Here is a 55,139-nt window from a genome sequence, read left to right on the forward strand (position 1 = left end):
GCCGACTGCCGTGCGCCAGCTGGAGGTTGGCGGTGGATCGGCTGCCCCCGTCCATCCAGCGCCGGCACGCGACGGTGACCGGTGGCCAGACCAGGGGGACGGCGCAACTGGCCGCGACCGCTTCGAGCAGCTTCACCCCGGAGCGCGCGCCGAACGCCGCCACCTGCCCGGTCCGCGCGTCCACGGCCGTGATGCGCAGCTCGCGCTCCGGCCAGTCGCGTGCCTCGCCGAGGAGCCGGCCGACCGTGTCGAACACGTCGGACTCGGGTCCGGTGCGGGCGCGCAGCGCCGTCCGGCCCAGCCGGGCGATGGAGCGCTCGGGGTCGCGGGAGCCGAGGGCCGCCCAGAGGAACCGTGCCGTCTGGCGTGCGGTCACCGGCAGGCGGACGGCGTCGACGCCGGACAGCTGGCGCTCGTACAGTTCCGCGGCCGGGGTGCCGCAGCGGAGGCGTGCGCCGAAGACGGCGCCGGCGGAGGTGCCGATCAGGACGTCGGCGGCGTCGAGGTCGACACCCGCCTCGGTGAGACCGGCGAGCATCCCCGTCAGCCACGCTCCGCCCACCGGCCCGCCACCGCCCAGCACGAGCGCCTTGTCCGGCATGGCCGCTCCTCTCCCCTGCCCAGCGATTCAAACGGGGAGCACTCCCCGATTCCTGTCGGCAACCCTACCAGCGAACCGGGGAGCACTCCCCACTAGCGTGCCGGGGAGGGCGCTCACTCACAGAACGCCGTGTCCACGGCGTCCATCACCGCCAGCGCCAGCGCCGTGTGGCGCAGGCGCGCCTTGTCGATGACGCGTTCGGTGATCTCCTCCTGCACGGGGCGTCCCGTCACGCGCTCGACGATCAGTCCGGCGAGGAGGTAATTGGTGTTGCTGTACTCCCACTTGGCACCGGGGGCGAACTGCGCCGGGTGGGCCAGGGCCGCCGCGAAGCCGGCGGGCGGCCCCGTCAGGGTCCAGCCGGCCAGCAGGTCCAGCGTCCGCTGGGACGGGGAGCCCGGCTCGCAGGTGTAGACGAAGAGAGCCGGGCCGGGGTCCCCCGGCACGGTGAGGGTCTCGTACTCGACCGTCAGGTCGCCGACGACCGGGTGGCGCAGGCGCTTGGAGCCGTGGGTGCGTCGGGCGGGACGAGTTTCAGGCGATGGCGGACGCGGCGCTGCGCACCTGGCCGCTCACCTGAAGGACTCGCGTTGCCCGGTCAGTTGGGAGGGGGCTCCCCCAGACCCGTCTCCAGGCGGTAGTGGACGGTGACGTCGCCGTAGTCCACGTCGGGCTCGACCGTGTCCGGGAGGTTCGTGCGGTCGCTCCGGCTGACCGACGTGCGTTCGCCCGTGCCCGGGAAGCGGACGGCGGTGCGGGGCGACTCCCGGAAGCGGAGGCGGTCGGCGTGGACCGTGGAGCGGAAGGTGATGTCCTCACCGGACTTCGGCGTCGTGGGCGTTCAGGGCGGCTCTTCGGGTTCCTCCGAGGGCGCGCGCCGACGGGCCGGCCGCGGGGGCAGCTTGCCGTCCTCGCCTCGCACCCGGCGTTTGCGGGTGGCTCCCTCGGCCGCCGTGCGCTTCTTCGCGGCCGAGCGGGTCGCCTTGCGGGCGGGCGCCGCCGCCCGTCCCGCGGTGTCCGCGGCCTGTCCGGCCGCCCCGGTGGCGGTCTCCGCCGTCCCCTCGACGACCTGACCGGCCTCCGCGCCGACCCCCTCGACGGTACGTCCCACTCCCCCGCCGGCCTCTTCCACGGCTGCCCCGGCACCGCGTCCGACGCCCTCCGCGACACCGCCGACCTCTTGAACGGCCTCCCCGGCGCCCGCGCCGACGCCCTGAACGGCCTCCCCAGTGCCCGCGCCGACATCGCGTACGGCTCCACCGGCCCCTGCGCCCACATCCTGCACAGCGCCTCCGGCCCCTGCGCCGACGTCCCGCACGGCACCCCCGGGCTCCGCCGCCGACATCCCGCACGGCGGCGCTCACGCCCCGGGCCAATTCGGTGAGGATCTCCGGGTTGCGGTCCACGGTGGTGAGCACCCGGTTGACGATCACGGCCACGTTGTCGAGGCGCACCCTGAGCTGGGCCTGGGCCTCCACCCCGGATATGCCCAGGTGCACGCGGCCGAGGGAGACGTCCGCGCCGACGCTCAGTCTCAGCAGGTCGAGCACCTCGGCCTGGAGCGAGACATGGGCGCGGAGATCCTCGACGTCCAGGTCGATCTCGTCGACCTTGAGCAGCGGGACGTCGAGGAACACGTCCGTGTCCGTAGGGGTGGCCGGGGGCCGGGGGACGGTCTCCTCGTCACCCTCCCCGTAGGCCTCCTCGACCTCGGCGACGCCGTCCTCGGAATCACCGTTCTCGAAGTCGCCGTTCTCGAAGTCGTACTCGGATTCGCCGTTCTCGGTGTCGTACTCGGTGTCGTCGGCGTTGCCGCCCATCACCGCACCTCCCGGGTCGCCGGCCCCCTGGTTCCCATCCTGCGGCGCGCGGCGCTCCGCCGCACGGTCAGCCGGGCACGGAGACCGAGGCCGGCCGCGGCGCGCGCTCCAGACGCACGACGACGCTCTTGGAGGCGGGCTGGTTGCTGACGTCGGCGACGCTGTCCAGGGGCACCAGGACGTTGGTCTCCGGGTAGTACGCGGCAGCCGTCCCGGTCTTCGTCGGGTACGCCACGATCGTGAAGCCGTCCGCGCGCCGCTCCGCGCCGTCCTTCCACACCCCGACCAGGTCGACGCGGTCCCCGTCGGCGAGGCCCAGCGCGGTGAGGTCGTCGGGGTTGACGAGGACGACGCGCCTGCTGCCGTGGATGCCCCGGTAGCGGTCGTTGTCCGTGTAGGGCACGGTGTTCCACTGGTCATGGGAGCGCAGCGTCTGCAGCAGCAGGTGGCCGTCGGGGACGCTGGGCGCCTCGTGCTCGTTGCGGGTGAAGCGCGCCTTGCCGACCTCGGTGTGGAACACGCCCTCGTTGACGGCGTTGGGCAGCCGGATGCCGCCGGGGCGCGTGACGCGCCGGTTGAAGTCGTGGAAACCCGGGACGACGTTGGCGATGCGGTCGCGGATCTCGCCGTAGTCCGACTCGAAAACACCCCAGGGGATGTCGGGGCCGCGCCCGGCGAGGGTGCGGTGGGCGAGGCGGCAGAGGATGGCGACCTCGCTGAGCAGCAGCGGGGAGGCCGGCTGGAGGCGTCCGCGCGAGGTGTGCACCTCGCTCATCGAGTTCTCCACGGTGACGAACTGCTCGCCGCTGGACTGCACGTCCCGTTCGGTGCGGCCGAGGGTCGGCAGGATCAGCGCCGTGCGGCCGCAGACGGTGTGCGTGCGGTTGAGCTTGGTGGAGATGTGGGCGGTGAGCCGGCAGGCTCGCATGGCCTCCTCGGTGACCATGCTGTCGGGCGCGGCGCGGACGAAGTTGCCCGCGAGGGAGAGGAAGAACTTGACGCGGCCCTCGAGCATCGCGCGGATGGCGTTCACGGAGTCGAGTCCGTGGTGGCGGGGCGGGTCGAAGCCGAACTCCTTCTGCAGGGAGTCGAGGAAGGAGTCGGGCATCTGCTCCCAGATGCCCATGGTGCGGTCGCCCTGCACATTGCTGTGTCCGCGCACGGGGCAGGCTCCGGCGCCCGCCCGGCCCAGATTGCCGCGCAGCATGAGGAAGTTGACGAACTCGCGGATGGTGGGCACCGCGTGCTTGTGCTGGGTGATGCCCATCGCCCAGCAGACGATGACGCGTTCGGAGCGCAGCACCTCGTCGCGAACCTGCTCGATCTCCTGGCGGGTGAGGCCGGTCGCGGCGAGGATGTCGTCCCAGTCGACGGAGCGGATGTGCCGGGCGAACGCCTCGAAGCCCTCGGTGTTGTCGCGGATGTAGTCGTGGTCGAGGACGGTGCCGGGGCGGGCGTCCTCGGCCTCCAGGAGCAGCCGGTTGAGGCCCTGGAACAGGGCGAGGTCGCCACCGACGCGGATCTGCAGGAAGCGGTCGGCGATGGTGGTGCCGCGGCCGATGATGCCGCGCGGCTTCTGCGGGTTCTTGAAGCGCAGCAGCCCGGCCTCGGGCAGCGGGTTCACGGCGATGATGCGGGCGCCGTTGCGCTTGGCCTCCTCCAGGGCGGAGAGCTGGCGGGGGTGGTTGGAGCCGGGGTTCTGCCCCACGACGAAGATGAGATCGGCGTGGTGCATGTCCTCCAGGCTGACCGTGCCCTTGCCGGTGCCGAGGGTCTCGTGGAGGGCGTAACCGCTGGACTCGTGGCACAGGTTGCTGCAGTCCGGCAGGTTGTTGGTGCCGAAGGCGCGGGCGAACAGCTGGAGCACGAAGGCGGCTTCGTTGCTGGCGCGGCCCGAGGTGTAGAAAGCGGCCTCGTCGGGCGAGTCCAAGGAGGTGAGTTCCTCGGCGAGCAGTCCGAACGCGTCGTGCCAGCTGATCGGTTCGTAGTGGTCGGAGTCGGGCCGCTTGACCATGGGTTCGGTGAGCCGGCCCTGGTCGTTGAGCCATTTGTCGGAGCGACGGGCGAGCTCGGACACCGGGTGCTCGCGGAAGAAGTCGCGACGGATCCGGCGGGTGGTCGCCTCGTCGTTGATGTGCTTGGCGCCGTTCTCGCAGTACTCGTTGCGGTGCCGCTCTCCCGGGGCCGGGTCGGCCCAGGCGCAGCCGGGGCAGTCGATGCCGCCGACCTGGTTCATGGTCAGCAGTGTCTGCCCGGTGCGTACCGGGGTGGTCTGCTCGAGGGAGTACTCCAGCGCGTGCATCACCGCGGGCGCTCCCGTGGCCCATTTCTTGGGCGGTGTCACGGTGAGCCGCTCCTGGGAACCGTCGTCGGGCCGCTCGGGCATGGACTCTCCTTCACCGGACACGCGGACGCCCTCCAGTCTCACGCTCCCGGTGGGGGGCGGCCACATGATCTTCCGCCGATGGGGTGACCCCGGCCGCCGTGCGGCCAGGAGGAAGCGCGGGGCTCGGGTTCCCCCTCCGCGGCTGGGGGAACATCACGATCTCCGCGCGCGTTGTCGGGCGTATGACGACGACCGGTTCGCGGCCCGAGGTGCTGCGCTACACCGCCTTCTCCGGCGACCCCGCGGGCGGCAACCCCGCCGGGGTGGTGCTGGACGCCAGTGCACTGGACGACGGGGAGATGCTCGCCGTCGCCGCACAGCTCGGATATTCGGAGTCCGCCTTCCTGACCGCCCCGCCGGAGGGGCTGGACGGCCCGGAGGGACGGACGTACCGCATCCGCTACTTCAGTCCGAAGGCCGAGGTGCCGTTCTGCGGGCACGCGACCGTGGCTACGGCGGTCGCGCTCGCCGAGCGGCAGGGTCCGGGGCCGCTGCTGTTCGCGACGCAGGCGGGGCCAGTGCCGGTGGACGTGACGTCCGCGGAGGACGGCGCGCTGCGCGCCACGCTCACCAGCGTCGAACCGCACGTCGAGAAGGCCGCCGACGCCGATCTGGCGGAGGCGCTGGCCGCGCTGGACTGGCCGGCCGCCGATCTCGACCCGGCCTTCCCGCCGCGCATCGCCTACGCGGGCGCCCGCCATCTGGTGCTCGCGGCGGCCACCCGCGCCCGTCTGGCCGACCTGGACTACGACTTCGCGCGGCTGGAGGCGCTGATGCACCGCCTGGACCTGACGACGGTGCAGCTGGTGTGGCGGGAGTCGCCGACGTTGTTCCACGTACGGGACCCGTTCCCGGTGGGCGGTGTCGTGGAGGACCCGGCGACGGGGGCGGCGGCCGCCGCGTTCGGCGGGTACGCCCGTGAGCTGGGGCTGGTGCCCGAGGACGCCGTCCTCACGCTGCGTCAGGGTGAGGACCTGGGGCGCCCCGGCGAACTCACGGTGACGCTGCGCGCGGGCGACCCACGGGTGCGGGTCGGCGGGGCGGGCGTGCGCATCGGCTGACGGCGTGCGCGAGGGGCGGCCGCGTAGAGACGCGTGGTAGCGGTGCGGCATGCGGGGCACACTGAGGAAGAAACCCGAACCGACAGGTGGGGCCATGCCTGGAGCATCCGCGCAGTCCGTCGAAGAGGCGATCGAGGTCGCCGTTCCCGTGCACACCGCCTACAACCAGTGGACCCAGTTCAAGACCTTCCCGCGCTTCATGCGCTGGGTGAGGGGCGTCGAACAGCTCCGCCCGAACCTCACCCGGTGGGAGATCGGCACCGGCTGGGCGACCCGGGCGTACCTGGCGGAGGTCGTCGAGCAGCATCCCGACGAGCTGATCGCCTGGCAGGGCCTCGGCCGCTGGGCAGGGCACCGGGGCGAGGTGGAGTTCCACGCCCTCGCCCCGAACCGCACACGGATCGTGGTGCGCCTGCGGTCCGTGGCCCGCCCGACCCGCCGGCACCTGCTGCACCGGTCGCCGGTGACGCCGCGGCTGATCCGGGCCGAGCTGGCCCGTTTCAAGCAGTTCATCGAAGGCGTGGGCCAGGAGTCCGGCGCGTGGCGCGGCGTCATCCGCAAGGGTCAGGTGCGGCCCCAGGAGGAGAAGCCGGCGAGGAGCCTGGTGGCGGGCTGGCCGGTCGGCTGAGCCACAGGCCCCAGGGGAATCGGGAGCCTGCGGAATTGGCCCGGACGGGTCTGCTCGGCCCGCCCGTTCCAGGGAACCCGGCGCTCGCAACCGACCCGAGGAGCCACCATGAACAGCCTGCACGAGAAGTGCCGGGGCGAGGAGCCGTCCGGAGGCCGGCCGTGACCGCGCCCGCCGTGTCGATCTCCGAGCAGGACGCCGACGCGCTCGGCGGTGACGACAGCATCCTGATGCGCCAGCGCCGGGACCACGCACGGCTCGACGCGATGATGAACCGCTGCCTCTCCGAAGACCTCCCGCCCGGCGAACTCGAAGCGCTGTGGCTCGACGTCGTCCAGCTGGTGTTCCGTCACGCCTTCGCCGAGGAGACCGTGCTGTGGCCGCTGCTGCGGCGCGTCTCTCCCGACGGTGAGGAGCTGACCCGGCAGGTCGAGGAGGAGCACCAGGCGATCAACGACCTCGTCGCCCGGCTCGAACGCTCCCCCGACGACCCGCGGCGCGCGGAGTGGATCCAGGAGGCGTTCGCGCTGATCCGGCAGGACATCCGCGACGAGGAGGACGAGTTGCTGCCGCGGCTGCGGACCGCCTTCGACGACCGCAAGCTGCGGCGCATCGGCGCCGCGTGGGAGGCCGTGCGGGCGACCGCCCCGACCCGGCCGCACCCCGGCGTGCCGCGGCGTCCGCCCGGCAACGCGCTGCGGGGCGTCCCGCTCAGCGCGTACGACCGGCTGCGGGACCCTGGCCGGACAGCGCCCGACCGCCGGCGCGCTCCCTGGCGGTGACGGGCGCACTGGTGGCGCGGCGGTGGTGCGGGCCGCCCGTCGGCGCGGCTGACACACCCAGGACGCGTCATGCGGCGCCGCGTCCCCGGCGGGAGCCGGCGTACGCGGCGTCGCGCAGGCGGTTGAGGCGCCCGGCGGGGCGCAGGCCGGGCAGACTGTGGGCGACGGGGTCGTAGGACACCGTGGTCTGCGCCGGGGCGGGATGCACCGCTTCGAGGGTGAGGGACGCGAACGGCCGCCAGGGCTCGTCCCCGGCGGCGGCGCACAGCCTGAACAGGACGGGACGGCAGGCGAGTTCCTGCCACAGCGTGGGGCGCGGCGTGTGCGGCGGATCGAGCAGCGGGAAGGCGGCGAGCACCCGCCGGCACTCCCCCGTCCGGTACGTCAGCAGCGTGGAGTACGCGCCGGTGAGCGCGTCGGGGCGGAGCACCGGCACATGGCGGCCGAGGCGGCCCGTACCGCTGGAGGTGAACAGCAGGTCGAGCGGCCGGTCCGGTCCGCCGGCGTCCTCGACGCGGACGGCCAGGCCGAGCGCGTCCGGCAGTCGCCCGGGCGTGCCGAGGGCGTGGGACCAGCGCACGATCGCCGCGTACGAGGCGTGCCGGTCGAGCCAGTCCACGCCCCACGGGCGTTCTCCGCGCCCGGCGACGTGCAGGGTGCCGGAGCACAGCACGCCGGTGGGGTGCACGGCAGGGGCGTCCCGCCACCGGGCCACCCGCTCGGCGGCCCGGTGGGCGGTTTCCCGCACGCCCGGCAGGGACGCCAGCCCTCGTGGGCTCACCGCCCGGGCCGGTGCCCGTCGGCGGACGTGGCCGCGAACGCGTCGCCGGCGTACGGCGTCTCCGGGACTGTCTCCATCGGGAGGCGGACCTCCACGTGGCCGTCGACGACCCGGGTGTCGAAGGCGGGCTGGGGTGCGGTGGCGGGGCCCGCGACGTTCCAGCCGTCGGAGAGGCGGAAGACGCTGCCGTGCCAGGGGCACCGGACGCAGCCGTCGGCGACCGTGCCCTCGGACAGCGGTCCCGCCAGGTGGCTGCACCGTTCGGCGAGAGCGTGGACCTCCCCGCCGGTCTCCCGCACGACCAGCACCGGTACGTCGTCCACGACGCACCGTACGGCCTCGCCGGCGGGGAACTCGTCGACGCCGCCGACGCGGTGCCAGCCGTCGCTGACGACGTGCGGGACCTCCTCGGCGTGGTTGACGCCGGCCGCCTGCCGGTACGCCAGATGGCCGCCGAGCAGTCCGCCGGCGCCGACCGCGGTCAGTCCGAGGTACCCGAGGGCGCGTCCCTTGGCGCCCTTGCCGCTGAGGCGCATCACGAGGGAGGCGCCGTAGAGGCCCACGGCGGCCGTGTTGGCCCAGGCGTGGACCAGGCCCACGCGCTGCTGCTCACGGCGGAGTTCCGCCCAGTCGACGAGGCCCGACAGGGCGGCGGGGACAGCCCCGGTGAGCCCTAGGGCCACCAGAAGGTCCGCCTGCCGGGACCGGCCGGGTTTGAGGTCGAGGACGGCGGCGGACATCCAGCTGCCGAGAGGCAGATGGATCGCCATCGGGTGCACGGGGTGGCCGAGCCACGTGCCGTGCAGCACGTCCCGGACGCGGCCGAGCGGCAGCGCGCGGACGCGCCGGGTGAGTGCTTCGATCAGCTGGTCACGGCCGGGATCGCGCTCCAGCGCGTCCAGCAGCCACAGCATCCGGTTCTGTCCGAGGAGGCGACGCCCAGGCTTCTTGCTCATGGACGCTGAGTTTCCCGGCGCGCGGCGGGCAAACAGCGGGGACGGTCAGCGGACGCGCAGCCGGACGCGGGACCAGGCGTTGTTGACGTACCCCTTCGGGTTCCACGCCTGGGCCGGGGACTCGGGCATGCCCGCGCCGGAGGAGTCCCAGGCGCGGGCCAGGACGTGCACGTCGCCGTGCGGCAGATCCAGGGTGGTGCGCCACCGCTGCCACGCCCCCGGTCCGGCGGGCGCCTCGATCGCGGCGCGGGACCAGGCGCGGCCGCCGTCCGTGGACACCTCGACGCGGGCGACCGTACGGCCCACGCCGGCGAGGGCGTATCCGGCGACGTGGACGGGGCCGCGTGGCAGGACGGCGCCGTCGGACGGGGTGAGGACGGCGCAGTTGAGCGGGAGCGGGCCGAGGGTGACGCCCCCGGGGTCGTCGGCGGTCGGCGGGAGGCGGTAGGCGGTGGCCTGGAAGTAGGCATCGGAGGGGGTGGTGCGCGCGGTGACGCGGGTGAGCCATTTGACGCTGCGGGCGCCGATCCAGCCCGGCACGACCACGCGCAGGGGCGCGCCGTGCACGGGTGGCAGCCGGGCGCCGTTCATCGCCCAGGCCAGCAGCACGTCCGGGGCCAGCGCCCGGTCGCGCGGGATCGACACCTCGTACGGCTGGGGCGGGTCGGCGGACGGGGAGACGTCGGGGGCCTGGAAGGCGACGTGGGCCGCGTCCGGAGCGATACCGGCGTGGGCGAGGACGTCGGCGAGGCGTGCCCCGCGGAACCGGGCGGTCGACAGGGCGCCCGGTCCCCACGGCGTCTCCCCGGGGACGGGGCGGACGGCGGTCAGGCCGGCCCGCCGGTTGCCCGCGCACTGGAGGGTGACGGTCGCCTCCGCCGCCTCGAAGCGGGACCGCAGGTCGTCCGGTGTCAGCAGCAGGGGGCGCGTCACCAGGCCGTCCACCGTGAGCCGCCAGTCCGCCGGTTCGAGGCGGGGCACGGGGCCGTGGTTGCGGCTGAAGAAGGCGTCGACGGGCGTGACCGCGGCGCGGGCGAGCACGGCCCCGGGCGGTTCCGCGTTGAACGGCTCCCGGACGCGGACCACCATGTCGTCCCGCTTGCCCCACATGCCCATGGTGGTGATTGTCCGCCTGTGCGTCGGGGCGCGCCCGGTCAGGCGGAACCCGGCCCGGAGTTCAGGCGTCGCCCATGACCAGCCCCTCGATCGTGTGCTTCTGCGTGATCGGCCGCAGCACGTCCACGATCTCGCAGTCCAGGTGGCGCCGTATCCGCTCCGGGAGGCTCTCCCAGTAGGCGCGGGTGACGGCGGCGTCGTGCCGTTCGCCGTTGGTCGCCTCGGGTCCGTCGACGCCCAGCACGAGCACGGGGCGGGACTTCGCGGAGTGGTTGCGGGTGCCGCGGTGGATGGTCAGGGCGGAGCGTGCCGAGATGTCGCCGCGCCGCGGGTACTTGCGGACCGCCCGCTCCTCGTAGCGCGGGTAGTGCGAGCGGGGCGGGAACATGCCGTGCCCGAACTCCGGGCTGTCGTCCCACTGGGTGCCGGGGGCGATCTCGAAGGGGCCCATGTCCTCCTCGGTGTCGACCGCGGTGACGTTGAAGGCGAGGGAGGTCAGGCGCCGTTCGGCGCGGGTCTCCTCGGGCATCGGGAAGTCGCGGTGCCACGGCTGGTTGACGGCGCCCTCGAGGGGCACGTCGAAGCCGACCTCGACGATGCGGTAGTCGGGGCCGAGGACCGCCGTGCAGAGGGAGCGCACCCAGGGGTGGTCGACGAGGTCGACGAAGCCGCGCAGCTGCTCGGGGTGGATCTCCACGTAGTAGCGGTGGGGGCCGCGTCCGACGGCGCCGCCCGGACGGCTGCGCGCCTCCTCGAAGGCCGTCTCGATGTCCTCGCGGAGCCGGTCGGCCCACTCGGGCGTGAACGCGCCCTTGCGGGCGGTGATGCCGTCCTCGTAGAGGGCCTCGACGTCGGCCGTGACGTCGACGTCGAGCGCGTCCGGGGTGACGGTGGGGTGAGTGTGCGGGCTCATGGATGCCTCCTCGCGACGGAACCGCCGGCGGACAAGTGCCGGGTGCTTGCCGGGCGCCATCGTTGCATCGTTGATTTCAACGTGGCAATACCCGGGAGCGGGAGGGTTTCGGGTGCCTGGTCCGCAGAGGGGCGGCGCATGCCACGATGTGCGGGTGAGCAGCAGCCTGAAGGACGTGGCGGCGCGCGCGGGGGTGTCGGCGCGCACGGTGTCGAACGTGGTGAACGGGTCGGCCCGGGTGGCGCCGGAGACCCGCCGCCGGGTGCAGGAGGCGATCGAGGAGCTGGGCTACCGCCCCAACCTGGCGGCGCGCAGCCTCAGGGCGGGCCGTACCGGCATGATCGGCCTGGCGATCCCGGAGCTGCACTCCCCCTACTTCGCCGAGCTCGCCGGGCTGCTGGTGGACGAGGCGCGCCGGCGGTCGTGGACGGTGGTCATCGACCAGACGCGGGGCGACGCCGAGGCGGAACGGCGGCTGCTGACGGGTGACGGCGGGCGGGTGATGGACGGTCTGATCATCAGCCCCTGGGCGCTGCCCGCCGAGGACATCACGGCGGCGGCCCGCCCGCTGCCCGTGGTGCTGCTCGGGGAGCGCAGTCCGCAGGGGCTGGCGGACCGGGTCGCCGTGGACAACGTGGCCGCGGCCGAGGAGGCCACCGCGCATCTGCTGTCGCTGGGCCGCCGCCGCGTCGCCGCGATCGGCCTCCAGCCCCATCTGCGCAACGGCACGGCGGAGCTGCGAGCCGAGGGCTACCGCGCGGCGCTCCGGCGTGCCGGCGTCTCCCCGCGTCCCGAGTGGGAGCGCCCGGTGGCGGCGCTGCACCGCGCGGACGGCGCCCGGGCGATGGCGGAGCTGCTCGACGCCGGGGCGGAGCCGGACGCGGTGTTCGCGTTCAGCGACGAACTGGCGCTTGGCGCCCTGCACACGGCGCACGCGCGGGGGCTGCGGGTGCCGGAGGACGTGGCCGTGGTCGGGTTCGACGACATCGAGGACGGCCGGTTCGGGAGCCCGACGCTCACCACCGTGTCCCCCGACAAGGAGCAGATCGCGGCGCGTGCCCTGCAGTGCCTCGCCGACCGCATCTACAGCCCGCGCAACGACGTGCCGGCCGCCGACCTCACGGTCCCGCACCGGCTGGTGGTGCGCGCAAGCACCGGAGGCTGACCGCGGGCCCGGAGCGGCCGGCACACCGGTGGCCTTTTCACGGAATGTCGGGTGTGCGCAGGGCACGGACGGGGAACATGTTCGCCCTGTTCGGGCCGTGCTCCTTGAGGGCCGTGCGCCTTGAGGGCGGTGCGCCTTGAGGGCCGTGCGCCTTGAGGGCCGTGCGCCTTGAGGGCGGTGTGCCCTGTCGGGTCGTGTGCTCTGTCGGGCCGTGCGAGAGGACTGCGTGTGACTGCGTCGGCGTCAGGGACGGGTGACCGGCGGACCGGTGCCCAGGAGGACGTGTACGAGCCGGATCCGCGCCGGTGGCGGGCGCTCTGGGTGACGCTGGTCGCCGGTTTCATGAGCCTGCTGGACGTCACGATCGTGGCGGTCGCGCTGCCCACCGTGCAGAACGACCTGGGCGCCTCCCCCGCCGAGGTGCAGTGGGTGGTGTCCGGGTACGCGCTCACCTTCGCCCTCGCCCTCGTCACGGCGGGCCGGCTCGGGGACGCGCTGGACCGGCGGAAGATCTTCCTGATCGCCCTGTGCGTCTTCGTGCTGTGCAGCGCGGCCTGCGGCGCCGCGCCCGACATCACACTGCTGGTCGTGGCGCGTCTCGCGCAGGGGCTCGCGGCCGGTTTCATGGCGCCCCAGAACTCGGCGCTGATCCAGCAGATGTTCCGCGGCGCCGAACGCGGCCGGGCGTTCGGCTACTTCGGCGCGACCGTCGGCATCTCCTCCGCCTCCGGGCCGATCGTCGGCGGCGCGATCCTCGCCCTGGCCGACGGCATGCAGGGCTGGCGCTGGATCTTCTACGTCAACGTGCCCATCGGCGTCCTCGCCGTGCTGCTGGGCCGCCGGCTGCTCCCTCGGACCCGGAAGTCGGGGCGGGGCCATGTGGACGTGCCGGGTGTGCTGCTGCTCGGGCTGGGCGTGCTGGCGTTCATGTATCCGCTGGTGCAGGCGGAGTCGGGCGGACTGAGCCGGCTGTGGTGGCTGTTCCTGGTCGGCGCGGCGGTGCTCGCCGTGTTCGTACGGCGGCAACGGCGGCTGCTGGCCCGGGGGACGACGCCGCTGCTCGACCCGCGCCTGTTCTCCACCGTGCGCGGCTACGCCATCGGCGCGGGCGTCGGCACCCTGTACTTCATCGGCTTCAGCGGCGTCTGGCTCGTGTTCGCGCTGTTCTACCAGCACGGCCTGCACTACTCCCCGCTGGAGTCGGGGCTCGCCGTGACACCGTTCGCCATCGGCTCGGCGGGGGCCGCGGTGGTGTCGGGGCGTCTGGTCGACCGGTTCGGGCGACTGCTCACCGTGTGGGGTCTCACCGGCGTCATCGTGGGCCTCGGCACCGCCGCCGTGCTGCTGCGGTTCGCACCGCTGGACCACGCGCCCTGGCTCACCACGCCGGCGCTGTTCGTCGGCGGCATCGGCGGTGGATTCGTCGTCTCGCCCAACATCACCATGACGCTGCGGGACGTGCCGGTGCGGATGGCGGGCGCGGCGGGCGGCGCCCTGCAGACGGGACAGCGGCTCGGCGCGGCGGTCGGCACGGCGGCCCTGCCGGGCCTCTTCTACCTGGTGCTCAGCCACAGCGACGACTTCCAAGTGGCCCTGTTCACCGCGCTGTGCGCGGCGCTGGCGGCGATGTCGACGTCGCTGGCCCTGGCGGCGTACGACTGGCTGCGCGACCGGCGCAGGCGCGCGGAACACGGGAAGTGCCCGGAGGAGGTCGCGAACAGCCCGGTGCACTCACGGTCGCTCTGACACTCCGGGCGGTCAGGTCGCCGCCGATGCCCCGGGGCGCAGGACGATCTTGCCGACATGCTTCCTGAGGGCGAGCTCCTCCTGGGCCCGCGCCGCCTGCTCCAGCGGGTACGCGGCGGCGACGACCGGCTCGACTGCGGCCCGCCGGGCCATGTCCATGAGCAGGTCGAAGTGCGCCGGCGTGTGCATCGCGGAGCCGATGACCTGGGCGTTGTGCAGGTAGAGACGGCGTACGTCCAGGGTCACCGCGTAGCCGCCGAGCGCCCCGGCGATCACCCAGCGTCCGCCCTCGCGCAGCAACGGCACCCCCTCGCCCACCAGGTCTCCGGCGACGACGTCCAGCGCCACGTCGACGCCTTCGGGCGCGGCGGCGCGGATCCCCTCGACGACGTCCCCCGCCCGGTCGACGACGGTGTGCGCGCCCGCCTCGCGTACGGCATCGGTCTTCGGACCGCTGCTGACAGCGACCACGCGGGCGCCCCGGGCGCGGGCGATCTGCACCGCCGCGAGCCCGACGCCGCCGGACGCGCCCGTCACCAGGACGGTCTCGCCGTCGCGCAGCCGGCCGCGTTCGATCATGCCGAGCGCCGTGCCGTAGGCGGTGGGCAGGGAGGCGAGCTGGTCGTCGGTGAGCGGCGATCCGGTGACGTCGTGCAGCCGCTCCAGCGGGGCGACGACGAACTCGGCGTAGCCGCCGTCGCGTTCGCTTCCCATCAGGCCCACCGGGTGGGCGTCGGGGCCGTCGCCGTCGTAGAGCGCCGGGTCGACCACCACGCGGCGGCCGACGAGCCCCGTGTCGCCGCCGGGCCCCACGGCCTCGACCCGGCCGGCCACGTCGGCGCCCTGGATGCGGGGAAAGGCGACGGGTCCACGCCAGCCCGAGCGGGCCTCCGGGTCGCCGGGGCGGCCGTAGGCGCCCTCGCGGGTCCACAGGTCGGTGTTGTTCAGGGCCACCGCCGCGACCCGCACCAGTGCCTCGCCGGCTTCCGGGAGGGGCACCGGCACCTCGGTCACCTCCAGCACCTCCGGTCCTCCGTGCCTGGTGACGCGTACCGCGCGCATGTTCTCGGACAAGGCCCTCACCTCCTCGCAGGTATACTGATCTGTATACCTCTTGCACCCCACCGTACACCGATCAGTGAAGGTCCGTGCGCATGGACAGCAGCAGTGACGTTCCTCTCCTGACTCCGGCCGCGCGCCGCATCGTCGACGCGGCCGCGGAGCTGTTCTACGAGCACGGCATCACAGCGGTCGGCGTGGACCTGATCGCCGAGCACTCCGGAGTGACCAAGCGGACGCTGTACAACCGCTTCGGGTCGAAGGAGAACGTCGTGGCGGCGTACCTCGCCGAGCGTGACCGGCGCTGGCGGTCGGCGGTCCGCGCCGCCGTCGACGCGAGCGGCAGCGCCGAGGAGGCGGTCACCGCGCCGTTCGAGGCGCTGCGGAGCTGGACGTCGGCGTACACCCGGGGCTGCGCCTTCCTCAACGCCCTCGCCGAACTGCCCGACCCTCGGCACCCCGGGCACCGTGTCGCCGCGGGACAGAAGCGGTGGCTGCGAGGCCTGTTCGAGGAGCTGGCCACGGCGGCCGGCTGCCCGGAACCCGCCGCGCTCGCCACCCGGTTGTTCGTGCTGCACGAGGGCGCGGTCGCCACCGAACCCCTGTCCCCCGGGACGGTCACGGCGGCCGCGGATCTGGCGCGGGAACTGGTGCGTGCGGCCGTGCGAGGGTGAGCCGGACCGCTCAGTCCCCCTCGCCGACACTCGTGACGGTGTCCTCGCGGACCACGACGACCGGGCAGGCCGCGTGCTGCACGCAGTGCTGGGCGACCGAGCCGAGGAGCAGACCGGCGAAGCCGCCCAGGCCCCGGCTGCCGACCACGAGCAGGGACGCGTCACGGGCCGCGCGCAGCAGCACGCTCGCCGGCGTGCCGTACTGCACCTCCGTACGGACGTCCGCCGACGGACGCGCGCCCAGCGTTTCCTCGACGCACCGGACGAGGTCCTCACGTGCCCTGGCCTCCAGGGCCTCCTCGTCGCCGCTCGACGGGGGGAGCCAGCCGAGGGCGCCGTGGTACTGCGGGTAGTCCCAGGAGGTCAGCGCCAGCACCGTCCCTCCGGTGAGCGCGGCCTGGCGGGCCGCCCAGCGCAGCGCCTCCCGCGACGACGGCGAGCCGTCCACCCCGGCCACGATGCGGTCCTGCCCGTCCACGGTCTCTCCTCACGCTCGGCGGCAAGGGCGGGGCGGCCGACGCGCGCCGCCCCGCCCGGTACCCAGCCTCCGGCGGGGAGCGCCGGTTGCCGAGCCCAGCGGGTCCGGACGGGGCAGCGGGGGCTCACGGCGAGACCCCCGAGGGATACCTCAGAGCTCCTGCACGAAGTACGGCTCCAGGGTCATCCAGCCGTTGCCGCGCGCCCCGTACCGGGTGCCGTTGTCGGTGCGGGCGAGGGTGTACCAGGAGTCGACGTAGTCGGGGTCGTCCGTCCACCAGTCGTCCGGGATCGCGTCCAGCACCGCGTTCACCAGCGGGATGTAGGCGCCCTGGTCGGTGACCGTGAGCAGGACGGCGGCGATGGCCTTGGCGAGGTCGCGGTAGTTGGTGGAGCCGTCCTCCTCCATCATCACGGCGTCGGCCAGGTTGTACTTGTACGACGACCAGTTGACCAGGATCTGCTGGGGCCGGTAGACGGTGCCCTCGTTGTCGAGGTACGGCATGTCCACCGGATCGACCCGCACCTTGCCGTCGTGGCCGAAGCCGGTGACGAGGGTGTAGATCTCGGCGTCGCCCTTGATCCAGGGTTCCTGGTCGTCGGAGAGGGAGACCGCGGTGATGCGGGTGGTCCAGAAGCCCGCGGCGGCGGCCGAGGCGCGCGTCTGCGCCGGTTCGGGCGCCGCCGGGTCGGCGGACCGCACGCCCTGGCGGGCGAGTTCCTCGTGCAGGACGTCCAGGCCGGCGGCCAGGGCGCGGGAGCCGTCGATGTCGACGACGTACACGGGGCGCGCGGGGGCCTTCCGGGCGTCGAGCGGGTGGGTCCGGCGGCGCTGTCGTACGCGGTGACGGGGCCGTCGTCCGAGGTGGCGGCGGCCACCCAGGGTGCCGTCCCGGCGGTGAGCGCGCCGCGCATCGAAGGGTCGCCGAGCCGCAGCCGGAGCAGGGGGCCGACGTCCGGGGCGAGGCCTTGCGGCGGCGATCCGGCGGTCGGCCGCGGCGAGGGTGGTCCGGAGGGCGCCGTCGGCGAGGGCCGTGACGGCGACCTCGTCGGAGGTCAGGGCGGCCCGGCGGACGCGGGCGCGCCAGGAGGGGTCGGTGAGGGCGCCGGCGATCGCCCGTGCGGCGGCGTCCTGAGCCGTGTGGACTCGGACGCGGTCGAGGTGCGGGCTCCCGCGCGGCCGCGGGCGGGGCCGCCGCGGCCTGCGGTGCGGCGAGGGTCTGGCCGGCGCACAGGACGGCCAGGGTCGTCGCCGCGGCGGCGAGGGCGCCGCGGCGGCGGAGGTGACGGGGTCTCACGTGGATCGAGCTCCCTGGGACTGTGGGGTCGACAGGGCACTGCGTGTGGAGCTCGTGAGCGTGACCGTGCGGGGGATCCGTGCGGGAACCGTGCGGATCTATGCGGGTAGATACCCGCGAGTAGCGATGATGACGGTGCCATGACAGACGCGCAAGAGGGCCTGCGCGGGTGCCGGACGGTCCGCCGCGGTCCACCGGTCGGGCGGTCCGCCGCGCACGCCGGTGCCGTCCGCGAGCGGCGGCGTGCGGCCCCGGCAGGATGGTGCGTCATGTGGCCCAGGGACGCCCGAGGGGCGCGCGCGTTCCTGGCGACTTGCTGCCGGCGCCGTCGTCCGGGCCGAGTCCGTGGGCGCGGCCGGCGCGCGGTCCGCGTCACGGTCGCCGCCGTCGCCGGGTTCTACCCCCGCGTCGACCTGCTGGACGGCCGGTGTTCGCCCTGTACGCGCTGTTCATCCCCGTGGCGTTCGGGGTGATGTCACCGCTCCCGGCTCGGGGCGCCGCCGCTCCGGCACCGTGCTGCGGGCGTGCCGGCCGCGCCGCGCTGATCACGCTCGGCACGTATCTCGCGGCGGCGACCTGGTCGGCCACGCTGGGGATGCTGGTCGTGGGGTTCACGCTGGTGCTCGCCGCCTCGATCGGTCCCCGGGTGACGGGTGTCGTCCCCGCGCTCCAGCTCTGCTACATCCTGGCCTGCTTCCCGCCGTACGCGCCCGGGACGCTGCCGGACCGGCTGGCCGGCTCGCGTCGGCGCGACGCTGACGATCCTCTGCGAGTGGCTGCTGCTGCCCGAGCCCGAACAGCCGTCGTACCGCGCCGGGTCGCCGACGCGCTGGATGGCGCGGCGCACGCGGCGCACGGCCTGCTGCAGGGTGGCGCCGACGGCCGGGAGACGGCCGAGCGGCTGCGCGCGGCGGGCGGAACTGCGCTTCTCCCGACGGCGGCCGCGTCCGGCCCACCGGGGCCGGGCGAGGGAGCGGCGCTGGCCCAGGCCGGCTACGCGACCCGCGTTTCCTCGACCTGCTCGCCGCCCTCGCCCCGCTGCTGCGCGCGCCGGCCGTCGGCCATGCTGCTGAGCGGTCTCGCCGCCGCCTGCGCCGACGAGGCCGCCGCGCTGCGCGGCACCCGCCCGGCGCCCGGCCCCGAGCGGGTCGAGGAGATGATCACGCAGTACGCGGCCGTACGAGGCGTCCCCCCGGATCTGCGTGAGGATCCGCATCCGCTGCTGCGGCGGCAGTCGACGCTGCTGGCCGCGGCGGTGTCCGCCGTGACGGTGAGCGCGGCCGTGTCCCTGGCGACGGGACGGCGCCGGTCGATGCCCGGGCTGCCGCTGGAGCAGTTCTGGTACGCGGGCGCGTCCACGCCCCGGCTGTGGTGGGTGCGGATCGCCGGCCACCTCACCCCGCGCTCGGTCGTCTTCCAGAACGCGGTCCGTACGGCCACAGGTCTGGCGCTGGCCCGGCTGGTGGCGGGGTCGCTGGACCTGTCGCACGGGTTCTGGGTGCTGCTGGGCATGCTGACGCTGGGCCGCACCACGGCGGGCGCCACCTGGTCGGCGGTCCGGTCGGCGACGGCGGGGACGCTGGTCGGGTCGCTGGCGGCCGGTGCGCTGCTGGTGTCGGCGGGCGACATGACCGAGGTCTACGCGGCGCTGCTGGTGCCGACGATGCTGGTGGCCTTCTGGGTGGGACCGGTCGGCGGGCCCGCCTGGGGCCAGGGGCTGTTCACCCTGGTGGTGTCCACGGCATTCGCGCAGATCGCCCCGGTGACCTGGCAGCTGGCGGAGGCACGGATCGTCGACGTGCTGACGGGCAGTGTGATCGGACTGGTGTGCGGGGTGCTGGCGTGGCCCGCCGGCGCGCGGGGCGAGATGCGGCGCAGCGCCGCCGCCCTGTTCCACGCCACCGCGCCCCTGATCCGGGTCACCGTCGACCGGGCGGCGACCGGGCACTCCGCGCCCACGACCCGCGCCGACGCGGCCGCGGCGCTGCGGCGGACGCGGCGGTACTGGCGCATCGCCCACGCCTCGTACGCGCAGCTGCGCACCGAGCCCCCGCCCCGGCACGCCCCGGAAGGCGGTCCCGACTGGCTGGCCGCGCTGAACTTCAGCTCCCGCGTGCTGGTCGGCGCCTACTGGCTGCCCTGGTCGCAGGGGACGGCGTGGCCGTCGGACGCGGCGTCCTGGGCGTGGGAGGCGACGGACGAGGTGGTCGCGTCGACGCTGCGGGCGGCGCAGTTCCCGGCGGACGGCGTGACCGTACGGCTGGCGCCGCTGCCGCCGGGGGTGCTGACGCGGATTCCGGCGCCGTCCGTGTCACATCTGGTCGACGTGGAGGTGTGGCTGCACGCCCTCGCCTCCGACCTGACGACGGCCGTCGGGGCGGGCAGCAGGGTCGAGGGCGGCTTCTGGTGACGGCGGCCCGCCCGGTCACCCGTACGGCCCTCGCCACCAGGTCTCCCGCCTGCCGACTTGGACCCTCGCGGCGCCGGACAGCGCGCGGAGACGGGCGAATGCGGTGAGGATCGACGCAGGTGTCGCGTCGAGGCGTGCGGAGGGATGACCGTGGACGGGCAGGGTCAGGGAAGCGGGACGGGACTGCACTGCCTGGTCACCGGGGCGTCGGGCTATGTCGGCGGACGGCTGGTGCCCGACCTGCTGGAGGCCGGCCACCGGGTCCGCTGTCTGGCCCGCTCCCCCGACAAGCTGCGCGACCATCCCTGGGCGCCGGACGTCGAGACGGTCCGCGGTGACGTCACCGACGCCGCGTCCGTCGCCGCGGCGATGCGGGACGTCGACGTGGCGTACTACCTGGTCCACGCGCTCGCCGGCGGCGGCGACTTCGAGGACACCGACCGCCGCGCGGCCCGCACCTTCGCCGGACAGGCGCACGCGGCAGGGGTGCGCAGGATCGTCTACCTCGGCGGGCTCACCCCGTACGGGGTGCCGGAGGAGACGCTCTCGCCGCATCTGCGGTCCCGGGCCGAGGTGGGGCGGATCTTCCTGGACTCGCCGGTGCCCGCGACCGTGCTGCGGGCCGCCGTCGTGATCGGCTCGGGGTCGGCGTCGTTCGAGATGCTGCGCTATCTGACCGAGCGGCTGCCCGTGATGGTCACCCCCAGCTGGGTGCACACCCGTACCCAGCCGATCGCGGTGCGCGACGTGCTGCGCTATCTGGTCGCCTCGGCGACCATGCCGGCGGACGTCGACCGGGCCTTCGACATCGGCGGTCCGGACGTGCTGACGTACCGGGACATGATGCGCCGCTACGCCGAGGTCGCGGGGCTGCGCCGGCGGGTGATCGTGCCGGTGCCGGTGCTGACGCCCGGGCTGTCGAGCCACTGGGTCGGGCTGGTCACCCCGGTGCCCGCCTCCATCGCCCGGCCGCTCACCGAGTCGCTGCGCCACGAGGTGGTGTGCCGCGAGCACGACATCGCGCGGTACGTGCCCGACGAGCCCGGCCGGCCGCTGCCCTTCGACGAGGCGCTGCGGCTGGCGCTGGCGCGGGTGCGGGAGGCGCAGGTCGCCACCCGCTGGTCGTCCGCCTCCGTGCCGGGCGCGCCCAGCGATCCGCTGCCCACCGACCCCCGGTGGGCGGGCGGCAGCCTCTACCGCGACGAACGGGACCAGGTGGTGCCGGCGTCGCCGCAGGCGCTGTGGAAGGTGATCGAGGGCATCGGCGGCGAGCACGGCTGGTACTCCTTCCCGCTGGCGTGGGCGGTGCGCGGGCGGCTGGACCGGATCGTCGGCGGGGTGGGGCTGCGCCGCGGACGGCGTGACCCGCACCGGCTGCGGGCGGGCGACTCGCTGGACTTCTGGCGGGTGGAGGAGATCGAGCCGGGGCGGCTGCTGCGGCTGCGCGCCGAGATGCGGCTGCCGGGTCTGGCGTGGCTGGAGCTGCGCGTGGACACGGACGACGCGGGCCGCACCCGGTACCGGCAGCGCGCCCTGTTCCATCCGCGGGGTCTGCTCGGTCACGCGTACTGGTGGGCGGTGTCGCCCTTCCACGCCCTCGTGTTCGGCGGGATGGCCCGCAACATCGCGCTGGCGGCGGCCGAGGGCGTGGAAGGGCCGGGGAGCAGGCGGCCCCGCCGGCTGCGCGAGGGCGTCCGCCGCTGATGTCCGGACCCGAGGTGCTCCGTGGACGCATCGGCGCGCCGGTGCGGGCCGTCGCGCGAACCGGGAAAGGTCGTCCGGCCCTTTCGCGGGTACCCGGTGGCGGGCGCCAGGGTGCGGGCGACGGACGACGTGAAGGGGCTGGGCATGCGTGAACTGCGGTCGGCGGCGGAGGAACCGGCGGAACGGGCCGGTGGACCCCTCACCGCCGACGCCGCCACCAGGGCCGTGGGGCGGGTCTTGGGCGAGGTGCTGGACGCCCGGATGTCTAAGGCGTACGACCTCGACGCCGTGTTCGCCCGTGACGTGGCGGGCCGCGTCTGCGCGTTCGCGCGGCGCGGCGGCAAGCGGCTGCGCACGGCGTTCGCCTGGTGCGGCTGGCGGGCAGGGGGCGGCGCGGGCGACCCGGGCCCGCTGCTGCGGACGGGCGTGGCGCTCGAACTGGTGCAGACGTGTGCGCTGGTGCACGACGACGTGATGGACGGCTCCCATCTGCGGCGCGGGGCGCCCTCGATGCACGTGGACCTGGCGCGGATGCACCGCGCGGAGGGCATGACGGGCGGCGCCGAGGCGTTCGGGCACTCGGCGGCCGTGCTCGCCGGTGACCTGGCCCTCGCCTGGGCGGACGACCTGATGACGGAGATCGCGCTCGCCACGCCCGACGGGCCCCGTGTATACCGGGAGTGGCGGGCGATGCGCGAGGAGATGGTGGCCGGGCAGTACCGCGACCTCCAGGCGCAGGCGGCCGGCGCGTCCGGTGTCGAGGAGGCGCTGACGATCGCGACGCTGAAGAGCGCCCTGTACACGGTGGAGCGTCCGCTGGCCCTGGGCGCGTCGCTGGCGGGGGCAGACGAGGAGGCGACGGCGGCGCTGCGGGCGGCCGGCCGGTGCGCGGGGCTCGCCTTCCAGCTGCGGGACGACCTGCTGGGCGCGTTCGGCGATCCGGCGCTGACCGGGAAGCCGGTGGGCGACGACCTGCGGGCCCGTAAGCTCACGTATCTGCTGGCCGTGGCCCTGGAGATGGGCCGGGCGGCCGGCGACGAGGAGGCCATGGCGCTCCTCTCCCCCGGCGTGACCGCGCTGCCGGAGCGTGCCGTGGAGGGCGTGCAGGCGGCGCTGGAACGGACGGGCGCCCGGGACGTGGTGGAGGCGAAGATCGCCGAACTGGCGGACTCCGCGCTGCGGCACTTCGCCGCGACGGGCGCGGACGACACGGTGCGGCGGGAGTTCGCCACGCTGGTCGCCCGCGCGTCGGGCATCTCGGAACCGCAGGTGCGGGAAGCGGTGTGAGGCGCGCAGCCCGCCATGGTCCGGACGGGACCGTGGCGGGCCGCGCGCCCTCGGGTGCGGGTCAGGGCTGACGGCGGGCCTGTTCGGCGGCCTGGCCCGCGGCGCCGGTCTCGGTGGTGGCGCCGCGGGTGCTCAGCTTTCCGCCGCTGGACTCCAGATGGGCGCGGACGAACCACTGGAACAGTTCCAGGCCGCGCAGTTGCTCGATGAGCATGTCCTGGGTGACCGGGTCGGACTCCTCGGTCTCCCGCATCGCCTCCCGGTGGTCCTCGATCAGGTTCGTGTACACGACGTCGAGGGCCCCCAGGTGCTCGATCGCCTCGGCCCTCCCGATGGAGTAGTCGTCCCAGGAGCGGGCGGCGACCAGGGCGCCGGGGGTGCCGTTCGGCTCGCCGCCGAGGGTGGAGATCCGCTCGGCGAGGTCGTCGGTCATGTCCCGCACCTTGTCGACCTGAGGGTCGATCATCTCGTGCACGGCGATGAAGTGCGGCCCGACGACGTTCCAGTGGACGTGCTTCAACGTCAGATGGAGGTCGTTGAGGGCGTGGAGCCGCCGCTGCAGCAGCTCGATGATCCGGCCGCTGTCCTGGGTGCTCAGGCCCGGCACGGTGTACGAGGGGTCGGCAGGCTGTGACGGCACGAGGGGCTCCTTGCGATCGTCCGATGCTCGAACATCCAGATAAGCGGTTCATCGGCTCATTGCGGGGTTCACCCTCGCGTACCCCCGCGCGTCTCACCGGTCTGGAGCAGCGGACCGCGGTGACCACGGCCCGCGGGCATATTCCTTTGCCGGGCGGGACGGCGCGTGGTTGGCTCCCGGCCATGAGCTGGCTTCCGCGTGACTTCGTCCACCCCCTGCACGTCGGCATCCCCGGCGGCGCGGGCCATCGGCTGCGTCCGATCGCCGGCGCCGACGCGCCGCTGGACTACCCGGCGGTGATGGGGTCGCGCGAGCGGCTGTGGTCCGTCTTCGGCCCGGCCTGGGGCTGGCCCTCGGCCACCATGACGTACGAGGCGAACCTCGCCGATCTGGAGCGGCACGCGGTCGAGATCGAGGCGCACGAGTCGTTCAACTACACGATCGAGAACCCGGAGCGCACCGCCCTGCGCGGCTGCGTCTACATCGACCCGCCGGAGAAGGAGGGCGCGGACGCCGAAATCTCCTGGTGGGTGGTGGACGACGAGGTGGGCGGTCCGCTGGAGCGGGCGCTGGACGCGTTCGTCCCGCGGTGGATCGCCGAGGACTGGCCGTTCGAGCGGCCCCGCTTCATCGGCCGGGACCTCACCTGGGAGGAGTGGCTGAAGCTGCCGGACCTCGCCTGAGGTCAGGGCGCCAGGGCGGCGGGGGCCTGTCCGCTCTCGCGCAGGCGTGCCGCGTCACGGCTCGGGGGTGCGCCGAACAGGCGCCGGTACTCGCGGCTGAACTGGGAGGGGTTGTCGTAGCCGACGCGCCGGCCGACGGCGGTGACGTCGCCCGGGCGCGTGGCCAGCAGCAGCCGGGCCTCCTGGAGCCGGATCTGCTTCTGGAACTGGATGGGGCTCATCGCCGTCACCGCCTGGAAGTTGCGGTAGAACGCGGAGACGCTCATGCCGCTCATCCGCGCCACGTCCTCCACCCGGAACGACTCCGCGTAGTTCTCACGGATCCAGCGCACCGCCCGGGAGACATGGCTGAGTCCGCTGTCGGCGAGCCCCAACTGCCGTACGGCGGCGCCCTGTTCGCCGGCCATCAGGCGCCACAGGATCTCCCGCTCTGCCATCGGCGCGAGCACCTCGCGGTCGCGGGGCTGGTCCAGCAGGCGCAGCAGCCGGACGACCGCGTCCAGCAGCGGCTCCGGCGCGTCGCTCACGGCCAGCGCGGACGGCGTCCCGCCGGTCCGGGGCAGGTTTCCGGGGCCGGCCGACAGCAGGAGTTCGGCGACGGCGGAGGGGTCCAGCACCAGTCCGAAGCCGAGGGCCGGGCGGCCGGGGCCGATGTCGAGCCAGTGGCCGGTGACGGGCAGGTCCACGGACGCGACCAGATACTGGCCCGGGCCGTACTCGTAGACCCGGTCGCCGAGGGCGAGACGTTTGGTGCCCTGGGCGACGACGGCGAGGACCGTGCCGGACATGGACGGTCCCGGGGGGTCCTGCCGGTCGATGCGTGTGGCGAGGACGCCGTCGACGGGCGTGGTCCCGTCGGGGCGGGCGCAGCGCTCCAGCAGGGTGCGCAGCTCTTCGATGAGGGCCATGTCCTCCAGTTCAGCACAGGACCGGGTGCCGCACTCCCGGTACTGGGAGGATCGTGCAAGCACCGGAGACGATCGGTCTAACATTTCCGCAGTTCAGCGGCCTTCAATGGATTCATCGCATTCCACCGAACGAGAGAAGGTCGCCATGATCGTCCAGCACGGGTTCCAGGCCACGCTCACCGCCCGCCCGGGCCGGGGCGAGGAGCTCGCGAAGCTGCTCCTCACCGGCATGGACGAGGGAGGCGCCGCCGCGAGCGAGCACTGCGTCGTCTACCTCGTCTCGCGGTCCGCCTCCGACCCGGACGTCGTCCACATCACCGAGGGCTGGACCAGCAAGGAGGAGCACGAGCGGCTGTTCGACGGCGAGGCCGCCCGTGATCTCGTCTCCCGCATCACCCCGCTGCTGGCCGGCGAGCCGGTCTACACCGACTACGTCCCGGTGCGCGGCAAGGCCGCCTTCGGTCCCGCCGCCGCGTGAACCCCGCCCCCGCTCCCCGGAAGGCACACCCATGTCCCTGATCCCGCGCCCCTGCGTCGATCCCGAACTGCGTGCCCTGCTCGCCGGGATGCCCCTCGTGGAGCGGCTGGACGAGGAGATCCTCGCCCAGCTGCGCGCCCTGCCGTCCCCGTCCCCGGACTCCCTGCTCGCCGGCCGCCGCGTGGTCCGGCGGGAGGCGGAGGTGCCGGCCGAGGACGGCGCCGTCGTCCGGCTGTCGGTGCTGAGCCCCGCGGACCACGACCCGGCCGTTCCCGCACCGTGCGTCTACTGGATCCACGGCGGCGGGATGGTCATGGGCGACCGCTTCGGGCAGATCGACATCCCGTTGGAGTGGCTGGAGCGGTTCGGCGTGGTCGTCGTGACCGTGGAGTACCGGCTCGCCCCGGAGGCCACCGGCACCACCGCCGTCGAGGACTGCCACCGGGGGCTGGTCTGGGTGGCCGCGCACGCCGAGGAGCTGGGCGTCGACCCCGGCCGCGTCGTGGTCTCCGGCATCAGCGCCGGCGGGGGTCTCGCCGCCGGGCTGTGCCTGCTGGCACGCGACCGGGGCACGCCCGCGGTCGCGGCGCAGCTGCTGATCTGCCCCATGCTCGACCACCGCAACGTGACCGCCTCCAGCCGGCAGTACTCGGAGGAGCCCGGCGTGTGGACGCGGGAGACGAACGAGTTCGCCTGGCGCACGCTGCTGGGCGGCCGGGCCGACGGCGAGGTGCCGCCGTACGTCTCCCCCGCGCGGGCCGCCGACCTGTCCGGGCTGCCCACCGCCTACGTGGACACCGGCTCGGCCGAGGTGTTCCGCGACGAGGACGTGGCCTACGCCTCCGCCCTCTGGGCGGCGGGCGGCCAGGCGGAACTGCATGTGTGGGCGGGCGGGCACCACGGTTTCGACGCGCAGTTCCCGCAGGCGGAGCTGTCGGTGACGGCCAGGAGGACGCGCAGCGAGTGGCTCGGGCGGGTGCTGCGGCAGGCCGCGGCCGGCGGTGCGCCGGCGAACGGCCGGCCGGCGACCTTCAGCGGGTGAACAGCCACAGCGTCGCGTTGACCCCCGTGGCGCAGGCCAGCACGCCTGATGCCCAGGCCACGTGGCGTCTCAACAGCGCGCCGCGCAGTTCGGCGTACCGCGTCTCGTACTCGCGGCGCAGTTCGTCGGCGCGGCGCACCGTGGCGCGGAGCATCCGGCGGGTGAGGTCGATGCGCCGGTCGACGTAGTACCGGGTGAGGTCCTCGGCCTGACCGGTGGTCAGCCAGGGGAGGTCGGCGCACAGCTCCTGCGCCTCCCGGCGCGCCTCGGCGAGGTGCGAGCGCGCCATCACGATGCCCTCCGCCTCGGCCATGACGGCCGAGGCGTCGTGCGCGGCGGCGCGACGGGACCGCGACCGCGGCATCAGCGGTCGCCCTTGTGGCCGCCGGTGTCGAGGATGTCGCGCTGCCCGGTGTTCTCCGCCTGGTCGAAACCGGCCAGTGCGGGGTGGCGCAGGTCGAAGGCGGGCGACTCGGAGCGGATGCGGGGCAGGGTGACGAAGTTGTGCCGGGGCGGCGGGCAGGAGGTGGCCCACTCCAGCGAACGCCCGTAGCCCCAGGGGTCGTCGACCTCGATCTTCTCGCCCTTCTGCGCGGTCTTCCAGACGTTGTAGAGGAAGGGCAGCGTCGACAGGCCGAGCAGGAAGGCGCCGATGGAGGACACCGTGTTGAGGGCGGTGAACCCGTCGGCGGCCAGGTAGTCGGCGTAGCGACGGGGCATGCCCTCGGCGCCCAGCCAGTGCTGGAGCAGGAACGTGGTGTGGAAGCCGACGAACAGCGTCCAGAAGTGCACCTTCTCCAGACGGTGGTCGAGCATGGTGCCGGTCATCTTCGGCCACCAGAAGCTGAATCCGCCGAACATCGCGAACACGATCGTGCCGAACAGCACGTAGTGGAAATGGGCGACGACGAAGTAGCTGTCGTGGACGTGGAAGTCCATCGGCGGGGAGGCCAGCAGCACGCCCGTCAGGCCGCCGAAGAGGAAGGTGACGAGGAAGCCGGCGGCCCACAGCATGGGTGGTTCGAAGGACAGACTGCCCTTCCACATGGTGCCGATCCAGTTGAAGAACTTCACGCCCGTCGGCACGGCGATGAGGAAACTCATGAAGGAGAAGAACGGCAGCAGCACCGCGCCGGTGGCGAACATGTGGTGCGCCCACACCGTGGCGGAGAGACCGGTGATGGTGATGGTCGCCCCGACGAGTCCCATGTAGCCGAAGATCGGCTTGCGGGCGAAGACCGGGATGATCTCGCTGACCACGCCGAAGAACGGCAGCGCGAGGATGTAGACCTCGGGATGGCCGAAGAACCAGAAGAGGTGCTGCCACAGCAGCGCGCCGCCGTTCCCCGGGTCGAAGATCTGCGCGCCGAAGCGGCGGTCCGCCTCAAGGGCGAGCAGCGCCGCCGCGAGGACCGGGAACGCCAGCAGCACCAGCACGGAGGTGAGCAGCACGTTCCAGGTGAAGATCGGCATCCGGAACATGGTCATGCCGGGCGCCCGCATGCAGATGATCGTGGTGATGAAGTTGACGGCGCCGAGGATGGTGCCGAAGCCGGACAGCGCCAGGCCCATGATCCACAGGTCGCCGCCCTCCTGCGGGGTGCGCTCGCCGCCGCTGAGCGGTGTGTACGCCGTCCATCCGAAGTCCGCCGCGCCCTGGGGCGTGAGGAAGCTGATCATCACGATGAGCCCGCCCAAGGCGAACAGCCAGTACGACAGCATGTTCAGCCGGGGGAACGCCACGTCCGGGGAGCCGATCTGCAACGGCATGATCGCGTTGGCGAACCCGGCGAACGTGGGCGTCGCGAACAGCAGCAGCATGATCGTGCCGTGCATGGTGAACGACTGGTTGTACTGCTCGTTCGACACGATCTGAAGCCCGGGACGGGCCAGTTCCGCGCGGATCACCATGGCGAGCAGACCGCCCACCAGGAAGAACACGAACGAGGTGATCAGGTAGAGGTGCCCGATCTTCTTGTGGTCGGTGGTGGTCAGCCAGGAGACGACCACACGCCCTCTCGATCGTCGTCCCTCCACCGGCACCGGGGAAAGAGGTTCGGTCGTGTGTGTCGCCATCGAGTTCCTTCGGGTTCACTACGCGGAGGTCGGCCGGGAGGGGGAACGCACTCTTTGCGGGCGCGACCGGCACACGGGTGCCGGATCGACGCTATGTCAGGTAACCCCGCGACGGGTTCCGACACCGGCCGAGCGGAGGGCGACTTCACCCGTGGGAGTGACCTCGCTACGTGAACGGACGGCGAACGGTTGTGGTCGTTCCCTGTCGTCCTTGCCCGCTCCCGGCAATGTGGGCCCGGCGTCCTCGTCCGGAGGCGCGCAGTGCGGAGCGGCCGGGGGCCCGGTCAGGATGCGGGGCATGACCGGACGGACGAACGCGCGGAGCAAGGGGTCCTCCCCCTCCTCCCGCGAACCCTCGCAGAACGACTCCCCGCCTCCTGATGCCGTGGCCGAGGTGGTCACGCGTTTCGAGGCGTACGCGCGGGCCCGTGCGGCCCGGGACAGCCTGCTGCCGGGGGCGCGCACCGGCCCCTGGCACGAGCAGCACGCCTTCGACGACCTCCAGGCGGCCGTGGCCCGGCTCCGTGACAGCGTGCGCCGGCCGGCGGGAGGGGCGTGACGCGAGGGAAGGTCAGCCGCCTGCGGGCCGAGGACCGACATGCACCGGCCGGGCGCCGACGCGGACCGCGAGGAGGGCGACGTCGTCGTCGTTGTCGACGGGGCGCGCCCGGTGGAGCAGTTCGTCGGTGAACTCCCCCACAGGGCGGTGGGCGAGCGCGGCGGCGTGCCGGCGCAGCCGCTCCAGTCCATCGTCGATGGTGTGGCTGGGGGCCTCGATCAGCCCGTCCGTGTAGAGGACGAGAGTGGCGCCCGGGGGCAGGACCGTCGATCCGTCGGCACGCGGCCGGTCGGTACTGGTGCCCAGCAGCATCCCGCCGCCCTCCGTGAGGTAACCGGCGACGCCCTCGCGGGTGACCAGCAGCGGCGGCGGATGGCCGGCGTTGGTCCAGCGCAGCGTCCACCGCCCGTCCTCGTCCGTGCCGAGGACGGCGAGCACCAGGGTGGCCATGGAGACGTCGGTGATGCGCAGCACGGCGCGGTCCACCCGCTCGACGACCCGGCCGGGCGGCTCGTCCCGGGAGGACCAGGCGTAGGAGCGCAGCACGTTGCGCAGCTGGGCCATGCCCGCGGCGGCGTCCAGGTCGTGCCCGGAGACGTCGCCGATCACCAGTGCGGTGTCGCCCTCCCCGAGGGGGAAGGCGTCGTACCAGTCGCCGCCGACGTGGGAGGCGTCCGGCGCGGGCACGTAGCGGGACGTCATCTCCAGTCCGGGGACACGCGGCAGCTGGGGCAGCAGATAGCGCTGCATGGTCTCGGCGACCTTGCGCTGCCGCTGGTAGAGGCGCGCGTTGTCCAGGGCGAGTCCGGTGCGGCGGGTGATGTCCTCGAGCAGGGTGAGGTCGTCGGGGGTGAAGGCGTCGGCCCGTTCGGAGCGGCCGAGGGTCAGGGCGCCGAGGACCTCGCGCAGACCCCGGATGGGGGCGATGGCCGCCGAGTGCATACCCGTGGCCTCGAACAGCCGGCGTTGCTCGACGGCGATGCCCGAGTCGGGGGACCTGTCGTAGGTCTCGGGGCCGGCGATCGTCGAGGAGACGCCCCGCAGGGCGCGGGACAGCGGCATCTGGGACTCGGCGGGGACGCGCGCCATCGGCCCTTCGAGGTCGGGGCGGGGTACGGGGACGCCCTCCTCGACGTGCACCACCTTGGTGCGCCACACCTCGTCGCGCTCGCTGATCAGGTCGATCACCGCCCAGTCCGCGAGGCGCGGCAGGACGAGGGCCACGAGCCGGCGCATCGCCTCGTCGACCGAGAGGGTGGATGTCAGCTGGGTGGTCGTCTCCGCCAGCAGGGCGAGGCGCTCCAGTTCGTCGAGCGCCCCCTCGCGGGACGCGGGCGCGCCGGGCGCCTCGGCGGGGGCCTCGCGGGGGTGGAAGAGGACGAGGACGCAGGTGTCGTCGGTTCCGGCGTCGTAGGGGGTGATGCTCCAGGCGACGGGGAGCAGGGTGCCGTCGCCCTTCTCGAACCACTCCCCGCCGTCCTGGGCGGGGCGGCCGGCGAGGAAGGCGGGCCGCATGCGGCACTGGGAGGTCGGCAGGGTCTCGCCGTGGGCGGTGCGGTGCAGCAGGTCGTGCGCGTCGGCGCCGACGAGTCCGGCGGCGGGCCGTCCCAGCAGCCGCTCGGCGACCGCGTTGACGGCGACGATCACCCCGCGCCCGTCCACGACGTAGGCGCCGGTGCGGATCGGGGTGATCGTGTCGCCGATCACCCCGCCCGTCTCCCCGCCGGATTGCGGTCCCACTGTCTCCACGTCCTCTCACCCCTTCGGATCATCGCACGTCCCCCACATCCGCGAGCGTTCCGCCCCTTGTGCACGGGGCTTTGCATGGAGCGGACCGGGGTGGGTAGGCGGTGCGACGGCCCGGGGCGTGCGCGAGACACCTGCCCGGACTTCGTAGGATGAACCCGCCGGCCGGGCACCGTGGGGATGGGCGGAGGTCGGGCTCACCCGCATGCGCCGAACACCCCGCCGAGGAGATTTCGTGTCCGTACCGGACGAGACGTTCACCGTCACCCCCCGCCCGAGCGCCGCGGGGCCCTACGTCCTGGAGGTGGCCGGGGAGCTCGACCATCACACGGCGCCGCTGCTGACGGAGGCGGTCAACGAGGCGCCGTTCGGTCCCCACGGTGTGGTGCTGGACCTGTCCGGGCTGACCTTCTGCGACTCGTCGGGGATCACCGTGTTCGTGACGGCGCACCGACGGTCGCGGGACAAGGGCTCGCAGCTCAGCCTGGCGGGGGTGGCCCCGGCCCAGATGCGGGTGCTGCGCATGGTGGGGCTGGACGAGGTGTTCACGTTCCACGCCGGCGTCGAGGACGCGCTCCGCGAAGCGGTCCGGCGCCGCCCTTGAAGACGAGGTGCACGGCGGTCGATCCCGCCGGCTGGCCGCTCAGGGGCGCTGTGACGTCGCGGAAGACGTCCCAGCCTCCGGTGACCGGGACGGTGGCCGTGCCGAGGAGGGTGCCGGCCGGGGAGCCCGCGCGGATCTCGATCGTGCCGCCGCTGCCCGCCGAGGAGACGCGGGCGGTGAAGAGGGAGGCGTTGTCGAGGCTGTACGGGGTGAAGGAGATCCGGTCGCCGTCGTGGATCTCGCCGACCGTCCTGCCGCCGTGCGCGGACGCCTTGTCGACGATCTGTACGCCGGCGGAGTCGCCGTAGTGCTCTGCCTGCCGGTGGCTGGGCTGGGTGATGTGCTGGTCGTGGGTGGTGAGGGCGGGCTGGCCGTTCGCGCCCCGGTCGGTGTACTCGGCGTCGACGACGCCGAAGATGTTGGCGTTCGGGTCGTGCTCGCCGTCGGCCAGGGTGCGCAGGGTGCCGGTGCAGCCGGTGGCGGAGGTCTGCGGGTGGCCGTGGCTGTCGTGGCCGATGACGAAGGTGACCTTCACCCGGGAGCAGTCGACGGCGCCGTCCTCCGGATCGGTCACGGTCACGCTGAAGGGGATCGCGGCGCCGAAGTCGTAGATGCGGCCGTCGGCGGGGGTGTCGATGCGCACGGTCGGGGCCGTGTTGCCGACGGTGATCCGCACGGACGCCGTGGCCGACTTGCCGGAGGGTCGGTGACCTCGAGGGTCGCCGTGTACTGGCCGTTGGCCGTGTAGGTGTGTGACGGGTCGGCGGCGGTGGAGGTGGCGCCGTCGCCGAAGGTCCAGGCGTAGCTGAGTGCGTCCCCGTCGGGGTCGGAGGTGCCGGCCGAGGAGAAGGCGACCGTGAGGGGCGCGATGCCCGAGGTCCTGTTGGCGGCGGCCTGGGCGAGCGGGGCGCGTCCGCCGGTGACGTGCTCGATGCGGTACAGGGCGGAGTTGTGGTCGCCGTTGAAGTAGCCGGTGCCGTAGTCGAGGACGTAGAGGGCGCCGTCCGGGCCGAAGGCCATGTCCATCACCTGGGTGCCGTTCCAGGGGAAGGCGTTGACGGACTGCACGGTCCCGTCGCCGGTCTCGATGCGTTTGATCCAGCGGCGGCCGAACTCCCCGGCGAAGAAGTCGCCGTCGTACTCCTGGGGGAACTTCACATCGGAGGCCGAGTCCGCGTCGTAGCGGTAGACGGGGCCGCCCATGGGGGATTCGGAGCCGGTGCCGAACTCCGGTACGGAACCGCCGTCGTAAGGGATCCAGGCGGGCTGGGCGGGCGGCAGTTCGGTCAGGCCGGTGTTGCGCGGGGAGGTGTTGCGCGGGGCGGAGCAGTCGAAGCGGGCGCCGGAGGATCCGGAGGCGAAGTCGTGGTCGGCGTAGGCGTCGTTGCGGCCGGTGCAGTAGGGCCATCCGTAGTTGCCGGCCCGGGTGCCAGGGTCATGGGCTCGCCGGTCTCTGCCACGCCTTTGGCGAGGGTCACCTGCTGGAAGTCCTCGGGTGCGGCGTTCCCCCGGCTGCCCTGGAGAGCTCCGTGCGCACGAGACCGCTCGGGCACAGACGTGTCCGCACCCTTCTGACCGCACTGACCTGCGCCGCCGCCCTGGCCCTCCCCGTGGGCCCCGCGGCGACCGCCGCCCCCGGCCCCCTCGACGTGGGGGGTGGCGGCAGGCCCCGGGGAGGGGGCTGCCGTGAAGGAGCACAGGCGCGCGCCGTCGCGCCGTGGAGCGCCGGCCGGTCGGTCCGTGGGCCTCAAGAACGGTGGTTTTCACGGAAGTCAGCGGGCGGGAGGCGAACGCGTAACCCCTTTCGCACGGCATCCCGTGTCTTCTTCCTCCGTTGGGACAAAGTGCCTCGGCGGGGACGTCAGCGGTCGCGTTGCGGCCGTCCGGGTGCCGCCGGAGACTGGCCGGGGACGGCCTTACGTCCCGGAGAGGGCCGAAGCGTATGGGTGACTACGCGGACCTTGCCGGGGTCAGGACCTGGTACGAGACCGAGGGCTTTGGAGACGCGCTGGTGCTGCTGCACGGCGGCCTCTGCACCAACGACACCTGGGGCGCGCAGCGGCCCGACCTCGCCGCCTCCTACCGTGTCCACCTCCCCGAGCGGCGGGCGCACGGGCACACCTCGGACGTCGAGGGCCCGCTGTCGTACACCGACATGGCCGGTGACACGGTGGCGTTCCTGGAGTCCGTGGTGGGCGGGCCGGCCCATCTGGTCGGGTGGAGCGACGGCGGGGTGGTGGCGTTGCTGACCGCCCTGGCCCGGCCCGACCTGGTCCGCCGCATGGTGGTGATCGGGGCGAACTTCCGGCCCGCTCCGGAGTCGTTCGTGGCGCCTAAGATGCTCGACGCGCTGACCCCGGACAGCGCCGGCATGGCCTTCTTCCGCGAGCTGTACGCGGCCGCGAGCCCGGACGGGCCGGACCACTGGCCTGCGGTGGCGACACGGATGATCGACATGTGGCGCACCCAGCCGACGCTCGACGCCGACGACCTGGCCGCGGTACGGGCGCCCACCCTCGTCATGACCGGCGACGACGACCTGATGACTCTGGAGCACACCGCGGCCCTCTACCGCGGGCTCCACGACGCCCGGCTCGCCGTGATCCCCGGCGCGTCCCATCTGGTGCCGCTGGAGAGGCCCGCCGAGGTCGACCGGATGATCCTCGACCACCTCGCGGGCGGCGAGTCCGAGACCATGATGCCGGTGCTGCGCGCCCATCCCCCGGAGTCGCCCGGCCGGGGCGCCGCCGCCTGACTTGTGCCGCCCGGATGCTGGATGCCTCCGGCAAGGAATCGGCGTACTGTCCCGATATGGCAGCAGTTCGGGCGACTCCGGGCGGGTCGGCCGCCCCGTCCCCGCCGGGGCGGGCGGGTGACTGATGGACACCGCCCTGGCCGACATCGTGCGGGCGACCCGCGCCACCGGCGCCATGCTCTACGTCCTCACCCCCGACCGCACGGCCCTCTGGCTGTCCCATGTGGCGGGCGCCCCGCGCGAGGTCGTCGCGCCGTGGAGCCGCGTCGCGGTGGACGACCCGATACCGGTCGCCGACGCCGTGCGCGAGGAGCGCCTGGTGTGGGTGAACAGCCAGGAGGAGATGGCCCGCCGCTACCCCCGGCCGGCCGTGGTGCTCCCGTACGACTTCGCCCTGGCGGCCGTGCCGGTCGCGTCGGACTCCGGGGTGCGGGGCGGGCTGGTGCTGCTGTGGCCCAGCGGGCACCCGCCGCAGCTCAGCCGCGCCGAGCACGACGCCGTCCGCGCGGGCTCCCGGCGCCTCGGCCATCTCTTCGAGCAGGCCGCCCGGCGCGGCGAGCCGGTCGTCTCCCCCGGCCGCCCGCGCATCCTGCCGCCGGAACCGGGGCGCACCCCCACCGCCGAGGAGGCGTGGGCCGGCACGGCGCTGCTGGACCGGCTGCCCGGCGGGTACGTGGGCCTGGACCTGAACGGCCGGATCACCCTCGTCACCCCGGCCGCCGCCGACCTCGTGGGCGCCGCACCGGACCGGCTGCTGGGCGCCCTGCCGTGGGAGGCGCTGCCGTGGATGGACGTCCCCCATGTCGAGGACCGCTACCGGGCGGCGCTGATCAGCCGCACACCGCAGTCGTTCCGGGTGCTGCGCCCGCCGGGCACCTGGCTGTCGTTCGAGCTGTACCCGGACCCCTCGGGCATCAGCGTCCGCATCGACCGTACGGCCGACGCGCGGGAGGCCAACCCGGTCGCGGAGACGGCGCACGGCCCGGGCCGGGCCACGGTGCTGTACCACCTGATGCACCTGGCGACCACACTGACCGAGGCCGTCGGCGTGCAGGACGTCGTCGACCAGACCGCCCACCAACTGCTGCCCGCTCTCGGCGCGCAGGCCATGGTGCTGATGACGGCGGAGGACGGCCGGCTGCGGATCCTGGGCCACCGCGGCTACAACCCCGAGCTGCTCGCCCGCTTCGACGGGACACCGCTGAGCCGGGACATCCCCGGGGCGGCGGTCCTGGCCACCGGGGAGCCGGGCTTCTTCCCGTCGTTCACGCAGATGGCGGCCGTCTACCCGAAGATGACGCACGAGGACGGGATGGCCGCGTGGGCGGTCCTGCCGCTGATCGCCTCCAACCGTCCCATCGGCTCCGTGCTGCTCTCCTACGACCGGCCGCGCCCCTTCCCGCCCAGCGAACGCGCCATCCTCACCTCCCTGGCCGGTCTCGTCGGCCAGGCCCTGGACCGGGCCCGGCTGTACGACAACAAGGACCGTCTCGCCCACCGGCTCCAGTCGGCGCTGCTGCCCCACAGCCTGCCGAGCATCCCCGGCCTGCGGGTCGTCGCCCGCTATCTGCCGGCCGCGCGCGGTCTGGGCATCGGCGGCGACTTCTACGACCTGATCCGGCTCGACGAGAACACGGCGGCGGCCGCCATCGGGGACGTGCAGGGGCACAACGTGGACGCGGCGGCCCTGATGGGGCAGGTCCGCACCGCCGTGCACGCCCACGCCACCGTCGGCGCTCCCCCGGACCACGTCCTCGGCGGCACCAACCGGCTGCTCACCGACCTGGACCCTGGCCTGTTCACCAGCTGCCTGTACGCGCACCTCGATCTCGGGAACCGGCGGGCCTGCCTGGCCACCGCGGGGCATCCGCCGCCTCTGATGCGGCACTGCGACGGACGCACCGAGCTGCTGGCCGTCCCGCCGGGCCTGCTCCTCGGCATCGACCCGACGGCCCGCTACCCGTCGCTGGAGTGCGCCCTGCCGCCCGGCTGCGTGCTGGTGCTCTACACCGACGGGCTCGTCGAGGCGCCGGGCGTCGACCCGGACGACGCGACGGCCGCGCTGGCCGGTCTGGTGGAGCAGTCCGACCCGCGCGACCTGGAGGCCATGGCGGACACGCTGGTCCGGCACGCCCCGGCGCCCGGCGACGACATCGCCCTGCTGCTCCTCAGCCCCACCCCGGACTGCCGGTGACCCGCCGCCGGCTCATCCGAGGGCGTTGACCGCCGCCGCGAACAGCCGGGGCAGACGCGCGGCCACGGGCACGATGTGCGGGGCGAGCGCGGGCTGCCTGCGCGCCGTCACCAGCAGTTCGGTCAGGACGCGGTAGCGCCGGGTGGCGCGGGCCCAGTCGGCGCCGTAGCGGCCGGGCGTGCCCCGGCGGAGGTTGGCGACGAGAGCATCGGCGCCGGTGAGGGCGAGGCAGACGCCCTCACCGGTCAGCGCGTCGACGTAGCCGGCGGCGTCGCCGACGAACAGGATCCTGCCGTGCACGCGGGCGCGGGAGCGCCTGTACAGGGGGCCGGCGCCGCGGACCGGGGTGACCGCCGTGTCCGGAGGGAGGCGGGCGGCCAGCTCGGGGAAGCCGGCGAGCTGCGTGTCGTAGGGGGCGCGGCGGGAGGTCAGCAGGGCCACGCCCGCCAGGCGGGGGCCGAGCGGGGTGACGTACGCCTCCGCGTCCGGGCCCCAGTGCACCTCGACGTGCGACGTCCAGGGCGGTACGGCGTAGTGGCGGCGCAGTCCGTAGCGGGGCCGGGTGCGGGTCGGGCGGTCCAGGCCGAGGGCGCGGCGCAGCGGTGAGTGGAGGCCGTCGGCGGCGACGAGCCACCGTGCGCGCAGCCCCGCGCCGGGGACGCTCACGCCGTCCGCGTCCTGCCGTACGGCGTCCACGCGCAGCGGGAGGACGGGGACGCCCGCGTCGAGGACCGCCCGGTGGAGGACGGTGTGCAGGTCGGTGCGGCGGACGCCGAGGCCCTGCCCGCGGCGGAACAGGGCCTCGGCGCGGCAGGGTCCCTGCACGTAGCGGATGCCGGTGAGGGGGTGGCCGGGGGCGTGCAGGCCGAGGGCGGTGAGGGCGCGGACGGCGCCGGGCATCAGGCCCTCGCCGCACGCCTTGTCGACCGGGGCCGGGCGTGGTTCCGCGACGACGGTGTCCAGGCCTGCGCGAGCGGCGTGCAGGGCGGTGGCGAGACCCGCGGGTCCGCCGCCGACGACGAGGAGGTCGGTGTGCCTCACGCGGGCACCGCTCGGGTGAGGGCGGCGTTCTCGCAGCGGATCCGCACGGTCAGCAGCACGGCGTCGGCCAGCGTGAACACGGTCGCCGTGATCCACGCCGAGTGCACCAGCGGCAGGGCGGCGCCCTCGACGACGACGGCGACGTAGTTCGGGTGGCGGAGGAAGCGGTAGGGGCCGGCGCCGACGAGGCGGGCGCCGGGGACGACGATCACGCGGGTGTTCCAGTAGGGGCCCAGGGTGGTGATGCACCACCAGCGCAGGACCTGGGCGAGCAGGGTGAGCGCCAGGGCGGGCCAGCCGAGGCCGGGGAGGAACGGCCGGTCGGCCAGGAGGGGTTCGAGGAGGCAGCCCGCAAGCAGACCGGTGTGCAGGACGACCATGACGGGGTAGTGGCCGCGCCCGTGTTCGACCCCGTCCCGCTCCAGGGTCCAGGCGGCGTTGCGGCGGGCCACGACGAGTTCGGCGAGGCGTTCGACGGCCACGGCGAGGACGAGCAGCGTGTACCAGGTCATGGCGATTCACCTCACCAGCGCAGCAGGACGAGTTCGGTGCAGAACCCCGGGCCCATCGCCAGGACGAGCCCCCAGGTGCCGGGGTCGGGCCGGTGGGCCTCGGTGAAGCCCTGGAGGATGTGCAGGACGGAGGCGGAGGACAGGTTGCCGACTGCGGCGAGCGAGCGGCGGGACGGGGTGAGGGCGTCGTCGGGCAGGGCGAGCGCGTCCGTCACGGCGTCGAGCACCTTCGGGCCGCCCGGGTGGCACACCCAGGCGCCGATGTCCCGGGTGTCCAGGCCGTGTCCGGCGAGGAACTCCCGCACGTGATCACCCAGCTCGCGGCGGACCAGGGCGGGGACGTCGGCGTCGATCACCACGCGGAAGCCGCCGCCGCCGACGTCCCAGCCGAGGAGGTGTTCGGTACCCGGGTGGAGGTGGCTGCGGGTGGCGACCACGACCGGCCCGGCGGGCCCCTCCGGTCCCGTACCCGTACCGGTCGGGGCGGCGCGGGCGACGAGGGCCGCCGCGCCGTCGCCGAAGAGGGCGCCGGCGACCAGGTTGGCGCGGGAGTCGTCGCCCTTCTGCAGGGTCAGCGAGCACAGTTCGACGGTGAGCAGCACGGCGGTCCCGCCGGGGTGTCCGCGCAGGTAGTCGTGGACGCGGGCGAGTCCGGCGGCGCCCGCGACGCAGCCCAGGCCGAACACCGGCAGCCGTTTGACGTCCGGCCGCAGGCCGATCCGTCCGGCCAGGCGTGCGTCGAGGGACGGGGCGGCGACGCCGGTGATGGACGCGCACACCAGCAGGTCGACGTCGGCGGGGGCGAGCCCGGCCTGCGTCAGCGCGGTGGTGAGGGCTCGTTCGGCCAGGTCCAGGCCCGCCGTCAGCCACGCCTCGTTGCTCTCGCGGAAGTCGCGCAGTTCGGCGTACCGCTCGATGGGGAGGGCGAGATGGCGGGTGCGGACGCCGGCGGAGGCGTGCAGGCGCCGGAGGAGGGCGCGGTCGGCGCCCGGGCCGAGGCAGAGGTCGCCGATGGGCTCGGTGAGCCGGTCCTGGGGGTAGCGGTGGGGCGGCAGCGCGGTGTGCACGGCGGCGACGGTGGTCACCGGCGCCGTGTCCGGGCGCGGAGGGGCGGTGGACGCGGGCGCCGGGTCGGCGACGAGAGGGACACGCATGTCCGTAATGACTTCCTCGCCGTCGCCGCCCGGCTACCTTGCACCCGTGTCCCACCACCCGTCCGGGGTCGTTCCGCGTACGCCGCCGCGCGGTCCGCAGGCGTTGCTGCACTGCTGCCATCCCGAGCCCGCACTGGCCGTCACGGTGTTCGTGACCGCGCTGGCGGTGGCGGCGGGGCACGGCCCGGCGGGTGCGGCGGCGGTGGGCGCGGCGGTGCTGGCGGGGCAGCTGTCGGTGGGCTGGTGCAACGACGCGGCCGACGCGCGCCGCGACACGGCCTGCGGGCGCACGGACAAGCCGGTGGCGGAGGGGCGGCTGTCGGTGCGGGCGGTGGCGGTGGCCGCGTGGACGGCCCTCGTGCTGTGCGTGCCGCTGTCGGTGCTGTCCGGTCCGGGCGCGGCGGCCGCGCATCTGACGGGCGTGGCGGCGGGCTGGGCCTACAACCTGCGCCTGAAGCACACGCTCCTGTCGCCGCTGCCGTACGCCGTGGGGTTCGCCTCGCTGCCGGTGTTCGTCACCCTCGGCCTGCCGCGACCGGCCTGGCCGGCCTGGTGGGCGGTGGCGGCGGGGGCGCTGCTGGGCGTGGGGGCGCACCTGGTGAACGTGCTGCCGGACATCGAGGACGACCTGGCGACGGGCGTACGGGGACTGCCGCAGTCGCTGGGCCGGACGGCGTGCCGGTGGCTGGCGCCGCTGGTGATGCTGGCTGCGGTGGGCGTGGTCGTCGCGGGGCCGCCCGGTCCCGCGGGGGCGGGAGGGCTGTGCCTGGCCGTCGTGGCGGGCGCGGTGGCCGCGGTGGCCGCGACGGGCACGGCAAGGGCGGCGGGACGGGGCGACCGGTGGCCCTTCCGGGCGGCGATGGCGGTGGCGGGGCTGGCGGTGGGGCGGCTGGTGTGGGCGGGGGCGGGGCTGGTCTGAGGCGAGTGCTGTGCAGCGGCGGTTCGGCGCGGTTGCCGTGGACCGGGGCGGAACGGGTCCGGCGCGCACGCGGATGTCAGGGGCGGAATGGGTCCGGCGCGGATGCTGTGAACCGGACGGGGCAGGTTCGACGTGGGTCCCACCACCCCGGCGGGCGGGCGCCGGCGTGCGGCACGGTCACCGCGGTCCGCCGGCCACGGCGTCTTCCGCTCCCCGCTCTACTGCGCCCACACCGATGCCGCCCGGCACCGGCACCGGCATCGAGGCCGGATTCCGCGCCGTCGGCCGGGCGAACGGGTGACAGCCGGCGGGCACACCCGCCGCTGAGCGGTGCTCAGGTGCCGAGCCGGACGGCCGTCGGGGCGGATGTCCCGCGGTCCGGTCCGGGCCGGGCGAAGTGGCGGGCCCCGTCGCGGTCGCCGGATGATGAACGCGGAGAGCGGAGCGGTCGCCGTGCGGCGCCCGGTCCGCCCCCGGCGTGGCACGAGACGGTCCGGTCCCGCCGCGGGTCACTTCGCGGCGCGTGCCCGAGCAGCGAAGGAGGGGCACCGTGAGGCGATACCTCGGCGTGCTCCGGAACAGCTGGAGCTGGCTGGGCGCCCACGCCCTGATGGCGCGGGGACGGGAGCTGGAGCTGATGCACCGGGCCATGGGCTTCGCCACCCTCGCGCTGGTGACGCTGGCGCCGCTGCTGATCGTCGTCGCGGCCGCGGACCCGCTGGGCCGGGGCGGTTTCGCGACCTGGCTGGCGGACGGCATGGGCCTGACCGGGCGGTCCGCGCGGGTTCTCACGGAGATCTTCAGTCCGCCCCGCAAGGTGGTCGGCACGACCAGCGTGTGGGGCGGTCTGGCGCTCGCCGTGTTCGGGATCGGCCTGGGCGGCAGCGTCCAGAACGGTTACGAGCGGGTGTGGCGGCTGCCGCCCGGCCCCTGGCACCGGGTGTGGCGGCAGGCACTGTGGCTGGCGGTGCTGACCGCGTTCCTGTACCAGGAGGTGCGGACGCGCACACTGCTGTACGGGCCGGAGCGGATCACCCTGTCGACGGCGGCCGGTGTGCTGTTCTTCTGGTGGGGCCAGCGCTTCCTGCTGGGCGGTCAGGTCCGCTGGCGCGACCTCTTCCCCGGCGCGGTCGCCACCATGGTGGGCCTGGTCGGCCTGCGGATCTTCTCCTACTACGTCTTCACCCCGCTGATCGTGGACAACGCCGTCAGCTACGGCACGGTCGGCGTGGTCCTGGTGGTCGAGTCCTGGCTGATCGGCGTGGGTTTCGTCGTGTACGGCGGCGCCCTGTTCGGGCACTGGCTGCTCACGCACCACGGCTTCCTCCACCTCGGGCACCGGCACCACCACGAGGAGCGGGAGCGGGTCGGCGCGGAGTGAGAACCCGGGGCCCTCCTGGCCGGCAGGCGCCCGGTTCACTCCTGGCCTGAGGGCGGGACCACGGACCGGTCGGCCAGGGCGACGGCGCGTTCCATGACGTCGGCGCGGAAGACCGCGCGTCCGCGTGCCGCCCTCCGCTCGCGTTCCCCGGGTCCCTCCGTGAGGAGCCGGTGCAGGACGTCCAGCAGGGCGGGGCCGTCGGCGGCGGCCTCCGACAGCCCCAGTTCCGCCATCCGGCGGACCCCCTCGGCGCCGTGTCCGGGCAGCGGGCGGTGGCCGACCACGGGCAGTCCGGCGGCGAGGGCCTGCACGGCGGTCTGGCCCGCCGCGTTGTCCAGCAGCGCGCGCACCGCGTGCAGCAGGCCCGGCATGTCCGTCACCCAGTCCAGGGCGAGCACGCCCGGCACCCGGGCGGTGCGGGACCGCAGCGCCTGGTTGCGGCCGCACAGCACCACGGGCAGGTAGCCGGCGCCGGCCAGCAGCCGGGCGGTCTCGCCCAGGCCCGCGGCGGCTCCCCAGGCGCCGGCGGACAGCAGCACGGGCGGCCGTCCGGGGGCGTACCGATCGAACCGTTTCCGCCAGTGGTCGGCCCCGGGGGCGGGGGTGAAGAACTCGGGCGCCACGACCGGTCCCGTGACCTCGACGTGTGTGCCGGGGACGGCCCGGCGAGCCTCGGCGGCGGCCTGGCCGGTGAGGCAGAAGCAGGCGTCGTTGCCCGGGTGGAGCCACTGCCGGTGCACGGCGAAGTCGAGGACGAAGACGGCGCTGGGGACGCGCAGCCGGCCCAGTGTCCTCAGGTGGCCGGTGAGCTGCGCGGCCAGATGGAAGACGGGTACGACCACGTCCGCGCCGGTCCGTGCGACGAGCCGTTCCAGCCCGTCGGCGGCGAGCCGGGCGAGCGGGACGCCGCTGGGGCGGGTGTGGTCGCCGGGGCGCAGGAACGCCCGGTAGAGGCCGTCGTACACCCAGGGGGCGTGGCGTACCGACGTGCGGTAGAAGGCACGCAGTCCGGATCCCGTGCCGTACGGGAGCAGCCGCATGAGGTCGACGGCGTCCGCCTCGTGGCCCTGTGCGCGGGCGCGGCGGACGAGTTCGCGGGCCACCGTGTCGTGTCCTGCGCCCATGCTCGCGCTGAGCACCAGCACGCGGCGGGCGCCGGCCTGCCGGGCGGCGCCCCGGTGGTGCGGGGCCGGGGAGGACGAGAGCACGTCATGCTGAGTCACCGTCGGTGCGCCGGTGAAACGCGCGCCGGGCGTTTCGGGCATCCCTGACCTGGATACTCCGGGCTCACCCCCTCCCGGACGACGGGAGTGGTCCAGCCGGCCGCTTCCGGTGTCCGCCCAGCAGCCGAGGTCAGCCCATGCCCCACGCACCCTCCCGCGCCGGTACGGCCGGCGCCTCCGACACCCGGACACCGGCGCTGTTCCCCGACGGCGTACGGGAGCCTCCCGGCGCGGCGGCGCAACGGCCGGGGACGGCCCTGGTGACCGGCGCCTCCTCCGGCATCGGCGCCGCCGTGGCGCGCAGACTGTCCGCGGAGGGGTGGCGTCTGGTGCTGAACGGCCGGGACGCGGGGCGTCTGGCCGAGACGGCGGCGCACGCGCCCGCCGCGGTGTTCGCCGAGGACCTCACCCGCCCGGCCGCCGAGCGCCGGCTGACCCGGTTCGCGCTCGACGAGGTGGGACGTCTGGACCTGCTGGTGGCGTGCGCCGGGGTGGGCTGGGCCGGTGACTTCACCACGATGACCCGGCGTGCCTTCGACGAGGTGATGGAGGTGAATCTGCTGACCACGCTGCGTCTGGTGCGGCAGGTACTCCCCCACATGGTGGAGGCGGGTTCCGGACGGGTGGTGCTCGTCGGGTCGCTGGCGGGCGCCGTCGGCGTGAAGGGCGAGGCGGTGTACTCGGCGTCCAAGGCGGCGGTGGCGGTCTTCGCCGACGCGCTGCGCCAGGAGCTGCGCGGCACCGGCGTCGGCGTGAGCCTCGTGGTGCCGGGGGTGGTGGACACCCCCTTCTTCGACCGGCGCGGCACGCCGTACGCGCGGACCCGGCCCCGGCCGGTGCCGCCGGAGCGGGTGGCCGACGCCGTGTGGCGTGCCGTCGTCCGGGGGCGGGACGAGGTCTACGTCCCCGGGTGGCTGCGTCTTCCGGCCAGGGTGCGCGGCGCGGCACCGGGTCTGTACCGGCGGCTGGCCGCCACGTTCGGATGAGCGGCGCCGCGGCGTGCTGACCGTGGTCCTGGCGCTCCTCGCGGCGTTGGCGAACGCCGCGGCCTCCGTGCTGCAGCGGCGGGCCGCCGCCGACGAGCCGGAGAGCGGCAAGGGGCTGCGGCAGGCGCTGCGCTGGCTGGGGCACGTGCTGCGGCGCCCGTACTGGGTGGCGGGCGCGGGGATGCTCGCCCTGACGACGGTGCTCCAGGCCGCGGCGCTCGGCGTGGGCAGTCTCGCGCTGGTGCAGCCGCTGATGGCGGCCGAGCTGCTGTTCACCCTGGTGGTGGGGAGCGTCGTGTTCCGCCGCCTGCCGGACCTGAGAACCTGGCTGGCCTTCGTCGCCCTCGCGCTGGGCCTGTCCCTCTTCCTGACCGCGGCGGCGCCGACGTCCGGGCGGTCCATGGCGATACCGGGGCGCTGGTGGCCGGCGGGGGCGGCCCTGGTGGCGCTGGTGGCGGCGCTGGTGGCGGTGTCCCGCACCGTGCGGGGCGCGCCGCGCGCCGCGCTGCTGGGGCTGGCGTCCGCCGTGTCGTTCTCGGCGACGGCCGCGCTGCTGAAGGAGGTCACCGGGCTGATCCCGGACGGCCCGGTGGCCGTCCTGTCGACCTGGCCGCTCTACGCCACCGCCGTGGTGGGCGTCGTCGCGTTCCTGCTGCTGCAGGCCGCGTTCCGGGCGGGCACGCTGGCCGCGTCGCAGCCCGCCCTGACCCTCGGCGACGCCCTCACCAGCGTGGCACTCGGGTGGGCGTTGTTCGGGGAGCAGATCAACCTCGGAGCGCAGGTGGCGCCGGAGGTGATCGGCATCGTGCTGATGGGCGCGGGCAGCGTCGGCCTGGCGCGCGCCCCGTCGGTCGGGGGCGGCTGGGACCAGGCCAGGGTGCGGGACGACTCCGGGTCCGGGGCACAGCAACGGGTGTCCCGCCCGCCGTGAGCGGTCCGCGTGGTCGGTCCGTGAGGTCGGCCTGCGTGTCAGTCCGTGCGATCAGGAGGTCACCGCCATGCCCGAATCCGTCCCCCGGGCCGCCGTGCTGCCGCTCGCCGCGGGCGCCCTGGCGCACATCGGTCCCGCGGCCACCTGGCTGCCCCTGGTGCGCAGACATCTGTCCCCCCGCCTCGCCGGCGCGGGGCACCCCCGTCATGTCGCCCTGACCTTCGACGACGGCCCCGACCCGGTCTCGACGCCCCTCTTCCTCGACGCGCTGGACGGCCTCGGCGTGCGGGCGACGTTCTTCGTCCTGGGCGACGCGGTCGTACGGCATCCGGGGGTGGTGCGGGAGACGGCGCGGCGGGGGCACGAGGTGGCCGTGCACGGCTGGAGCCACGACCGGCCGTGGCTGCCGGCGCCGGTGCGCGAGCTGCGCGCCGTGCGCCGCGCGGTGGCGGCCGTGCAGGACGTCACGGGGGTGACCCCCCAGTGGTACCGGCCACCGTACGGCATCCTGACGTCCGGCCGGTGGGCGGCAGCCCGTGCGGCGGGGCTGCGCCCGGTGCTGTGGACGGCCTGGGGCCGGGACTGGACGGCCACGGCCACCCCCGCGTCGGTACGCGCCACCGTCGAGGCGGACCTGGGCGGCGGTGGCACGGTCCTGCTGCACGACACCGACCGCACGGCGGCCCCGGACTGCTGGCGCGCCGCACTGGGCGCGCTGCCCGACCTGGTGGCGGACTGGCGCGCGGCGGGCTGGACGGTCGGCCCGCTGGCGGACCACGGGACGGCAGTGGTGCACGCGACCGCTCCGCGGGTGCTGGGGCGACCTGGCGCGGTCCGACACGAGTGAGGACCCTGCCGCCCCGCGGTCGCGAAGAAGGACGCGCCGGTCCTCCGCTCCGTGGACGACGGACCGACGTCGTCCCGTCGCCCGCGGCACGCCTGGGCGCCGGCGCGCAGCACCGCGAGGACGGCAGCCGGCCGCCGCTCCCGGTCGGCCGTCCCCCGTGCCGGGCGCCCGCCCACGGCGCCCGCCACGGCCGGTCGGAACGCGGGCAGCCGTACGCGAGCACGGCACCACGCCCTCGCGCCGGGCGCGCCGGCCGGACCCGCGTGGCATGGCCCCTGGGTCGGGACCACCGGTCGGGGCACGCGACCGCATCACGCCCCGGGCGCCGGGCGCAACGGGCACGGCTGTCACCCGACCCGCTCCCAGGCGCGCCCCGGGAGCGCAACGGCGCGAGCCGTCAGTCCTCCGCGATCTCCGTGGTGACCGGCGTGCCGAGTTCCACCGTGCGGCTGACCGTGCAGAGGCGGTCGTGGGAGGCCTTCACCGCGCGGGGGAGGATCGCGCGAGCGCGGTCGGCGCCCTCCCCGTCCGGGAAGGCGATGTGGAAGGTGACCCGCAGATCGGTCATGCGGTTGCCCTGCTCGTCGCTGATCTTGTCGCCGCTCACCTCGACGGTGAACCGGGTGGGCTCGGCGTGCCGGCCCGTGGCGACGTCGACGTCGGCCGCCGAGCAGCCCCCGATGGCGGCGAGCAGCAGTTCGACGGGGGTGAAGGCCTCACCCCCGTCGGTGCCGAACCGTACGGTCCCGCCGCGCGGGTTGGTCGCGATGAACTGGCCGGTGCTCGTCCGCTCGACGACGACGGAACGCTTGGACGCTTCGCTCATGCGTCGACAGTAGTCCCGAAGCGGCCACCACCCCGAGAGGAGAACGACATGCGGGAGTTTCTGGTGGAGCTCACCACCACCGTCCCGGACGGCACGGACCCGGCCGAGGTCGACCGGGTCCGTGCGCGGGAGGCCGTACGCGCGCGTGAGCTCGCGGCCTCCGGGCATCTGGCGCGCCTGTGGCGCCCCGCCGGGGAGAAGCGCAGCGTCGGCCTGTGGCGGGCCGAGGACGAGGCCGCGCTGCGCGACGAGGTGCTGGGCACGCTGCCCCTGTGGCCGTGGATGACCGCGGTCGTCACGGAGCTGGAGGCGCACCCCAACGACCCCGCCGGCTGACCCGCGCGGGTCAGATGCTGAAGCGCTCCTTCGCCAGCAGCGGCTTGACGCGGGAGCGGAAGCCGCCCGTGCGGAACGGGCGCTGCAGCAGACCGGGGCGCAGCTGCTGGGCGAGGGCGGCGGCGACCATGCCCTGGTCGAGGGCGAGGACGAAGTCGCTGACTCGGCCGGTCGCGGTGTCGACCGAGTCCCGGAAGCCGTAGCGGTCGTCGTACGCGCCGAAGTCGCGGTCCAGCGCGGTGAGGTTCCCGACGGCCGCGGCGGGCTCGTAGGGCAGGGCGAGGAAGGAGGCGTGCGGGGTGACCACGCCCTTGGAGTTGTAGCCCTCCTCCTGCATGCCGAGGGCGTCGACGCCGTACTCGCTGTAGCCGCCGTCGGGGATGTTGGCGGGCGAGAAGCCCCAGTAGCCGTAGCCGGCCTCCTTCAGGCCGTGGTCGATCTGGCCGCGGACGTAGCGGTGGTGCGTGGTGCCCCAGGAGCGCGGCGACCACTCGGGCTCGGGCACGAACAGCGGCACCATCAGCGCCTCGAACATCGACCCGCCCCAGGTGGGGACGAGCTTGCGGCCCCGGTGGGTGTAGTGGCCCTGCCACACGCGGACGCCGTCGATCGTGACCCAGACGCCCTCCGGCTCCTGCTCCTGGCCCATGCCGGGCAGCAGGGTGCGAAAGACGTGCCAGTAGTGCTCCGGCGGGAGGGAGCCGTCGGCGATGCCGAGGTAACTCGCCATACGGGGCTCGGTGTTGAGGGCGCCGTAGTGGTGGCCGGTCGGCTCGCCCTTGCCGGGCTTGTCGGGCCAGTAGCCGCCGCGCAGCTGACCGGGTCCCGCGACCGGGTCGGCGGGGTCGTAGGGGGTGTAGAAGTACGACCAGTCGGCGTCCTCCAGGAGCCTGGAGACGCGGGGGCGCAGCGACGGGTCGGCGTCGGCGGCGATCATCAGGCCGGTGACCAGCCAGGCGTTGTCGACGCTGGAGAGGAAGGGCCGCACCGGGTCGCCGGTCTCCGGCCAGCTCGTCAGCAGCGCACCGTCGTGCGCGTCGTACCAGTTGAACCAGAAGCCGTGGGCGCGCTCCAGCCGTTCGACGGCGGCGACGGTGCGGGTCAGACGGCGGTGGAGGGTGTCGGAGTCGATGACGCCGAGTCCGGCGGCGGCGGCGGTGGTCCACAGGCCGCAGCCGATGTTGGTGGGTGAGGTCTGCGCGGACAGGACGGGGGCGCCGGTGCCGCTGACGTCCATCTTGTCGGTGGTGAGGCCGAAGTCGGTGGTCATGGCCTCGAGGGAGCGGTGGGTCGCCTCGAACCAGGTGCGGAGCGGGGCGCGCCCGGTGCGGCCGCCGGCCGAGGCGGGTGCGGCGCCGGCGAGGGCGGTCGCGGAGGCCGCGGCGGTGAGAGTGGCGTGGTAGTGAACGTACGACGGTTCATGCGTGCCTGCCTTCGGGGAAGGGCGGGGTGGCGGCGGCGGGGCGCCGGCCGTCGGGCGTCGTGCGGTGCGGGTGGTGCGGGGTGCTGCGGCGGGTGCGGGAGCCGGTGGGTGTCAGGGGCCCACCGGCTCCCGGGTCCGGGGGGCGGCGCGCCGGGGCGCGCCGCTCGGCTCAGCGTTCGGCGCGCGGCAGCTGCCGGGTGCGGCCCATCTCGCCGAGCCATACGGCGGAGGGCTTGGCGGTGCGCTCGAAGGTGACCGGGTCGACGGCGATCAGGCCGAAGGTCGGCTTGTAGGAGCCCCACTCGTAGTTGTCGAGGGCGCTCCAGGCCAGGTACCCGTGGATGTTCACACCGTCCTCGAGCGCGGCGGAGACGGCTTCCAGGGCGCCGGTGTAGTAGTCGACGCGGCGGGCGTCGTCGGCGGTGGCGATGCCGTTCTCGGTGACGATCAGCGGCATGTCCGGGCCGGCGACGTCCGCGGTGTGGCGCAGGGCGTGGCCGACGGCGGCCGGGTAGTACTCCCACTGGGTGAGGGTGCGCTCGGCGTCCTCGGGCGCGGGGATCGGGCCGTCGGCGCCGATCTTGGTGCGGGTGTAGGACTGCACGCCGATCCAGTCGTCGCCGCGCGCGGCCTCGATGAAGACGTCCTCGCGGGGGTACCGGTAGGCGGCGGTGACGTCCTCGGCGCCGGGCAGCGCCTGGTACACCTGGTTGGCGATGGTCCAGCCGACCTGGATGTCCGGGTCGATGGCCCGTACGGCCTTGACGGCGGCGTGGTGGGCGGCGATGACCGCGTGGGTGGTCTCCTCGTCGGGGGTGGGCAGCCCCGCGGGCGGGAAGCCCTGGTCGCCGGTCTTGGCCAGACCCGCCATGACGGCGATCATGTTGGGCTCGTTGATGGTGCAGACGTGCCGGACGTCCTTGCCGATGATCGGGGCGCAGTGCTCGACGTAGCGGGCGAACAGGTCGGCCGCGCCGTCGGCGGTCCAGCCGCCGAGGTCCTCGAACCACTGTGGCACGGTGAAGTGGTGCAGGGTGACCATGGGCCGCAGCCCGCGGGCGAGGGCGCCGTCGACCATGCGCCGGTAGTGCGCGGTCTCGGCGTGCGAGAAGGTGCCGGGCACCGGCTCGATGCGGGCCCACTCGACGCTGAACCGGTAGTCGGTGAAGCCGAGTTCCGCGAGCAGGTCCATGTCCTGCTCCCAGCGGTGGTAGCTGTCGCAGGCGTCCAGGCTGGGTTCCGCGATGTTCGCCGCCGGGTCGTGTTCCTTCCGCCACCAGTCGCTGTTGACGTTGTTCCCCTCGATCTGGTGGGCGGCGGTGGACGCCCCCCACAGGAAGCCGTCGGGGAAGGGCAGGGAGGTACGCGTCATCGTCCTTGTCTCTCTGGTGGGGGTGGTGCGGTGCCGGTGTGACGGGCGGGCGGGACCGGTCACTTGAGTCCGGCGGTCGCGATGCCCTGGGTGAAGTGGCGCTGGAGGACCACGAAGACGAGCAGCACCGGGAGGACGACGAGCAGGGAGCCCGCCATCAGCATGCCGTTGCCGCCGCCGACGGTCCGGTTGGGATCGTTGGCGAAGGTGGCCAGGGCGACCGGCAGGGTGTACTTGTCCGGGTCGTTGGTCGCGATGAGCGGCCAGACGAAGTTGTTCCACGAGCCGAGGAACGTGAAGATCGTCAGCGTGGCGAGGGCGGGCTTCACCAGCGGCAGCACGATGCGCCAGAAGATGTACCACTCGCCGGCGCCGTCGATCCGGGCCGCCTCCAGCAGCTCGTCGGGGATGGACTGCATGAACTGCCGCATCAGGAACACGCCGAACGCCCCGGCGGCGAAGGGCAGGACGAGCCCGGCGTAGGTGTCGATGAGGCCGAGCTCGGTCATCAGCACGTACAGCGGAAGGATCAGCAGGTTGCCCGGGACCATGAGGGCCGCCAGGACGACGCCGAACACCTTGGACCGGCCGGTGAACTGCAGCTTGGCCAGGGCGTAGCCGAGCATGGAGCAGAACAGCAGGTTGCACAGCGTGACCAGTACGGCCACGATCAGGCTGTTCAGGAAGTACCGTGGCATGTCGAGCTGGTCGAGGAGCGCGGTGAAGTTGCTCAGCGTCCACTCGGAGGGGATCCACACCGGCGGGCTCGCGGTGAGGTCACGGCGGGTCTTGAAGGCGGACAGCGCCATCCACAGGAACGGCGCGGACATCACCAGCAGACCGAGTGAGGCGACCGTGTAGAGCAGGGGGGTGCGGACGCGGCCCCGGCCGCCGGGGCGGTCCTGCGCGGGCACCGGGCGCGCGGTCGTGGTGGGGGCGCTCATCGGGTGTTGTCCTTCAGCAGTCGGAGCTGGAGCACCGTGATGCCCATGATGACCACGAACAGCACGTACGCCATGGCGCTCGCATAGCCCATGTGGAAGAAGTTGAAGCCCTCGCGGTACATGTCCAGGGACACCGTCAGCGTCGCGTCGGACGGGCCGCCCTGGGTCATCACGAACGGCTCCTCGAAGACGTTGAGGTAGCCGATGGTGGTGATGACGGTGGCGTAGAGCATGGTGGGCCGCAGCAGCGGCACGGTGATGCGGCGCATCTCCTGCCAGGCGCCGGCGCCGTCGAGCCGGGCGGCCTCCCGCACGTCGGCGGGGACGGCCTGGAGGCCGGCGATGAACAGCACCATGACGGTGCCGAGGTTGCGCCACACCGCCATGGCGATGAGCGAGGGCATGGCCCAGGTCTCGGAGCCGAGGAAGTCCGGTGCGGTCATGCCCAGTTCGGCGGCGAGGCCGGCGATCAGTCCGTCGGACGGGTCGAGGACGAACCGCCAGACGACGGCGACCGCGACGATGGCGGTGACCACGGGGGCGTAGAAGCCGACGCGGAAGAAGGTGCGGGCGCGGTCGATGCCGTTGTTCAGCAGGATCGCGACGAGCAGTCCGAGCAGGATGGTCAGCGGCACGCCGACGACCACGAAGTACGCCGTGTTGAACAGGGCCGTGAGGAAGCGGTCGTCCTCGAAGAGCTTGGTGTAGTTCTCCAGGCCGACGAACTCCGCCTCCAGCGGGCGGGTGACGTGGCGGGCCCCGAAGTCGGTGAAGCTCATCAGGAGCGTCGCGACGATCGGGAACGCCATGAAGACGGCGAACAGCACCAGGAACGGCGTGGAGAACAGCCAGCCGTACAGGTTGTGCCGGCCGAGCGGGCGGCGCGGACGCCGCCCGTCTCCCGGCGGCCCGTCCGGGCCGGTCTTGGTCACTGGGGCCGCGGGGTCGGCGGCCGCCTTGGTCAGCGGGGGCATGCCGGTTACTCCACGAGCCCTTCGATCTCGGCCTGCGCCTTGTCCAGGGCGGCCTTGGCGCTGGACTTGCCCTGGGTGACCGACTCGATGGCCGAGTCCACCTTGGAGGTGATCTCGGTCAGCCGGGGCTGGGACGGCGTGGTCCGCGCCGTCTCCATCTGCTCGCGCCACACCTTCAGCTTGGGATCGGTGGCGAGCGTGCCGGTCTCCCAGGCCTGCTGGTTGGCGGGCAGGTCACGGGTGCGCTCGTACCAGTCGGACTGGCCCTTGGCGTCGGTGAGGAAGGAGACGAACTCCTTGGCGGCGGCCTTGTGCTCGCTGTCCGCGGACACGGCGAGGCTGGAGCCGCCGGCCATCGACACGGACTCCTTGTCGGCGGGGACGGGGGCGACGGCCCACTTGCCCTTGATGTCCGGGTAGTTCTCGTCGAGCAGCGACATGATCCACGGACCGCCGAAGAACATCGGCACGTCGCCGGTGTTGAAGTCCTTCGTCACGTCGTAGCCGGGCCGGACCGCCTTCTCGCTGACGCCCTTGGCGAAGAACTCGCCGTAGGTCTCCAGCGCCTTGACCGCCTCGGGGCTGTTGACGGCGGCCTTGCCGTCCTCGTCGATGATCTCGCCGCCGGCGGAGTACAGGAACGGGTAGAAGCTCTGCACCGTGTCCAGGCCGCCCGGCTGGATGGACAGGCCCCACTTGGTCTTCGCCTTGTCCTGGTGGGCCTGGGCGGCCTTCAGCAGCTCGTCCATGGTGGCGGGCGGCCTGGCGGCACCGGCCTTGCGGGCGAGGTCGGTGCGGTAGAAGAGGACGCGGGTGTCGACGTACCAGGGGACGCCGTACGTCTCGCCGTCGTACGAGGCCTGCTCCCAGGCGGCGGGGAAGAAGTCGCCCTTCTTCACGGTCTGGGTGTCGACCGGCTCGAGGACGCCCATGTCGGCGAACTCGCCGAGGTAGGTCCCGCCCATCTGCATGACGTCGGGCAGCTTGCCCGCGGCGGCCGCGGCGACGAGCTTCTGGTGCGCCACGTCCCAGCCGACCGGGGTCACCTTGACGGTGATGTTCGGGTGGGACTTCTTGTAGACGTCGGCGACCTCGGCGAGCTTCTCGCCCTCGGTGCCCATGGCCCAGACGGTGAGCGTCTGCTCGGCGTCGGCGTCCACGTCCGCGCCACCGGAGCCGCCGCAGGCGGTGAGGGTGAGCGCGGACGCCACGGTGAGGGCGATCGCGGCAGGTGTGGCGCGGTGCATGGACTGCTCCTCCTCGAGCGTTCCTGATGTATGCGCATTCTGTAAGCGCATACATGACTCTGTAGGAGGGGTTCCGCCGTGGCAAGGGGGAGCCTGGTCACACTCCGGTAACGGCCGCGGTGCGCCCTTCGCGGGCGAGGGAGGGCACGGAAAAGGGGCGTTCACCTGCGCGCTGTTCGTCGCGACAGGCGGACACCCCCGGGGACGGGCACAGGGCCCTGTCAGCAACCTAAGGCGGGGGTGGGGCGTACGGAAGCGGGTGTGAGATACGTCCCGTGGGGGTGTGGTGAACGGGGTGTGGTGGAGGTGTTCAGGCAGGTGCAGGAGCCGTCCGCTCGCCCTGGGGGCGGGGCGCGAGTGTGGGCGCCGCGGTACGGGTGCGGGGGCGACCGCGTGTGCCGCCGGCTCGCGGGGGGCGGCCGTCAGGCCCCGATGGCGACGGAGGTCTGCTCCTCGGGGCCGCAGCCGCAGCTGGCGCGGCGGGCGACGGTGACGGGGAGCATCAGGGAGACGGGATCGGTGCCGGGTGTGCCGCTGAGACGGCGTACGAGGAGTTCGACCGCCTCCTCCCCCATCCGCAGCATGGGCTGGCGGACGGTGGTGAGCGTGGGGCGGACGAGCCGGCCGAGGGGGATGCCGTCGAACCCGGTGACGGCGACGTCGTCCGGCACGGTCAGGCCGCGGCGCTCCAGCGCGTGCAGGGCGCCGACGGCCATCTGGTCGTTGGCGCAGACGAGGGCCTGCGGGGGCCCGCCGTCGCGGTCGCAGAGAGCGTCGGCGGCGCGGGCGCCCTCTGCCTGGGTCATCATGGCGGCGCGCACGGCGGGTTCCCCGGGGGTGTCGACGCCGGCGGAGCGGCAGGCGACGAGGAAGCCCTGGAAGCGGGCCTCGACGTCCGGGGACTCCTCGGCGGAGCCGACGAAGGCGAGCCGGCGCAGGCCGTGGTCCTCGATGAGGTGGCGGGTCAGCTCACGCTGTCCGTCGAAGTTGGCGACCTCGATGTGGTCGAGGTGGTCCAGGTGGTCGCCCTCCTCGCGGGGCCCGGCGAGCATGACGACGGGGCGGCGCCGGGAGATGCCTTCGAGTTCCTCGGTGGGCACGGTGCGGGCCATCACGGCGAAGCCGTCGACCCGCCCGGCGACCTTGGCGACGAGGCTCTCAGGACCGCCCTTGAGCGAGGCGGCGATGAGGAGGGCGTACCCGTGCCGGCGGGCGGCGCGTTCCATGCCGCGGATGATCTGGTCGGAGTAGAGCATCGCCGCGTCGTCGTCCTCGGCGTCGGTGTCCGGGTCGGCGTAGTCGGGGAAGCAGAGGCCGAGGACGCCGGTGGAGCGGCTGGCGAGTCCGCGCGCGTTGCCGCTGGGCACGTAGCCGAGGTCACGCGCGGCGGCGAGCACCCGCTCACGGGTCTGCGCGCGCACGGAGTCGGGGTTGCGGTAGACGCGGGACACGGTGGCGATGGACACGCCGGAGCGTTCGGCCACGTCGTACACCGTGGGGGCGGTACTCATGGGGGTCATCCCTGGTCTGTGCGCGCGGAGGGTGTGGGTGGGGTGCTGGCGATGGTCATGAAAGCGCATTCATCGTAGGGGTGGCGCAGGTGAGGGCACAAGGGAGGAATGCGGGACAGGGGGTGGGCGGGGTCACTCCGTGGTGCCGGCCATGGACGTCGTGGTGGCGGTGCGGCATGTGGACGGCGGGTCCGGGCACACGGACGGGGCGAGTGCACCTGACGACCCCTCATACGAAGCGGAGCCGCGGATGACTTCGACACACGGACACCACGAGCCGACGGGCCACGGGCAGCAGATGGGCTACGGCGGACCGGCGGGGCATGATCAGCCCACGGGGCACGGACAGCCGGCAGGCACAGGTGAACGGCGCAACGGCTTCGGCATCGCGGCGCTGGTCCTGGGCATCGTGGGCGTCCTGCTGTTCTGGACGGCGCTCGGCGGCATCGTGCTGGGCCTGCTGGCCGTGATCTTCGGCGTGCTCGGCTTCCGGCGCGGCAGACGAGGCGTGGCGACGAACGGGACGATGGCGGTCGTCGGCGCGGTGCTGGGTGCGCTGGCGCTCGTGGTGTCGTCGGTGCTGCTGGCGATGGGCGTGGCGGTGATCAACAGCGACGAGTTCAAGAGTTACCAGGACTGCATCGAGCAGGCGAACAGCCAGAGCGAACGGCAGGACTGCGCGCGGGACTTCGACCGGGAGGTCGACGAGCGGTAGGGGTCTTCGGTGCGGGGGAGGTGGGGCGCGGGCGCGTGTGCCGCGCCCCACTCGTGTGCGACGAGCCGTGCGGTCAGGCGGGGGACGGCGCGTCGGCCGCCGGCCCGGTGTGCCGTGCCGGGACGGCGGCGAGCGGCAGTTCGCGTGCCCTGCCCGCGGGGCTGAGCGCCAGGAGCATTCAGGTGAGGGCGAGGGGAGCCGTCATCACCCACGGAGTGGGGCGCGTGCCGATGGCCGATCCGAGGAAG

At 74.0% G+C, this 55,139-nt stretch carries 50 protein-coding genes and 3 pseudogenes (1 of these 53 only partly in view); 24 read left to right on the plus strand and 29 right to left on the minus strand.

All coding sequences use genetic code 11. The annotated features are described in order from the left end of the window. The 4 genes and pseudogenes from AY578_RS00525 to AY578_RS33780 all read right to left on the minus strand — a co-directional run. A protein-coding gene (locus AY578_RS00525; RefSeq protein WP_258901582.1) for a patatin-like phospholipase family protein crosses the window boundary here: on the minus strand, positions 1–601 show its 5' portion. The gene continues 239 nt to the left of window position 1, outside the view; 601 of the gene's 840 nt are visible here — the first part of the coding sequence; it begins with the start codon at positions 599–601; its stop codon lies beyond the left edge, outside the window. A 161-nt stretch (positions 602–762) separates the two neighbouring features. Beyond that, positions 763–927: pseudogene (locus tag AY578_RS00530) on the minus strand (serine hydrolase); the annotation flags it as partial. A 51-nt stretch (positions 928–978) separates the two neighbouring features. Then, positions 979–1,119 (minus strand): annotated as a pseudogene (locus AY578_RS00535) (MmyB family transcriptional regulator); the annotation flags it as partial. 323 nt (positions 1,120–1,442) lie between these two features. After that, positions 1,443–1,712, minus strand: coding sequence for a hypothetical protein (locus tag AY578_RS33780; RefSeq protein ID WP_337663090.1), 270 nt, complete (start codon positions 1,710–1,712; stop codon positions 1,443–1,445). Between the two features lie 457 nt (positions 1,713–2,169). On the opposite strand from AY578_RS33780, the gene AY578_RS33785 reads away from it, so the two are divergent. Next, positions 2,170–2,571 carry a hypothetical protein gene (locus AY578_RS33785; RefSeq protein ID WP_337663091.1) on the plus strand — a complete coding sequence of 134 codons (402 nt, stop codon included), beginning with the start codon at positions 2,170–2,172 and terminating at the stop codon, positions 2,569–2,571. Here AY578_RS33785 and AY578_RS00545 read toward each other — a convergent pair. Continuing rightward, on the minus strand, positions 2,489–4,807 hold the full coding sequence (locus AY578_RS00545; RefSeq protein ID WP_019523058.1) for an FdhF/YdeP family oxidoreductase: 2,319 nt from the start codon (positions 4,805–4,807) through the stop codon (positions 2,489–2,491). The two genes, AY578_RS33785 and AY578_RS00545, sit on opposite strands and share 83 nt — an antisense overlap. Positions 4,808–4,989: 182 nt before the next feature. Between AY578_RS00545 and AY578_RS00550 the strand changes: the two genes are divergently transcribed. From AY578_RS00550 to AY578_RS00560, 3 genes are all read left to right on the plus strand, one after another. Next, positions 4,990–5,868 (plus strand): PhzF family phenazine biosynthesis isomerase, encoded by an 879-nt coding sequence (locus tag AY578_RS00550; RefSeq protein WP_019523059.1) that lies wholly within the window; start codon positions 4,990–4,992, stop codon positions 5,866–5,868. Between the two features lie 94 nt (positions 5,869–5,962). Next, complete coding sequence (locus tag AY578_RS00555) at positions 5,963–6,496, plus strand: SRPBCC family protein (RefSeq protein ID WP_019523060.1); 534 nt, start codon at positions 5,963–5,965, stop codon at positions 6,494–6,496. A gap of 161 nt (positions 6,497–6,657) precedes the next feature. Next, on the plus strand, positions 6,658–7,278 hold the full coding sequence (locus AY578_RS00560) for a hemerythrin domain-containing protein (protein WP_258901585.1): 621 nt from the start codon (positions 6,658–6,660) through the stop codon (positions 7,276–7,278). Between the two features lie 67 nt (positions 7,279–7,345). On the opposite strand, the gene AY578_RS00565 is transcribed toward AY578_RS00560, so the two are convergent. The 4 genes from AY578_RS00565 to AY578_RS00580 all read right to left on the minus strand — a co-directional run bounded on the left by AY578_RS00565 (position 7,346) and on the right by AY578_RS00580 (position 11,044). Continuing rightward, positions 7,346–8,026, minus strand: a complete 681-nt coding sequence (locus AY578_RS00565; protein WP_037952919.1) for a hypothetical protein — start codon at positions 8,024–8,026, stop codon at positions 7,346–7,348. Positions 8,027–8,055: 29 nt separating this feature from the next. Next, complete coding sequence (locus AY578_RS00570; protein WP_136237927.1) at positions 8,056–9,015, minus strand: Rieske (2Fe-2S) protein; 960 nt, start codon at positions 9,013–9,015, stop codon at positions 8,056–8,058. A 45-nt stretch (positions 9,016–9,060) separates the two neighbouring features. Then, positions 9,061–10,131 carry a sulfite oxidase gene (locus AY578_RS00575; protein ID WP_258901587.1) on the minus strand — a complete coding sequence of 357 codons (1,071 nt, stop codon included), beginning with the start codon at positions 10,129–10,131 and terminating at the stop codon, positions 9,061–9,063. Between the two features lie 61 nt (positions 10,132–10,192). After that, complete coding sequence (locus AY578_RS00580) at positions 10,193–11,044, minus strand: phytanoyl-CoA dioxygenase family protein (RefSeq protein WP_019523065.1); 852 nt, start codon at positions 11,042–11,044, stop codon at positions 10,193–10,195. A gap of 154 nt (positions 11,045–11,198) precedes the next feature. On the opposite strand from AY578_RS00580, the gene AY578_RS00585 reads away from it, so the two are divergent. Together AY578_RS00585 and AY578_RS00590 are read left to right on the plus strand one after the other, a co-directional pair. Continuing rightward, positions 11,199–12,209 carry a LacI family DNA-binding transcriptional regulator gene (locus AY578_RS00585; RefSeq protein WP_028958895.1) on the plus strand — a complete coding sequence of 337 codons (1,011 nt, stop codon included), beginning with the start codon at positions 11,199–11,201 and terminating at the stop codon, positions 12,207–12,209. A gap of 228 nt (positions 12,210–12,437) precedes the next feature. Continuing rightward, the gene (locus AY578_RS00590; protein WP_258901590.1) at positions 12,438–13,955 is read left to right on the plus strand and encodes an MFS transporter; all 1,518 of its coding nucleotides are present in this window, start codon (positions 12,438–12,440) and stop codon (positions 13,953–13,955) included. 12 nt (positions 13,956–13,967) lie between these two features. Here the strand turns inward: AY578_RS00590 and AY578_RS00595 are convergent, their stop codons facing one another. After that, on the minus strand, positions 13,968–15,017 hold the full coding sequence (locus AY578_RS00595) for a zinc-binding dehydrogenase (protein ID WP_037778307.1): 1,050 nt from the start codon (positions 15,015–15,017) through the stop codon (positions 13,968–13,970). A 92-nt stretch (positions 15,018–15,109) separates the two neighbouring features. Here AY578_RS00595 and AY578_RS00600 point away from each other — a divergent pair, with 92 nt between their 5' ends. Next, complete coding sequence (locus AY578_RS00600) at positions 15,110–15,688, plus strand: TetR/AcrR family transcriptional regulator (protein ID WP_258901592.1); 579 nt, start codon at positions 15,110–15,112, stop codon at positions 15,686–15,688. A 10-nt stretch (positions 15,689–15,698) separates the two neighbouring features. Here the strand turns inward: AY578_RS00600 and AY578_RS00605 are convergent, their stop codons facing one another. Beyond that, positions 15,699–16,166 carry a universal stress protein gene (locus AY578_RS00605; protein WP_019523070.1) on the minus strand — a complete coding sequence of 156 codons (468 nt, stop codon included), beginning with the start codon at positions 16,164–16,166 and terminating at the stop codon, positions 15,699–15,701. A gap of 150 nt (positions 16,167–16,316) precedes the next feature. Then, complete coding sequence (locus tag AY578_RS00610) at positions 16,317–16,949, minus strand: DUF3103 family protein (RefSeq protein ID WP_258901596.1); 633 nt, start codon at positions 16,947–16,949, stop codon at positions 16,317–16,319. Positions 16,950–17,890: 941 nt separating this feature from the next. Here AY578_RS00610 and AY578_RS00615 point away from each other — a divergent pair. The 3 genes from AY578_RS00615 (at position 17,891) to AY578_RS00625 (ending at position 22,864) form a co-directional block, all read left to right on the plus strand. Continuing rightward, positions 17,891–19,873 (plus strand): FUSC family protein, encoded by a 1,983-nt coding sequence (locus AY578_RS00615; protein WP_258901597.1) that lies wholly within the window; start codon positions 17,891–17,893, stop codon positions 19,871–19,873. Positions 19,874–20,017: 144 nt separating this feature from the next. Continuing rightward, a complete protein-coding gene (locus tag AY578_RS00620) occupies positions 20,018–21,577 on the plus strand; it encodes an SDR family oxidoreductase (protein ID WP_019523073.1) in 1,560 nt (519 codons plus the stop codon). A 144-nt stretch (positions 21,578–21,721) separates the two neighbouring features. Further along, the gene (locus AY578_RS00625) at positions 21,722–22,864 is read left to right on the plus strand and encodes a polyprenyl synthetase family protein (protein ID WP_026243556.1); all 1,143 of its coding nucleotides are present in this window, start codon (positions 21,722–21,724) and stop codon (positions 22,862–22,864) included. A 61-nt stretch (positions 22,865–22,925) separates the two neighbouring features. Here the strand turns inward: AY578_RS00625 and AY578_RS00630 are convergent, their stop codons facing one another. After that, positions 22,926–23,504, minus strand: coding sequence for a Dps family protein (locus tag AY578_RS00630; RefSeq protein ID WP_019523075.1), 579 nt, complete (start codon positions 23,502–23,504; stop codon positions 22,926–22,928). A 182-nt stretch (positions 23,505–23,686) separates the two neighbouring features. Between AY578_RS00630 and AY578_RS00635 the strand changes: the two genes are divergently transcribed. Next, the gene (locus AY578_RS00635; RefSeq protein ID WP_019523076.1) at positions 23,687–24,187 is read left to right on the plus strand and encodes a hypothetical protein; all 501 of its coding nucleotides are present in this window, start codon (positions 23,687–23,689) and stop codon (positions 24,185–24,187) included. Positions 24,188–24,189: 2 nt separating this feature from the next. Here the strand turns inward: AY578_RS00635 and AY578_RS00640 are convergent, their stop codons facing one another. Beyond that, positions 24,190–25,095 (minus strand): AraC family transcriptional regulator, encoded by a 906-nt coding sequence (locus AY578_RS00640; RefSeq protein ID WP_019523077.1) that lies wholly within the window; start codon positions 25,093–25,095, stop codon positions 24,190–24,192. A 145-nt stretch (positions 25,096–25,240) separates the two neighbouring features. On the opposite strand from AY578_RS00640, the gene AY578_RS00645 reads away from it, so the two are divergent. Continuing rightward, positions 25,241–25,573: a putative quinol monooxygenase gene (locus tag AY578_RS00645; RefSeq protein ID WP_019523078.1), complete on the plus strand. Its 333-nt coding sequence runs from the start codon at positions 25,241–25,243 to the stop codon at positions 25,571–25,573. Positions 25,574–25,604: 31 nt separating this feature from the next. Beyond that, positions 25,605–26,615, plus strand: coding sequence for an alpha/beta hydrolase (locus tag AY578_RS00650; RefSeq protein ID WP_215188001.1), 1,011 nt, complete (start codon positions 25,605–25,607; stop codon positions 26,613–26,615). On the opposite strand, the gene AY578_RS00655 is transcribed toward AY578_RS00650, so the two are convergent. Then, positions 26,605–26,979, minus strand: a complete 375-nt coding sequence (locus tag AY578_RS00655; RefSeq protein WP_028958887.1) for a hypothetical protein — start codon at positions 26,977–26,979, stop codon at positions 26,605–26,607. The genes AY578_RS00650 and AY578_RS00655 overlap by 11 nt on opposite strands. Continuing rightward, entirely contained in the window at positions 26,979–28,691 is a 1,713-nt protein-coding gene (ctaD, locus tag AY578_RS00660) for an aa3-type cytochrome oxidase subunit I (protein ID WP_026243557.1), read from the minus strand. Before ctaD ends, AY578_RS00655 begins: the two co-directional genes overlap by 1 nt. Before the next feature lie 298 nt (positions 28,692–28,989). On the opposite strand from ctaD, the gene AY578_RS00665 reads away from it, so the two are divergent. Then, positions 28,990–29,250, plus strand: a complete 261-nt coding sequence (locus AY578_RS00665) for a hypothetical protein (protein WP_019523082.1) — start codon at positions 28,990–28,992, stop codon at positions 29,248–29,250. Positions 29,251–29,262: 12 nt separating this feature from the next. On the opposite strand, the gene AY578_RS00670 is transcribed toward AY578_RS00665, so the two are convergent. Continuing rightward, positions 29,263–30,990, minus strand: coding sequence for a SpoIIE family protein phosphatase (locus AY578_RS00670; RefSeq protein ID WP_370879005.1), 1,728 nt, complete (start codon positions 30,988–30,990; stop codon positions 29,263–29,265). Between the two features lie 241 nt (positions 30,991–31,231). Between AY578_RS00670 and AY578_RS00675 the strand changes: the two genes are divergently transcribed. Continuing rightward, on the plus strand, positions 31,232–31,600 hold the full coding sequence (locus AY578_RS00675) for an STAS domain-containing protein (protein WP_019523084.1): 369 nt from the start codon (positions 31,232–31,234) through the stop codon (positions 31,598–31,600). Here the strand turns inward: AY578_RS00675 and AY578_RS00680 are convergent. Then, positions 31,542–33,028: pseudogene (locus tag AY578_RS00680) on the minus strand (carbohydrate-binding protein); the annotation flags it as partial. The gene AY578_RS00675 and the pseudogene AY578_RS00680 overlap by 59 nt on opposite strands. Positions 33,029–33,542: 514 nt before the next feature. Between AY578_RS00680 and AY578_RS00685 the strand changes: the two are divergent. After that, the gene (locus tag AY578_RS00685) at positions 33,543–34,355 is read left to right on the plus strand and encodes an alpha/beta fold hydrolase (protein WP_215189156.1); all 813 of its coding nucleotides are present in this window, start codon (positions 33,543–33,545) and stop codon (positions 34,353–34,355) included. Between the two features lie 124 nt (positions 34,356–34,479). Next, positions 34,480–36,549: a SpoIIE family protein phosphatase gene (locus AY578_RS00690; RefSeq protein WP_215189155.1), complete on the plus strand. Its 2,070-nt coding sequence runs from the start codon at positions 34,480–34,482 to the stop codon at positions 36,547–36,549. A gap of 12 nt (positions 36,550–36,561) precedes the next feature. Here the strand turns inward: AY578_RS00690 and AY578_RS00695 are convergent, their stop codons facing one another. From AY578_RS00695 to AY578_RS00705, 3 genes are read right to left on the minus strand one after another with little or no spacing between them, the layout of a single operon-like run. Beyond that, positions 36,562–37,590, minus strand: coding sequence for an NAD(P)/FAD-dependent oxidoreductase (locus AY578_RS00695; RefSeq protein WP_019523087.1), 1,029 nt, complete (start codon positions 37,588–37,590; stop codon positions 36,562–36,564). Further along, positions 37,587–38,102 carry an isoprenylcysteine carboxyl methyltransferase family protein gene (locus AY578_RS00700; protein ID WP_019523088.1) on the minus strand — a complete coding sequence of 172 codons (516 nt, stop codon included), beginning with the start codon at positions 38,100–38,102 and terminating at the stop codon, positions 37,587–37,589. The genes AY578_RS00695 and AY578_RS00700 overlap by 4 nt, the downstream gene beginning before the upstream one ends. Positions 38,103–38,113: 11 nt before the next feature. Beyond that, a complete protein-coding gene (locus AY578_RS00705; RefSeq protein WP_215189157.1) occupies positions 38,114–39,187 on the minus strand; it encodes a type III polyketide synthase in 1,074 nt (357 codons plus the stop codon). Between the two features lie 76 nt (positions 39,188–39,263). On the opposite strand from AY578_RS00705, the gene AY578_RS00710 reads away from it, so the two are divergent. After that, on the plus strand, positions 39,264–40,175 hold the full coding sequence (locus tag AY578_RS00710; protein WP_258907162.1) for a UbiA family prenyltransferase: 912 nt from the start codon (positions 39,264–39,266) through the stop codon (positions 40,173–40,175). Positions 40,176–40,785: 610 nt separating this feature from the next. Continuing rightward, complete coding sequence (locus tag AY578_RS00715) at positions 40,786–41,556, plus strand: YhjD/YihY/BrkB family envelope integrity protein (protein WP_202414944.1); 771 nt, start codon at positions 40,786–40,788, stop codon at positions 41,554–41,556. Positions 41,557–41,591: 35 nt separating this feature from the next. Here the strand turns inward: AY578_RS00715 and AY578_RS00720 are convergent, their stop codons facing one another. Then, complete coding sequence (locus AY578_RS00720) at positions 41,592–42,821, minus strand: MGDG synthase family glycosyltransferase (protein ID WP_215189024.1); 1,230 nt, start codon at positions 42,819–42,821, stop codon at positions 41,592–41,594. A 95-nt stretch (positions 42,822–42,916) separates the two neighbouring features. Between AY578_RS00720 and AY578_RS00725 the strand changes: the two genes are divergently transcribed. The 3 genes from AY578_RS00725 (at position 42,917) to AY578_RS00735 (ending at position 45,543) form a co-directional block, all read left to right on the plus strand. After that, complete coding sequence (locus AY578_RS00725) at positions 42,917–43,765, plus strand: SDR family NAD(P)-dependent oxidoreductase (protein WP_019523093.1); 849 nt, start codon at positions 42,917–42,919, stop codon at positions 43,763–43,765. 13 nt (positions 43,766–43,778) lie between these two features. Then, positions 43,779–44,696, plus strand: a complete 918-nt coding sequence (locus AY578_RS00730) for a DMT family transporter (protein WP_019523094.1) — start codon at positions 43,779–43,781, stop codon at positions 44,694–44,696. Between the two features lie 67 nt (positions 44,697–44,763). Continuing rightward, the gene (locus AY578_RS00735) at positions 44,764–45,543 is read left to right on the plus strand and encodes a polysaccharide deacetylase family protein (protein ID WP_258901611.1); all 780 of its coding nucleotides are present in this window, start codon (positions 44,764–44,766) and stop codon (positions 45,541–45,543) included. 397 nt (positions 45,544–45,940) lie between these two features. Here the strand turns inward: AY578_RS00735 and AY578_RS00740 are convergent, their stop codons facing one another. Then, positions 45,941–46,369 carry an OsmC family protein gene (locus AY578_RS00740; RefSeq protein WP_028958880.1) on the minus strand — a complete coding sequence of 143 codons (429 nt, stop codon included), beginning with the start codon at positions 46,367–46,369 and terminating at the stop codon, positions 45,941–45,943. Between the two features lie 48 nt (positions 46,370–46,417). Here AY578_RS00740 and AY578_RS00745 point away from each other — a divergent pair, with 48 nt between their 5' ends. Beyond that, positions 46,418–46,705 carry a muconolactone Delta-isomerase family protein gene (locus AY578_RS00745; protein WP_019523097.1) on the plus strand — a complete coding sequence of 96 codons (288 nt, stop codon included), beginning with the start codon at positions 46,418–46,420 and terminating at the stop codon, positions 46,703–46,705. A 10-nt stretch (positions 46,706–46,715) separates the two neighbouring features. Here the strand turns inward: AY578_RS00745 and AY578_RS00750 are convergent, their stop codons facing one another. The 6 genes from AY578_RS00750 to AY578_RS00775 all read right to left on the minus strand — a co-directional run bounded on the left by AY578_RS00750 (position 46,716) and on the right by AY578_RS00775 (position 54,176). Continuing rightward, on the minus strand, positions 46,716–47,975 hold the full coding sequence (locus AY578_RS00750; protein WP_420341298.1) for a glucoamylase family protein: 1,260 nt from the start codon (positions 47,973–47,975) through the stop codon (positions 46,716–46,718). Between the two features lie 322 nt (positions 47,976–48,297). Further along, positions 48,298–49,500 (minus strand): glycoside hydrolase family 1 protein, encoded by a 1,203-nt coding sequence (locus AY578_RS00755; protein ID WP_019525797.1) that lies wholly within the window; start codon positions 49,498–49,500, stop codon positions 48,298–48,300. A gap of 59 nt (positions 49,501–49,559) precedes the next feature. Next, complete coding sequence (locus tag AY578_RS00760) at positions 49,560–50,444, minus strand: carbohydrate ABC transporter permease (protein WP_019525796.1); 885 nt, start codon at positions 50,442–50,444, stop codon at positions 49,560–49,562. Further along, positions 50,441–51,418 carry an ABC transporter permease subunit gene (locus AY578_RS00765; RefSeq protein WP_019525795.1) on the minus strand — a complete coding sequence of 326 codons (978 nt, stop codon included), beginning with the start codon at positions 51,416–51,418 and terminating at the stop codon, positions 50,441–50,443. Before AY578_RS00765 ends, AY578_RS00760 begins: the two co-directional genes overlap by 4 nt. 5 nt (positions 51,419–51,423) lie before the next feature. Next, complete coding sequence (locus AY578_RS00770; protein WP_028958878.1) at positions 51,424–52,665, minus strand: sugar ABC transporter substrate-binding protein; 1,242 nt, start codon at positions 52,663–52,665, stop codon at positions 51,424–51,426. Positions 52,666–53,087: 422 nt separating this feature from the next. Then, positions 53,088–54,176, minus strand: coding sequence for a LacI family DNA-binding transcriptional regulator (locus AY578_RS00775; protein ID WP_028958877.1), 1,089 nt, complete (start codon positions 54,174–54,176; stop codon positions 53,088–53,090). A gap of 250 nt (positions 54,177–54,426) precedes the next feature. Here AY578_RS00775 and AY578_RS00780 point away from each other — a divergent pair, with 250 nt between their 5' ends. Beyond that, on the plus strand, positions 54,427–54,891 hold the full coding sequence (locus AY578_RS00780) for a DUF4190 domain-containing protein (protein WP_251143371.1): 465 nt from the start codon (positions 54,427–54,429) through the stop codon (positions 54,889–54,891). Positions 54,892–55,139 lie beyond the last annotated feature (248 nt).

It is taken from the genome of Streptomyces thermocarboxydus, assembly GCF_024760485.1.
GTDB lineage: Bacteria > Actinomycetota > Actinomycetes > Streptomycetales > Streptomycetaceae > Streptomyces > Streptomyces cellulosae.

Coding starts and splice junctions, on each gene's coding strand:
- AY578_RS00725 (WP_019523093.1), top strand. CDS start 42,917: ATGCCCCACGCACCCTCCCGCGCCGGTACGGCCGGCGCCTCCGACACC.
- AY578_RS00650 (WP_215188001.1), top strand. CDS start 25,605: ATGTCCCTGATCCCGCGCCCCTGCGTCGATCCCGAACTGCGTGCCCTG.
- AY578_RS00665 (WP_019523082.1), top strand. CDS start 28,990: ATGACCGGACGGACGAACGCGCGGAGCAAGGGGTCCTCCCCCTCCTCC.
- AY578_RS00745 (WP_019523097.1), top strand. CDS start 46,418: ATGCGGGAGTTTCTGGTGGAGCTCACCACCACCGTCCCGGACGGCACG.
- AY578_RS00750 (WP_420341298.1), bottom strand. CDS start 47,975: ATGACCACCGACTTCGGCCTCACCACCGACAAGATGGACGTCAGCGGC.
- AY578_RS00575 (WP_258901587.1), bottom strand. CDS start 10,131: ATGGGCATGTGGGGCAAGCGGGACGACATGGTGGTCCGCGTCCGGGAG.
- AY578_RS00780 (WP_251143371.1), top strand. CDS start 54,427: ATGACTTCGACACACGGACACCACGAGCCGACGGGCCACGGGCAGCAG.
- AY578_RS00645 (WP_019523078.1), top strand. CDS start 25,241: ATGATCGTCCAGCACGGGTTCCAGGCCACGCTCACCGCCCGCCCGGGC.
- AY578_RS00685 (WP_215189156.1), top strand. CDS start 33,543: ATGGGTGACTACGCGGACCTTGCCGGGGTCAGGACCTGGTACGAGACC.
- AY578_RS00775 (WP_028958877.1), bottom strand. CDS start 54,176: ATGAGTACCGCCCCCACGGTGTACGACGTGGCCGAACGCTCCGGCGTG.
- AY578_RS00715 (WP_202414944.1), top strand. CDS start 40,786: ATGGCGCGGGGACGGGAGCTGGAGCTGATGCACCGGGCCATGGGCTTC.
- AY578_RS00755 (WP_019525797.1), bottom strand. CDS start 49,500: ATGACGCGTACCTCCCTGCCCTTCCCCGACGGCTTCCTGTGGGGGGCG.
- AY578_RS00620 (WP_019523073.1), top strand. CDS start 20,018: ATGACCGTGGACGGGCAGGGTCAGGGAAGCGGGACGGGACTGCACTGC.
- AY578_RS00580 (WP_019523065.1), bottom strand. CDS start 11,044: ATGAGCCCGCACACTCACCCCACCGTCACCCCGGACGCGCTCGACGTC.
- AY578_RS00600 (WP_258901592.1), top strand. CDS start 15,110: ATGGACAGCAGCAGTGACGTTCCTCTCCTGACTCCGGCCGCGCGCCGC.
- AY578_RS00595 (WP_037778307.1), bottom strand. CDS start 15,017: ATGCGCGCGGTACGCGTCACCAGGCACGGAGGACCGGAGGTGCTGGAG.
- AY578_RS00765 (WP_019525795.1), bottom strand. CDS start 51,418: ATGCCCCCGCTGACCAAGGCGGCCGCCGACCCCGCGGCCCCAGTGACC.
- ctaD (WP_026243557.1), bottom strand. CDS start 28,691: ATGGCGACACACACGACCGAACCTCTTTCCCCGGTGCCGGTGGAGGGA.
- AY578_RS00760 (WP_019525796.1), bottom strand. CDS start 50,444: ATGAGCGCCCCCACCACGACCGCGCGCCCGGTGCCCGCGCAGGACCGC.
- AY578_RS00570 (WP_136237927.1), bottom strand. CDS start 9,015: ATGAGCAAGAAGCCTGGGCGTCGCCTCCTCGGACAGAACCGGATGCTG.
- AY578_RS00550 (WP_019523059.1), top strand. CDS start 4,990: ATGACGACGACCGGTTCGCGGCCCGAGGTGCTGCGCTACACCGCCTTC.
- AY578_RS00635 (WP_019523076.1), top strand. CDS start 23,687: ATGAGCTGGCTTCCGCGTGACTTCGTCCACCCCCTGCACGTCGGCATC.
- AY578_RS00545 (WP_019523058.1), bottom strand. CDS start 4,807: ATGCCCGAGCGGCCCGACGACGGTTCCCAGGAGCGGCTCACCGTGACA.
- AY578_RS00640 (WP_019523077.1), bottom strand. CDS start 25,095: ATGGCCCTCATCGAAGAGCTGCGCACCCTGCTGGAGCGCTGCGCCCGC.
- AY578_RS00700 (WP_019523088.1), bottom strand. CDS start 38,102: ATGACCTGGTACACGCTGCTCGTCCTCGCCGTGGCCGTCGAACGCCTC.
- AY578_RS00770 (WP_028958878.1), bottom strand. CDS start 52,665: ATGCACCGCGCCACACCTGCCGCGATCGCCCTCACCGTGGCGTCCGCG.
- AY578_RS33785 (WP_337663091.1), top strand. CDS start 2,170: ATGGGCGCGGAGATCCTCGACGTCCAGGTCGATCTCGTCGACCTTGAG.
- AY578_RS00555 (WP_019523060.1), top strand. CDS start 5,963: ATGCCTGGAGCATCCGCGCAGTCCGTCGAAGAGGCGATCGAGGTCGCC.
- AY578_RS00740 (WP_028958880.1), bottom strand. CDS start 46,369: ATGAGCGAAGCGTCCAAGCGTTCCGTCGTCGTCGAGCGGACGAGCACC.
- AY578_RS00625 (WP_026243556.1), top strand. CDS start 21,722: ATGCGTGAACTGCGGTCGGCGGCGGAGGAACCGGCGGAACGGGCCGGT.
- AY578_RS00720 (WP_215189024.1), bottom strand. CDS start 42,821: ATGCCCGAAACGCCCGGCGCGCGTTTCACCGGCGCACCGACGGTGACT.
- AY578_RS00655 (WP_028958887.1), bottom strand. CDS start 26,979: ATGCCGCGGTCGCGGTCCCGTCGCGCCGCCGCGCACGACGCCTCGGCC.
- AY578_RS00690 (WP_215189155.1), top strand. CDS start 34,480: ATGGACACCGCCCTGGCCGACATCGTGCGGGCGACCCGCGCCACCGGC.
- AY578_RS00735 (WP_258901611.1), top strand. CDS start 44,764: ATGCCCGAATCCGTCCCCCGGGCCGCCGTGCTGCCGCTCGCCGCGGGC.
- AY578_RS00710 (WP_258907162.1), top strand. CDS start 39,264: ATGACTTCCTCGCCGTCGCCGCCCGGCTACCTTGCACCCGTGTCCCAC.